We start from the raw sequence: 57,671 nt of genomic DNA on the forward strand, positions 1-57,671 counted from the left end.
AGATGGTGGGTCGTGCAGGATTCGAACCTGCGACCAATTGATTAAAAGTCAACTGCTCTACCGACTGAGCTAACGACCCATCTAAATCTGTTTTACAGTTATCCCTGCCAACGGCGGCATATATTACTGATTTCTCAGCATGGCGCAACGTTTATTTTAAAAAACTTGTTTAAGCGCTTATTAAGCAATCAATTATCCCCAAAAAGACCGATATCTGACCTTTCGGGGATAATTATTACATCCCAGAAAGTTTTTTCTCTGCCATTTTTGCCGCATTCGTACCAGGATATTGCTTAACCACCTGCTGATAAACCGCTTTTGCTTTACCCTTTTGCCCCTTTTCCTGCATGATTAAACCAACTTTATACAGGGAATCACTGCTTTTTTGTGACTTAGGATAATCTTTCACGACAGTAGCAAAATAATAAGCCGCATCGTCTTTCTTGCCTTTATTGTAATTTAACTGTCCTAACCAATAATTAGCATTCGGCAAGTACTTAGACTTAGGATAAGTTTTAGCAAAGTTTTGAAATGCGACTATCGCTTTATCATATTCTTTGGTGTTGATAGCCAAAGAAACGGCGGCATCGTAATCACCTTTCTCACTTCCGGTGCTCGCCGGCGCAGCGGATTGTTTATTTTCAGCTTGTGCCGAAGACGCTGCATTGCGATTTTCTGAGTCTGTCTTCTCCGCACTTGATGGATTGGTGATTTTATCCAATTGCAGATAAAGATCTTTCTGCCGCTCAATGATCTGGTTTAATTGATACTGATTCTCCTGAATTTGACCACGGAGTGTATCGATATCACGTTGGGAATCAGAAAGTTGTTGCTGAAGCTGGGTTAATAATTGACTGTGAGCGTCAGAAATACGCTCTAATTGGGAGAGGCGCTCATCGGTGGAGCCTGAGCCGACATTACTGATTGGCGCTCGGGCAGTAGCGGCCCAAGGAGCCGCTACGCCAACCAATAACGACAGACCCAATAGATAACGTCTGAAGTTACTGTTCATGTATTACTCTTAGTATACGACCACAGCGCGACGGTTTTTCGCGTATGCTGCTTCGTCATGGCCAAGTACAGCTGGTTTTTCTTTACCGTAAGAAACGATAGCAAGCTGATCAGCAGTCACGCCTTTGCCTTGCAGATACATTTTCACTGCGTTCGCACGGCGCTCACCCAGAGCAATGTTGTATTCAGGAGTACCGCGCTCATCTGCGTGACCTTCGATAGTCACTTTAACAGATGGGTTAGTACGCAGGAATGCAGCGTGTGCATCCAGCATCTGAGCGAATTCGCTGTTGATATCATATTTATCGAAACCGAAGTATACGATATTGTTGTTTTGCAGCTCTTGCATCTGCTGACGCGCTAATTCTTCCGCAGACAGCGCCGCTTTAGAAGAATTATCAACAGTGCCTACACCAGACTGATCGTTGTTGCCAGTTTTCTGAGAACTACACGCTGCTACGGCCATGATTGGTAAAGCTAACATCAGCCCTTTTAGCACTTTGTTCAGTTGCATCTCTTTGATCCTTTTATAGTTTGCCATACATATTATTATGCATCACAGATACGGCGACCAGGCAGGAGATTTTACCTGACCATCGGTAGCCGGAAGACGCGCTTTGAAACGCCCATCAGTCGAAACTAGCTGCAATACAGTTCCCCACCCTTGAGTGGAGCTATAAATCACCATAGTGCCATTCGGTGCGATACTCGGCGTTTCATCCAGAAACGTATCCGTCAAAATTTGGACAGATCCCGTTACCAGATCCTGTTTGGCGATATGCTGACTGCCACTTGCCGAGCTAACCATCACGAGAAAACTACCGTCAGGGCTAACATCTGCATCTTGGTTCTGTGATCCTTCCCAAGTTAGGCGTTGTGGAGCACCGCCATTAATATCGATTTTATACAATTGTGGACGCCCACCCTGATCTGAGGTATAGACCAGTGTCTGGCTATCTGGCATCCAACTTGGCTCAGTATTATTACTGCGGCCATCAGTGACTTGACGGATTTGACCAGAAGCTAAATCCATCACGTAAAGATTCAAACTACCCGTTTTAGATAATGCAAAGGCAAGTTTAGTCCCATCAGGAGAAAATGCGGGTGCTCCGTTATGGCGAGGAAACGAAGCCACCTGACGTACAGCACCGGTTGCCAGTGTTTGAATGATCAGTGCAGAACGACCACCTTCAAATGTCACATAGGCCAGTTTAGAAGCATCTGGCGACCATGCTGGTGACATCAGTGGTTCTGGTGAGCTATGTACCGTGAATTGATTATAACCATCATAATCAGAAACCCGCAGCTCATACGGAAATTTAACCGCACCATTATTTTTGACGACATAAGCTATACGGGTGGTAAATGCACCTTTAATACCTGTCAATTTTTCAAAAACCTGATTACTGACTGTGTGCGCCGCAAAACGCAACCATTTCTTTTCAATGGTGACTTGTTCTTGTGCCAAGACTGTTCCTGGTGCACCAGCAACATCAACAAGTTGATAAGAGACAAGAAATTTACCATCCGCACTGGGCTGAATGCGCCCAACAACAACTGAGTCGATCCCCAACGCAGACCATGCAGCAGGCGTTACCTCTGATGCAGTCGTCGGTTGTTGCGGCATACGAGTGGCATCAATCGGATTAAATTTTCCACTGTTTCTCAAATCCGCAGCAATAATTGAACCGATATTTTCAGGCGCATCGCCTGCCCCAGTCCATTTAAATGGGACAACCCCAATAGGACGAGCAGAATCAACACCTTGTGTAATTTCAATGCGAACTTCTGCCTGAGCAAGTGTTGCCCACAGCATCAGAAAGCCCAATATGACCTTAAACATCTGTTTAAAAGTTTGCTTCATCATCTCTCCCTTATCGCGATCTATTACCTGCCGCAATAATCCGCCGGATTCTAACAAACACCAACAAACAAAACTAGACACCTAAATAAAATCTAATAATTTTGTTTGTACATATAAATTATCCGAAAGTTTGTTTAGAGGATAATGATTATCCTCTAAACATTAACTTACTGCGGCTTAAATTCTAATGTGAAATTCTTAAAATACTCATAAACCTCTTTGTTGAGTGGAGGTGGCATTTTTTTCGCCAAATTAGCAGCCGTAATCGCTGCCCGGCATAATGCCGGATCACCGGCTCCTGCTTTAATATCAATGAGCAACCCATCTGGAGCCAGTTTTATATTTAACTCACAAGTACGGCCAATATACAAAGAGGGGTCACGAAAATGACTCTGAATCACGGACTGAATCTGTCCTTTGTAATTATTGATATCAGAATCGGAAGGGCCGCTTTTCTTACCACCACCTTTTCCAGCCGCGCTCGCCCCACCCTGCTTAGGTGCATTAGATGCTAATCCACCTAACAGATCATCAACTGCCTGAGCCTGTTTCGCGGCTTCTGCCTTAGCTTTGGCTTTTGCCTTGGCTTCTGCCTTGGCTTTAGCTTCCGCCTCAGCTTTTGCTTTAGCTGCTGCTGCTTCCACTTTCGCTTTCGCCTCAGCTGCTGCTTTGCGTTTTGCTGCCTCTTCCGCTTCTTTCTTCGCCTGAGCTTCCGCTTTCTGTTGGGCTTCAGCCTGCTCTTTTAGAATTCTTTCTTTTTCTGCCAGCGCCTTTGCAGCCGCTTCTTCTGCTTGTTTCTGCTCCTCACGTGCTTTAGCGGCAGCGGCATCAGCCTGCTCCTGTTCTTCACGCGCTTTAGCAGTAGCCGCTTCAGACTGTTTTTTCTGTGTTTCTGCTGCCTGTAATGCTTTAATTCGTTCTTCTTCAGCCGCTTCCAGGCGTTCCTGCTCTTCCGCCTGCTTTGCCCGCAATTCAGCCGCCTGTTGTTCGGCTTTTTTCTTCCGCTGTTGCTCGGCTAACCTGGCATTGGCTTGTTGCTGTTGTTGCTGGTTATATTGCTGAACAACCGCATTCGGATCGACCATAACAGCATCAATGACAGTCCCATTTTGTCCACCGCCCCCCATTTCTGTTTTCTGCACCAGAGAACCCCAAATCAGAAAACCGATCAGGATAGCGTGCAAGATTACCGAAATGATAATAGCGCGATTCAGCCTATTGTTTTGCTCGTTTGTCTTTCCCACGTTCGACATCCAGAAACTTTAAGTGATCGCCGCTGTCAAGAACCGATAGGCTGAGTCATTAAGCCCACCGATTTTACCCCTGCCTGGCGAAGCATATTCAACGCCTTGATAATTTCATCATAAGGAACTTCCTTAGAACCACCAATCAAGAAAATCGTTTTCGGATTGGCTTTCATCAAAGTTTGGGCTTCTGCAACGATTTGCTGTTCAGGTAACAATTCCAAACGTTCCTGGTTAACAACCATGTTGTATTGCCCTACCCCAGAAACTTCCACAATGACCGGAGGATTATCAGTACTAGAAACTGTTTTTGAATCCACCGAATCAGGTAAATCGACTTCTACGCTTTGCGTGATAATAGGTGCTGTTGCCATGAAAATAAGCAGCAATACCAGCAACACGTCCAGCAAGGGGACGATATTGATCTCGGATTTTAGCTCACGTCTGCGACTACGAGTGCGCGCCATTCGCTGATTTCCCCTTACGATTTATTACGACTTATTGGTATTGGAAGCAAAAGCCTGACGATGCAAAATAGCCAGGAATTCTTCCATAAAGTTATCGTAAATTTGTTCTAGTTTGTTAACACGCTGATTCAGACGGTTATAGGCCATCACCGCAGGAATTGCCGCAAACAAACCGATCGCGGTAGCAATCAGCGCTTCCGCAATACCGGGCGCAACCATTTGCAACGTCGCCTGTTTGACTGCCCCCAAAGCAATAAAGGCATGCATGATGCCCCAGACCGTACCAAATAAACCAATATAAGGGCTCACAGAACCTACCGTCCCCAGAAACGGAATGTGATTTTCCAGGACTTCCAATTCACGATTGAGTGAGATACGCATGGCACGAGTAGCCCCTGTGATAACCGCTTCTGGTGCATGGTTATTTGCCTGATGTAAACGAGCAAATTCTTTAAACCCAGAATGGAATATCTGCTCAACACCGTTTAGCGAATCACGACGTGACTGACTTTCTTTATAAAGGCGAGATAATTCAATGCCAGACCAAAATTTATCTTCAAATGCTTCAGCTTCACGGCTTGCTGCATTAAGGATCTTTGTCCGTTGAATAATGATTGCCCAAGAGACGATAGAAAAGCCAATCAAAATCAACATGATTAGCTGAACTAAGAAACCTGCCTTAAGAAATAAATCAAGGATGTTCATATCAGTCACTGCTTAAACTCCGCGACAATAGACTTTGGAAGCGCAATCGGCTTCATTCGAGATGAATTCACGTAGACAACCAGGCATTCTGCGCTGTTGATAACTACGCCATTGCAATCAACAATTCGTTGAATAAATGTCAGAGAAGCACCACGGATATTTGTCACTTCACTTTCAACCACCAGCTTATCATCTAGCTTTGCTGATTTTTGATAGTCAATCGTCATGCGACTCACAACAAAGCCAACTTGCTCATCTAACATAGGCTGTTGGTGGAAGCCTTTTTCACGCAACATCTCTGTACGAGCCCTTTCGTAAAAGAGCAAATATCGAGCGTGATAAACCACACCACTAGCATCTGTGTCTTCATAGTAAACACGGATAGGCCAACGGAATAACATATTACTCATATAATCCTAATTAGGCGAATTGACGCTGCCACTATACTTAAGACAATAGCGCTTTGGAATGGCCTGTTAATAAAAAAATTTTATAGACCGATATCCTATAAAATTACAATTAGTTTACTTAAAGAAATGATATAAGCCAAAAAGAAGAATGAAAAACGCAGGTAATGGGTGAAAAAACAAACGCCAGATAATACGTTTAGGATGGAAACCAACACCAAAAGTAACGCCAGAACAAACTGCCCAGACCAATAAAATGCTTTGCCATATCTGTAGTGAACTGGTATTAGCAGCAAAACGCGCAGGCTGCCAGAACACACATGCAGCAAGTATTAAGGCCATGATGAGGATAAGAGCCCTCAACAGGCTCTTATCCATAAGTTGGCCGCATTTATCTGCCAACATTATTTTTTGTCACTCTCAGAGGCTTTTTGTGATTCGCTATGCTCAAGTGCCAAAGCAGCAATGACAGCAAAACTACAAGCTAAGAGCGTTCCGAGAATCCAAGCAAAATACCACATGCCTATGCTCCTTAGTACAGTGAGTGTTTGTTGTTTTCAATGTAATTTTTATCCAAACGCCCGAAGGTTTTGTAATAACACCAAATGGTGTAAGACAGCACAATAGGAACGAAGATAACGGCAACAACGAACATAATTTGCAACGTCCATTGGCTGGATGTCGCATCCCACATCGTCAGACTGACATTCGGATCAAGGCTTGATGGCATCACAAACGGGAACATCGCAATACCTGAAGTCAGGATAATACAAGCAACTGTCAGTGATGAGAAGAAAAATGCCCAGGCACCTTTATCCATCCAAGTCGTCAGGATAGTCAGCAGAGGAAGAAGTACCCCCAACGCAGGTATTGCCCACAAAATCGGATAGTCATTGAAGTTGGCCAGCCATGCTCCGGCCTGCTGAACCACTTCTTTATGTAACGGATTAGATGCCGCATTAACATCCAGCCCTCCCGTTACAACATAACCGTCAATGCCATAAATCAGCCAAATCCCCGCTAACAGGAACGCAATTGCCGTTACCGCTGCACAAACGTGGGTCGCAGTACGAGAGCGCAGGTGCAATTCACCCGTTGTACGCATTTGCAGGTATGTTGCGCCTTGCGTCACAATCATCATCAGGCTGATCACACCGGCCAGCAATCCATAAGGATTCAGCAATCCAAAGAACGAACCTTCGTAAGAGACACGCAGGTAAGTATCCACTGCCAGCGGTACGCCTTGCAGTAAGTTACCAAACGCAACTCCGATAACCAGCGCAGGGACAAAGCTGCCAATAACCAGTCCCCAATCCCACATATTCCGCCACTTGCTGTTTTCCAGTTTTGAACGGTAATCAAAGCCAACCGGACGGAAGAATAATGCCGCCAAGACCAGAATCATTGCCACATAGAAACCAGAGAAAGCGGCGGCATAGACCATCGGCCATGCGGCAAACAGGGCGCCACCTGCGGTAATTAACCAAACTTGGTTACCATCCCAGTGTGGAGCAACTGAGTTAATCATGATGCGGCGTTCAGTATCATTTTTACCAATGATCCGCAACAAAATACCGACGCCCATGTCGAAACCATCAGTCACGGTGAAACCGATCAGTAACACACCAATCAGCAGCCACCATATAAATCGTAATACATCATAATCAAGCATAAGTGGACTCCTGCTTACTCAATATTATTCGCTGAAGAAGCTGTTTTTTGTTCAAAATGATAACGTCCGGTCTTGAGGCTACTTGGGCCAAGACGGGCAAATTTGAACATCAAAAACATTTCTGCAATCAAGAACAAAGTGTACAGACCACAAATCAGTACCATTGAGAAAATCAGATCGCCTACACTGCGTGTTGAAGACGCAACAGCCGTTGGCAACACTTCACCAATCGCCCATGGCTGACGGCCATACTCCGCGACAAACCAACCAGCCTCAACGGCAATCCACGGCAATGGAATGCTGAACAATGCAGCACGCAGTAGCCACTTATGTTGACCGATGCGGTTACGGATAACACTCAGGAATGACAGACCGATAACCAACAACATAATAAAGCCAGCGGCAACCATGATACGGAATGCGAAATAGAGCGGTGCAACACGTGGAATGGAGTCTTTCGCGGCGGCCTTGATTTGCTCCTCTGTCGCATCAGTGACGTTTTGGGTATAACGCTTCACGAGCATGCCATAGCCAAGATCTTTCTTACTTTCATTGAATGCGCTGCGAACACTCGGATCAACATTACCTGCACGCAGTTCTTCCAATAATTCATAGGCCTTAATGCCGTTACGGATACGCTGTTCATGCTGACTCATCAGATCACGCAGGCCAACGACTGGCGTATCTGTGGAGCGGGTAGCAATCAAACCTAAAACGTAAGGAATTTGGATGGAATATTTATTTTCCATTTTGTCTTGATCAGGAATACCAATCAGTGTGAATGAAGCTGGAGGCGTCTGGGTTTCCCACTCAGCTTCAATGGCTGCCAATTTGGTTTTCTGCACATCCCCCATTTCATATCCAGATTCATCACCCAGAACAATAACGGACAGCACCGCAGCCATACCAAAACTGGCCGCAATCGCAAAAGAACGTTTGGCAAACGCCAAATCGCGCCCTTTAAGCAGATAGTAAGAACTGATGCCCAATACAAAAATGGCGCCTGTCACATAACCGGCTGCAACAGTGTGAACAAATTTCACCTGGGCAACTGGGTTAAGTACCAGTTCGCTGAAGCTCACCATCTCCATTCGCATGGTTTCGAAGTTAAAGTCAGACGCAATCGGGTTTTGCATCCAACCATTCGCAATCAAGATCCACAATGCCGAGAAGTTAGAGCCTAATGCAACCAGCCAGGTCACTGCCAAGTGTTGTTTCTTACTCAGTCTATCCCAACCGAAGAAAAACAGACCAACAAATGTGGATTCGAGGAAGAATGCCATCAGACCTTCGATGGCCAAAGGCGCACCGAAAATATCACCAACATAATGTGAGAAATATGACCAGTTGGTTCCGAACTGGAACTCCATGGTCAAGCCCGTTGCGACACCCAGAGCAAAGTTAATACCAAATAACTTGCCCCAGAATTTTGTCATATCTTTATAGATTTGTTTGCCAGAAAGGACATATACCGTTTCCATGATCGCAAGCAAAAACGCCATACCGAGCGTTAAGGGTACGAACAGAAAATGGTACATGGCAGTTAAGGCAAACTGTAATCGTGACAGTTCGACAATATCAAACATCTTGACTCCTTGCTCCTAGCAGGAAGACACCGACTTGCGGCAACCCGACTTCGTAAAAACGAAAGCCTCGTAACTACCAGCAATAAATGCCTCAAACACAACAATGAATTATTACAAAATCAAAAACTCAATAGATACCACAATAATATTACGCCTATATTCACACACAATAAATAATTTTTACGTGACTCAGCTTGGAATTCTGAATATAGGTCAACAATACCATGCATTCTCAGGCTAATACCTATATATACTAGATCAATTTAATCAAGTTTAGCGAATACAATCCAGAGTAATAAATTGATTTTAGTCAATTTTTTCTATCTTTTGTTAAGCATTACAGTTATTATTTCATTATAGTTTACCGAGTGTTAATAAGTTGTTATTTCCGATGAAAAGTAATTTATTTTTTGCTGTAAAATACATTAGAAAATTAACTTTTCTTTTTCATTCTTTAAAAAAAATATTTTCTCGATATTTCTTATTTAATTAATCAAATAAATAGGTTTTCCTAAAATCCGGTTCTATTAAATTGAAAAAACATACTTATCAATGAACTAACCTACTGTTAATATTATAAATAAAAAACAAAAGGCCACCTTAAGGCAGCCTTTTTCGATAAAAATAGCTTTATTTTGTGTTTCTTATGCTAATAACGCTTTTACCGCATCGCCAATGTCAGCAAGACTGCGAACCGTCTTCACACCTGCGGCTTCCAGTGCAGCAAACTTCTCATCTGCTGTCCCTTTACCGCCAGCGATAATCGCGCCAGCATGACCCATACGCTTACCTTTAGGTGCAGTCACACCTGCAATATAAGCAACGACAGGCTTAGTCACATGTTGTTTGATATAAGCGGCGGCTTCTTCTTCTGCTGTACCACCGATTTCACCAATCATGACAATCGCTTCTGTTTGCGGATCTTCCTGGAACAGTTTCAGAATATCAATGAAGTTTGAACCGGGGATCGGGTCACCACCGATACCAACACAGGTAGATTGCCCCAATCCAGCATCTGTGGTTTGTTTAACGGCTTCGTAAGTCAATGTGCCTGATCGAGAGACAATACCCACTTTACCTGATTTGTGAATGTGACCAGGCATGATACCGATCTTACATTCATCAGGTGTAATGACTCCCGGACAGTTAGGGCCAATCATGCGTACACCCGCCTGATCCAGTTTTACCTTAACGGTCAGCATGTCGAGTGTTGGGATACCTTCTGTGATCGTGATGATCAATTTGATACCCGCATCAATCGCTTCCAGAATGGAATCTTTACAGAATGGCGCCGGAACGTAGATAACAGAAGCAGTTGCACCCGTTGCTTCAACAGCTTCACGCACGGTATTGAATACAGGTAGTCCCAAATGCTCAGTACCCCCTTTGCCCGGTGTGACACCACCAACCATTTGAGTACCGTAGGCTATCGCCTGTTCGGAGTGAAAAGTACCTTGGCTGCCAGTAAATCCCTGGCAAATCACTTTGGTGTTTTTATCGATTAAAATAGACATTATTTATTCCCCGCTGCGGCGACTGCCTGTTTAGCTGCGTCTGTCAAACTGGTCGCGGCAATGATATTCAAGCCACTGTCTGCCAGTTTCTTAGCGCCCAGTTCAGCATTATTTCCTTCCAGACGAACGACCACCGGCACATTGACGCCGACTTCTTCCACTGCACCAATAATGCCGTCAGCAATCAAGTCACAACGGACAATACCACCAAAGATATTTACCAAAACGGCTTTCACATTGTCATCTGACAAAATGATCTTGAATGCTTCGGTAACACGCTCTTTTGTTGCACCACCACCCACATCAAGGAAGTTTGCCGGTGCACCGCCATGCAGTTTGACAATGTCCATTGTTCCCATTGCCAGACCTGCACCATTCACCATACAACCAATGTTACCGTCCAGCGCAACATAGTTGAGTTCCCATTGTGCTGCCTGAGCTTCACGTGAATCTTCCTGTGAAGGATCGTGCATTTCACGCAGTTCAGCCTGACGGAACATCGCATTACCATCAGCGCTCAATTTTCCATCCAAACACACCAGATCATCTTGCGTTGTGATCACCAGAGGGTTGATTTCGACCAATGCCAAATCACGCTCCAAGAACAGGTTAGCCAATCCCAAGAAAATCTTGGTGAATTGACCAACTTGCTTACCCGTCAAACCGAGTTTAAATGCCAATTCACGGCCTTGGTACGGCATAGGGCCAGATAGTGGGTCGATAATGGCTTTGTGGATTAGCTCGGGCGTTTCTTCCGCCACTTTTTCTATTTCGACGCCACCTTCAGTAGAGGCCATGAACACTACACGACGCGTACCGCGATCAACAACAGCACCGAGATACAGCTCTTTGGCAATATCGGTTGCCCCTTCCACCAAGATCTGATGGACAGGTTGCCCCTGTGCATCAGTCTGGTAAGTGACCAGTCGTTTACCCAGCCATTGTTCAGCAAAAGCACGGATATCTTCTTTGCTGTTGACGACTTTCACGCCACCAGCCTTACCGCGTCCACCTGCATGAACCTGACATTTAACGACCCAAGGGCCTGAACCAATCTTGGATGCTGCTTCTTCTGCTTCGCGCGGAGTGGTACAAGCATAGCCCGCAGGCGCTGGTAAACCATACCGTGCAAAAAGTTGTTTTGCCTGATACTCGTGTAAATTCATGATGTTCTATCCATAATTTAATCTAAGAAAGGTAAATTACCTTCTATTTTGTTGCTCTGGATATGACCAGCCCCAAGAGGCTGGCCTGCATATACATTTTTACATCAACGTCGTACTACTTCAGACTTGGCGGAGTTAATACCCTCCGCCAATAGGGATGCCGATAGCGATGCTATACATCCAGCAACAAACGTGTTGGATCTTCCAGCATTTCTTTGATGGTCACCAGGAAGCCGACTGACTCACGACCATCAATCAGACGGTGGTCATAGGACAGTGCCAGATACATCATCGGAAGGATCTCAACCTGACCATTGACTGCCATTGGACGATCTTTAATGGCATGCATACCAAGGATCGCGCTTTGTGGTGGATTAATGATCGGGGTGGACATCAGGGAGCCGAAAACCCCGCCATTGGTAATAGTGAAATTACCGCCGGTGAGTTCTTCAACGGTCAGCTTACCGTCGCGGCCTTTGATAGCCAGCTCTTTGATGCTCTTCTCAAGGTCAGCCATGCTCAGTGCATCTGCATCACGTAAAACTGGTGTCACCAGACCACGTGGAGTAGATACTGCGATACTGATATCAAAATAGTTGTGGTAAACCACATCAGTGCCATCAATGGAAGCGTTCACTTCTGGGTAACGTCTTAATGCTTCAACAACGGCTTTCACATAGAAAGACATAAAACCCAGACGTACACCATGGCGTTTCTCAAACACATCGCCATACTGCTTGCGCAATTCCTGAATTGGCTTCATGTTGACTTCATTGAAAGTCGTCAACATTGCCGTGTTGTTTTTCGCTTCAAGCAGACGTTCTGCAACACGCTTGCGCAGACGCGTCATTGGCACACGTTTTTCACTACGGTGTGGCAATAAGGATGGCTGTTCAGCGGACGTAGCCGGTTTATCACTCTCTTTTTTATTCGCAGCGATATATTTTTCTATGTCTTCACGAACAATACGGCCACCAACACCACTGCCTTTAATTGCAGCAGGATCTAAATCATGTTCAGCAATCAGACGACGAACCGCAGGGCTTAGTGCATCGTTATTTTCTTCTTCCAAAGACGCAGTCTGACGTTGTGCTGGCGTTGCCTCTGTTTTGGTTTTTACTTCAGCAGGTATACCTGTGCTATCACCCAGACGGATACGACCTAACAGTTGCTTGGACAGTACAGTGGCGCCCTCTTCTTCCAAAATAGATTCCAAGACACCCGCTTCACTTGCTGGCACTTCCAGAACAACTTTATCCGTTTCAATTTCAACCAGCACTTCATCACGCGCTATGGTGTCACCTGGTTTTTTATGCCATGTCGCAACCGTGGCATCTGCAACAGATTCAGGAAGGTCTGGAACCAGAATTTCTACGCTACTCATTTTCTATCCTTATTTATTCAACGTTCAGGGCGTTATTAACCAGTGCTTGCTGTTGCTGCTGGTGAACAGACGGATATCCCACAGCCGGGGAAGCAGATGCCGGACGACCTGCATAACGTAAAGAAGCCCCAAATGGGATTGCTTCACGGAAATTATGTTGACTGCAATACCAAGCCCCTTGGTTCAGTGGCTCTTCCTGACACCAGACGAAGTCATGAACATGGGCATACTGCTCAAGTTGAGCTTGCAGATTTTGACGTGGGAATGGATACAATTGTTCAATACGCACAATAGCAACATCAGTCTGTTCATTCTTACGACGCTGTTCCAACAGATCGTAATAAACCTTACCGGAACACAGTACAACGCGCTTAACGCCTTTTGGATCCAACGCGTCGACTTCACCAATGACTGGCTCAAATTTGCCATTCGCCAATTCATCCAGACTGGACACAGCCAATGGATGACGCAGTAATGATTTCGGTGACATAACAATGAGTGGACGGCGCATACCACGCAGAGCCTGACGACGCAGCATGTGATAAACCTGGGCTGGGGTCGATGGTACGCAGACCTGCATATTTTGTTCAGCACAGAGTTGCAGATAACGTTCCAGACGTGCCGATGAGTGCTCTGGACCCTGTCCTTCATAGCCATGCGGTAACAGCATCACCAGACCACACATACGACCCCATTTCTGTTCACCAGAGCTGATGAATTGGTCAATCACAACCTGAGCCACGTTGGCAAAATCGCCAAATTGCGCTTCCCAAATTGTCAGGGCACGAGGTTCAGTGGTTGCATAACCGTATTCAAATGCCAGTACAGCTTCTTCCGACAGTACCGAATCCCATACGTTGAACACCCCTTGGCCATTGTGGATATTCGCCAGGGGCACATAAACAGAGGCATTGTTTTGATTATGAATAACAGCATGGCGGTGGAAGAAAGTACCACGTCCCGCATCCTCACCGGAGAGACGCACCGGAATACCTTCATCAACCAGCGTCGCGTAAGCCAGTGTTTCCGCGCCACCCCAGTCAAACAATTTATTGCCATTGGCCATTTCTGCACGGTCGCCATAGATTTTTGCAACACGTGAGTGCATTTCCACTTCGGCAGGAACAGTGCTGATACTTTTGCCAAGATCTTGCAGACGTTTCATATCCACTTTATGCGGATATTCTTCATCCCATTCGTGATTCAGGTAGGGTTCCCATGTGAATGAATGCAGCCCCATTGGACGCCATTCATCGACAACACATTCACCATGATCCAGTACATCACGATACAGGTTCACCATCTCAGTAACGTCATTGGCACTCAGCAAGCCTGCCGCTATTAGCTTATCTGCATAAATTTTACGTGCAGTTGGCATTTTTTTGATTTTCTGATACATCAGTGGCTGAGTTGCGCTTGGTTCGTCCGCTTCGTTATGACCGTGGCGACGGTAACAAACCAGATCGATCATCACGTCACGTTTGAAGGTATTACGGAAGTCGAGCGCCAGACGTGTGACGAATGCAACGGCTTCTGGATCATCCGCGTTAACGTGGAAAATCGGCGCCTGCACCATTTTCACAATATCAGTACAGTATTGTGTTGAACGGGCATCTTTCGGGTTAGATGTGGTGAATCCAATCTGGTTGTTAATCACGATACGAACCGTACCACCCACTTCATAACCACGAGCCTGCGACATGTTCAGTGTTTCCTGAACAATCCCCTGCCCGGTTACGGCAGCATCACCGTGGATGGTGACAGGCAGAACCATGTTGCTGCGACCTTCATCAAGACGATCACGACGGGCACGTACAGAACCGATAACAACAGGGCTGACAATCTCAAGGTGAGACGGGTTAAAGGCCAGTGCCAAATGCACCAGACCCCCTTCGGTCTCAAAATCAGAAGAAAAACCTTGATGGTATTTTACGTCGCCCGTCCCCAGATGCTCTTTGTGTTTACCCGCAAATTCGTCGAACAGATCAACCGGTTTTTTACCCAAGAGGTTGACCAGAACGTTGAGACGACCACGATGAGCCATTCCCAACACAACCTCACGGGTATCTTGTTTACCTGCGTGACGGATCAACTCTTTTAACATCGGGATAAGTGCATCGCCACCTTCCAGGGAGAAACGTTTCGCCCCCGGGAACTTAGCACCTAAATAGCGTTCCAGACCTTCCGCGGATGTTAATTCTTTCAGGAAACGACGCTTTTCCTCTGTATTAAACTGTGAACTTACTGTCACAGACTCCAGACGTTGCTGGATCCAACGTTTTTCTTCTGTATTGGTGATATGCATATATTCCGCACCAATTGAACCACAATAAATGCGTTTCAGCGCGTCATACAGATCAGCCAATTTCATGGTCTCTTTACCAATGGCAAAAGAGCCTACATTAAACGTTTCTTCAAAATCCGCTTTTGTTAAATTATGGAAAGCAGGATCAAGATCAGATACAGGTTCCTGTTTCCATAATCCCAATGGATCAAGATTTGCATGTTGGTGTCCGCGGAAGCGGAATGCATTGATGAGCTGCAAAACTTTGACTTGTTTTGCATCCATTGCTGGATCGCTGACTGAAGTGTGATAACGCGTGGCATCCTTTGCCAGACGACGGAAGTAATCGCGTGTCTGTGAGTGGAGTTGTTCCCCGCCAAGTCCTGCATCCGGTAATTGTTGGAAAATTTCTCTCCAACTTTCATCAACAGAATGAGGATCGGTTATATAGTCTTCATAGAGTTGCTCTATGTAAGACTGGTTTGCACCAGCCAGAAAGCTTGAGTCCAGCCAGTCCTTCATTGCGCCGTTCTGCATTGTGATCCCTTAAGCTTTAAAAGCTTTAGTTTTCGCCGTGGTTAACAAATTCCGCTTAATCAGCGGTGTTGATAAAAGGTTCATTTGGACGTGCTTAATGCATGTTCTTATTTGGGTTTTCCTACCCTTCAAGGAACCTTTAAAAACTAACTCTCAGTTTTTAAAGGTTCCTTTATTTGAAAACATATTTCGTCTTTAGCCGCAGGCAATTTATCATTTTTCATTCTTTAATGCCCTCCACTGATTTGATATTTATTTCAAAATTGTGGAGGGCGACATTATATGCATTATTTACACACTAATTATGTGTTATTTATGCACAAATTTTATTTTGCTATGCGCTATGTTTCAGCAACATAGATTTAATATGACCAATCGCTTTTGTCGGATTCAGTCCTTTAGGGCAGACATTGACGCAATTCATGATCCCATGGCAACGGAAAACACTGAATGCGTCATTCAAGTTATCCAATCGTGAAGTTGTTTCAGTATCACGGCTGTCAATCAGGAAACGGTAGGCTGCCAAAAGACCGGCAGGGCCGATAAATTTATCCGGATTCCACCAGAATGACGGGCAAGATGTTGAGCAACAGGCACATAAGATGCACTCATACAGGCCATCCAGTTTTTCACGCTGTTGCGGTGATTGCAGGTGCTCACGCGCAGGCGGGTTTTTACCGTCATTAACCAAGTAAGGGCGGATTTTCTCATATTGTGCGTAGAACTGCCCCATATCAACAACCAGATCACGAACCACTGGCAGACCAGGTAATGGACGAATGACAATTTTCTTATTACCACGACGCAATGCCGAAACAGGCGTAATACATGCCAAGCCGTTTTTACCATTCATATTCACGCCGTCAGAGCCACAAACTCCCTCACGACAAGAACGGCGGAATGCTAAAGTGGGATCTTGCTCTTTTAGCTGGATGAGCGCATCCAGCAACATCATGTCGCGTCCTTCTTCAGCTTCCAGTGTGTAGTCCTGCATACGAGGCACATCATCAATATCTGGATTATAACGATAAATTGAAAATTCAAGTTTCATAATCTATTTCTCCGCAACTGAAACATCAGCAACGCAATTAGTAAGAACGCACTTTCGGCGGGAAAGCTTCACGCAGCGTTGGCTGCATATTCACTTCACGACGCGTCATGCTCTCAGTTTGCGGTAAATACAGGCTATGGCACAGCCAGTTAGCATCATCACGCTCTGGATAGTCAAAACGGCTATGGGCACCACGACTTTCTGTACGGAAATTCGCAGCAACGGCAGTCGAATAAGCCGTTTCCATCAGGTTATCCAATTCCAAACATTCAATGCGCTGCGTATTGAATTCTGATGAAGTATCATCCAGGCGCGCATTTTTTAGACGTTCGCGGATCACTTTCAGCTCTTCCAACCCTTTTGCCATCGCCTCACCTTCGCGGAATACTGAGAAGTTATGCTGCATGCAAGATTGCAAGGCTTTGCGGATTTCAACCGGATCTTCACCTGAACGGGTATTATTCCAACGGTTCAGACGTTGCAATGCAACATCAACATCGGATTCGCTAGCATCACGGCTGGTTCCTTGCTCCATCAGGCACTCTTTCAAATGCAGGCCAGCGGAGCGACCGAATACCACCAGATCAAGCAGTGAGTTCCCACCGAGACGGTTTGCACCATGTACGGATACACAGGCAATTTCACCCACGGCAAACAAGCCCGGAATTACAACGTCTTCACCTTTTTCGTTGACTGTCAATGCCTGACCCGTGATCTTAGTTGGAATCCCCCCCATCATATAGTGACAGGTTGGAATAACCGGAATCGGATCTTTTACTGGATCGACATGAGCGAAGGTACGGGATAATTCGAGGATGCCCGGCAAACGAGATTCCAATACATCCTTGCCCAGATGATCCAGTTTCAATTTCGCGTGAGGTCCCCATGGCCCATCACAACCACGGCCTTCACGGATTTCAATCATGATAGAACGCGCTACTACGTCGCGGCCAGCAAGGTCTTTGGCATTGGGTGCATAACGCTCCATGAAGCGCTCGCCATCTTTATTCAGCAGGTACCCCCCTTCACCACGGCAACCTTCTGTGACCAGCACGCCCGCACCAGCAATACCCGTTGGGTGGAATTGCCACATTTCCATATCTTGGACAGGAACGCCAGCACGCAGCGCCATGCCCACACCATCACCGGTATTGATATGTGCATTGGTTGTGGATTGGTAAATACGACCAGCCCCACCAGTTGCCAAAATGGTTGCCTTGGCTTTGAAATAAACCACTTCACCGGTTTCAATACAGATAGCAGTACAACCAACAATCGCACCGTCCTGATTCTTAACCAGATCCAGCGAATACCATTCAGAGAAAATCGTCGTGTGATTCTTCAAATTCTGCTGATATAGCGTATGCAATAAGGCGTGACCGGTTCGGTCGGCCGCCGCCGCAGTACGAGCTGCCTGCTCGCCACCAAAATTCTTAGATTGCCCACCGAATGGACGTTGGTAAATACGGCCATCATCCAAACGGGAGAATGGCAGCCCCATGTGCTCCAGTTCCAAAATGGCTTCCGGGCCAGTCTTACACATATATTCGATAGCATTCTGGTCACCGATATAATCAGAACCTTTCACCGTATCGTACATGTGCCATTCCCAGTTATCATCATGGGTATTGCCCAAAGCAACCGTGATCCCACCCTGTGCGGATACAGTGTGGGAACGCGTTGGGAATACCTTGGAAATTAAGGCACAAGATAAACCCATTTGTGAAATTTGCAGTGCAGCACGCATACCTGCGCCACCGGCACCAATAACAACAGCGTCAAACTCTCTTACTGGCAGTTTCATTTATGCACCCCACACCACAATTGTTCCGTAAATCAAATAAGTTAACAGCGCGACAATAATCACCAGTTGCAGAACCAAACGCAGTGCGAGCGGCTTGACATAATCTGTCAGTACCTGCCACAAGCCAATCCATGCGTGAACCAGAATGGAAAGCAGCGCCAACACGGTGAATACTTTGGTGAGGGAGGAAGAGAAGAAACCGCGCCAGACTTCATAAGTCATATCCGACGTTGTTGCGACAAAACCGACAAGGTAAAGGACGTACAAAACAATAATAATTGCGGATGCACGTAGCAGCAGCCAATCCTGAATACCCGTACGACCCAATGCGGATGCGTTGCTTACCATAATAATACCCCAGCCAGAATAGACAGAATAACCGCGATGACTATTGCTACTTTGGCAGATGCACTACCGGTAGCGAGAGTTTCTTCCAAGAAACCAAAATCCATCAACACATGGCGAATACCCCCACAGATGTGGTAAGCCAGCGCCGTCAATATCCCCCACAGGATAAATTTGGCGAAGAAGCCAGTCATGATTTCAGATGCTTGTAGGAAGCCCTCCTGCGAAGACAGTGACATACCCAATAACCACAGTAGGATACCCACTGCGATAAAGGTGATGACGCCTGAGATACGGTGCAAGATCGATGCTATCGCGGAGACGGGTTGGTTAATCGTCCGCAAATCGAGGTTGACAGGTCTTTGTTTTTTCACAATTTTGCCCACAAAGCTTTTTTTTATTTTCCATCCTCCGGTCCTGGGCGGGAATCAGACAGCGCTTAGAGGATACAAAGACACAACGTAATTAACTCAACAATCCTTACTGTTCATCAAAAGTTGTGATTTGATTACGCTGGGTGCTCCTACAACAGGGTAATCCGGAGACCTTACCGAAGTATAAGTACTTCACATTGTTATTACAATTCCCACACAATATGATTATTAACATTTAGCTTGAACAGTGAGAAAGATCACGCTTCAAACACTTTTCGTAAAATACATGATCTTGTTTGACAAAGATTAAACATTTATCTTACATATATATCGTTATATATTATTTGCCGTCATTTTATGATGAAAAATTAATCTTAACGAAAAATAAAAGTTATGTGAAAGTACCGTATAAGCACAGAATGTTAACATTTAATGTGAATAATACTTTAAACATAACGTTCAAAAACTTTTTAACAACCTGAAAACCATTGTCATCCGTAATGAGATTTCAGCGTTAAATGTGATACCAGCCTGATTTTAAACTCTCTCCGGTAGCACAATGCCTTCGGCACAGTATAAATTGCGCCTATCTGGTTGTTAGGGGTTATAAAAAATAAGCGCTAAGGAGATGTAAATGGCTGATAAAAAGGCTACGTTGAACATAAATGGTTCAGCTGCTATCGAACTAGACGTACTAACGCCGACCCTAGGTACTGAAGTAATTGACGTTCGAACCCTCGGCTCAAAAGGCTTCTATACTTACGATCCGGGCTTTACTTCCACTGCCTCTTGTGAGTCGAAAATCACCTATATTGATGGCAATGAAGGCATTTTGCTGCACCGTGGTTTTCCCATCGATCAGCTTGCAACGGAATCGACCTATCTGGAAGTCTGTTACATTTTGCTATATGGCGAACCGCCTACTCCCGAAGAGTACGAAAAATTTAAAACGACAGTGACTCGCCATACGATGATCCACGAACAGATCACCCGTCTGTTCCACGGTTTCCGCCGTGATTCTCATCCAATGGCGGTTCTTTGTGGTGTTACGGGCGCACTGGCTGCTTTCTACCATGATGCGCTGGATGTCAATAATCCTCGCCACCGTGAAATTACCGCTTACCGTTTGCTGTCCAAAATGCCCACTGTCGCGGCAATGTGTTACAAATATTCCCTTGGGCAACCTTTTGTTTATCCACGTAATGATCTGTCTTATGCCGCTAACTTCCTGTACATGATGTTCTCAACACCGTGTGAGGAATATAAGGTTAATCCCGTATTAGAACGCGCTATGGATCGCATTTTCATCCTGCATGCCGATCATGAACAAAATGCCTCAACCTCAACGGTACGTACTGCGGGCTCTTCCGGCGCCAACCCATTTGCCTGTATCGCTGCGGGTATTGCATCCCTGTGGGGACCTGCACATGGTGGAGCAAACGAAGCCTGCTTGCGGATGCTGGAAGAGATCCAATCTGTCGAACACATTCCTGAATTCATTGCGCGCGCCAAAGATAAAAATGATTCTTTCCGCCTGATGGGCTTTGGTCACCGTGTTTACAAAAACTATGACCCGCGCGCAACCGTGATGCGTGAAACCTGCCATGAAGTGCTGAATGAACTTGGCCTGAATGACAGTCTGCTGGAAGTAGCAATGGAATTAGAACGTATTGCGCTGAACGACCCCTACTTCATTGAGAAAAAACTGTATCCCAATGTCGATTTCTACTCTGGCATTATCCTGAAAGCGATGGGGATTCCCTCCACCATGTTCACTGTGATTTTCGCCATTGCCCGTACTATTGGCTGGATTGCACATTGGAATGAAATGCACGATGAAGGTTTGAAAATCGCACGTCCACGTCAACTTTATACGGGTCATGCTGAACGCGATTTCAAGAGTCAGTTGAAAAAGTAATTTAATGACGCCAATAACACTATTCATATTCTGACACATTCTGAATAGTGTATTTCTGCACCTCTCACATCAGTTTTTACTGATATTAGGGGTGTAGTTTTTTATATATTCCCTTGGCGGTCTCCCCATGACTTTACGGAAAAATGTCACAAATGCACTATCATTGGCAAAACCCAGTTCCTGAGCAATATAAGATAAGGTTTTGTTCTGTGCCAATAGCTCTATCGCCTTTACTAACCGCCATTGCTGTCGCCACTGTTGATAATTCATGCCTGTTTCACGATGAAATATCCGCGTAATCGTCTTTTCACTGGCACCAATATCAATGGCTAATATGTGCAGTGGTGGCGGCAATTGTTCAAGTGATAGAGGTGTTAAACGCCGATCAGAAGGCAGAGGCAACAAAGTCGGTTCCCTACGCGCCTCACGAATTTCGTCAAAAAATACGGCCAGCAAATTTGCCCCTTTTCCCTGAGACCAATCAGAGTCAAAAGAAGATATCGCGATACGCTCCAAAAGCGCCTGTAATAGTGGCGTGGCTTCCAATACTTCACTTTGGTTAGAAAGTAACGCTGTTTCAGAAGCATTCAAATCAGTATCCAAATAGATAGAACGATAGCCTACAGAGCCGCGCATTTCTGCCCGATGCCGTGTTTTGGCGGGTATCCATGCCACTCTGGTTGGAGGCAGAATAGAGATCTGATTTGCCAATGTTATCTTGATACAGCCCCGCCGGGTAAACAGCAATTGCCCCATATTATGCCGATGAAAGCCAGAATCGTGTTGCCCCATCTCCGCTGCAATCCCTATCACAGGCATATTCAATCTATCAGGATCAAAATAATCATTTTGTTGCAACCACACCATATAAATACCTTTTGACTCAATGTCTGTTTAGATAAATAAATCGTCTTTATTATCATAAAAAGACAGAAACCGGAATGCTAACCTTTTGAGCCATGACTCACTTATCATCAGAAAAAATCATGCAAACTAAACCATCACTTTGGCTCGCTATCGCTTTGATGATGTTCCCGCAAATTGTAGAAACTATCTACAGCCCTGCATTAACCAATATCGCTAATGGGTTTTCCGTCAGCTCTGAACAAGCCGCTCAAACACTATCACTCTACTTCTTTGCTTTTGCTCTCGGTGTAGTTGTATGGGGACGCCTGTGTGATCTGATTGGCAGACGCCCGACTATCATTATTGGCTTATCGCTCTACAGTCTCGCTTCTCTGCTGGCATTACTGACACAACAATTTTGGTTATTGCTGGTTGCCAGAATGCTGTCTGCTTTCGGGGCAGCCGTTGGCTCTGTCGGTACACAGACCATTATGCGTGATACTTACCGTGGAGAAGAATTGGCGCGTATTTTTTCCATTATGGGCATTGCCTTGGCTGCCAGCCCTGCCATTGGCATGTTTAGCGGTTCACTATTGAACGCTTTTGCTGGCTATCAAGCCGTCTTTGCCGGACTCGCCATTCTGGCGGTTATTCTGACCGGTTGGTCGATTGTAAAATTGCCAGAAACCCGGCCAAATAATGTCACAAAAGTGGCTTTATTCAGCACAGCAATCATGATGCTTAAAGATATTGCAATTTGGCGAAATGCGTTTTTGATCGCATTTTTCAATATTTGTTTATTTAGCTACTATCAATTAGCGCCATTCCGTTTTGAACAATTTGGATTGTCGCCGGAATTATTTGGTTATACTGGTTTATTATTGACTTTCGGTGTTGGGTTAGGTTCGTTATTAAATAAATACCTATTAAAACAATCGTGGATATCTGCCAAATTAGTTACCCTTGCCTCATTGATAAGTCTGTTAAGTGGGATCGGTGTATACCTGCTTGAAAATAGCTGGTTCTTTATTTTTCCTATGTCTGGAATCGTTATCGCTTATGGTCTGGCTATTCCGAATATTCTGGCTTCTGCATTAACTCACTACTCAGACAGACTGGGCACTGCCGGCGCTTTATTCGGATTGTTTTACTATTTGCTGTTGGGACTTGGATTAGCGTTGGCAGGCTGGAGCCAAGCATTGGGCAATGTACTGGTCTGCTGTGGGAGCATCATGCTTGTTTTGTCCCTTTTGCCTATAAATTTCCCACAAAAAAGTAGAAGCCCCCAGATGCCAAAAGGGAAATAAAATCCAGGGGCTATCTAAAAATCAAGCCGGATTAGGAATATCGATAAAAGTCACATCCAATCCATAATGACTTGCCAACCACTCACCGAGCGCTTTGATGCCATAGCGCTCTGTCGCATGGTGCCCTGCCGCAAAAAAATGCAGCCCCATTTCACGGGCAACATGGATGGTCTTTTCTGAGACTTCGCCTGTCACAAAGGCATCAACACCAAACTCAGCCGCCTGTTCAATAAAACTCTGGCCGCCACCGGTACACCATGCCAGTGTACGGATCTCTTCGGGTGCATTATCGCCACAATGCAGTACCTTTCTCGCCAAACTTTTTTCAAGACGTTCAGCCAATTCTGCCGGTGTAACCGGTTGATCAAAAGTGCCATGAGGCAGAAGCGTATCAATCTCGCCGATGACCTTTACCCCCATCTGGCGCGCCAATTGAACATTGTTACCCAAAACAGGATGGGCATCTAACGGGAGATGATAACCATACAGGTTGATATCATTGCAAAGTAGTGTTTGCAGACGGCGTCGTTTCATGCCACGGATAACAGGAGATTCATTCTTCCAAAAGTATCCGTGATGAACGATAACAGCATCCGCCTCAAGGCGAACCGCTTCATCCAACAATGCCTGGCAGGCTGTCACACCCGTAATCACCCGCTGAACATGGGGACGGCCTTCTACCTGTAATCCATTGGGAGCATAATCTTGAAATTCACGGATATTCAATTCCGTATTGAGCACATGCTCCAGTTCAACATTGTTCATCACATTCCCCTTATCTCTTAGCATTTTCTTCACCATAAAATACCTAGCTGCCATGAATTAAGTCAATTCACTTGCCAAGTTGCCTCTGCCCGCCGCCTTCCAAGCCAGACTCGAAATAGAAATAGATTGGAGTCAATATCTTGAGTTACAAATGTACGTTTAAATGGCCTATAAAACAAAACACCTTGCCGGTGTAAATCGACAAGGTGTCAAAATGTTATATTCAAAATGCTCAGTTAGGCTCCGTCATTATGCCACTTTAACGATTTCGAATACCTGAAGCCATTTCTGAACATTCTAGCCATACTGGTTTATCACTGGTTTTTAGCCATACTTTATGCAGATAGCTATAAAAGCGGGCACGATCACGGCGAAACAGCATAACAGGCAGCGCAATAGTGCCCAGCGAGATAGCGCCAAAACGCCGTAAGAGAATCTGATGCCAAGAGTATTCACGATATAGAGACATTGATACCCCCTCATGGGCTTAACCTGTAAGATGAGTGAAATTTTACGCTACAAATTGAAAACTTACCACTCATCCGACCACTTTTTTAGCGGCATAAATCACCTTTTTTTCTCATTATGTAATTTAATTACAGAATTATACCTAAACAGAAACAAAACAAACAAATTGAAAACAAAAAATTAACCAGGCTTAGTTTGCTATACTCGTCGTACTGCAAAATGCATTTATTATCCCCCGCGTCGCGGGGAGATAAATAAGCAGCTTTCGTTTTGCGAGCTGCAACTTGAAGTTTATCGGGTATACACTTGCCATATGATACTTTGTCGATAAATTCCGCAGATCATTTATACTTTTTTACGCTTTCAGGAACGCTTTTAATAACTTCTTTGTATGGTCATTCCTATGCTGTAACTGACTATTTCTGCAAGAAATAAGCAAGGAGAGTACACCATGAATATCTTCCTCATCCTTGGCATTTTTCTGGTGACGCTATTACTGGGCTATCTCATTTATGCGTTATTGAATGCGGAGGATTTCTAAATGGCAGTATCCGCTTTTTTACTGATTACCAGTTTTCTGCTCATACTGTTTCTATTGAGCAAACCGCTTGGCAACCTGATCGCCAGACTTGTCGAAGGAGAATTGCCCCGCTGGCTGACAAAAACGGAAACCATCCTGTGGCGTTGTTGTGGCTTGCAAAAACCTGGCAGCAATATCAAAGAAATGAACTGGTGGCAGTATGCTCTCGCCATCTGCATATTCAATATCGCTGGGCTATTGCTCCTGTTTACGCTGCTGGTAAGCCAAGACCATTTGCCATTGAATCCACAACATTTTGCCGGCCTGAAATGGGATTTGGCACTTAATACTGCAATCAGTTTTGTCACCAATACCAATTGGCAAGCCTATAGTGGAGAAAATACCCTCAGTTACTTAAGCCAAATGGCTGGATTGACCGTACAGAATTTTCTGTCTGCGGCAACTGGAATTGCTGTGGCTTTCGCCTTAATGCGGGCGTTTTCACGCCAAGGCATGAAAACCGTGGGAAATGCGTGGATCGACATCACACGTATCACTTTATATCTCTTGCTCCCGCTTGCGATCATTATTGCCTTATTCTTTGTCAGTCAAGGCGTTATCCAAAACTTTTCTTCCTATGTCCTCATCCACTCTCTTGAGGGACAACAGCAATGGCTGCCTATGGGGCCGGTTGCTTCTCAAGAGGCCATAAAACTGTTGGGAACCAATGGCGGCGGATTTTTTGCGGCAAATTCAGCCCATCCGTTTGAGAACCCAACTTCACTCAGTAACTTTGTCCAAGTTCTGGCGATTTTCTTGATCCCCTGTGCCTTATGTTTCGCATTCGGTCTGGTTGTTGGAGACAATCGCCAGGGATATGCTCTGCTCTGGACGATAAGCATCGTTTTCATTATTGCCACCAGCGTGGTGATGTATGCCGAAACCGCCGGTAATGCCCATCTCATAAATGCCAATATTAGTGAGCACTTCAATATGGAAGGCAAAGAATCCCGCTTTGGTATCCTTGCCTCTTCTCTCTATGGGGTGGTGACAACAGCCGCTTCCTGTGGTGCCGTCAATGCCATGCACGATTCCTTTACCGCGCTGGGTGGCATGATACTGCTCTGGTTGATGCAGATTGGTGAAGTCATCTTCGGTGGGGTAGGTTCTGGTCTTTATGGCCTGTTACTGTTCGTTCTGCTTGCTGTATTTATCGCAGGCTTGATGATTGGTCGCGCCCCCGAATACTTAGGCAAAAAAATTGATGTTTATGATATGAAAATGGTCGCATTAGCGATCTTAGCCACGCCTTCGCTGGTTTTATTAGGCACCGCTCTGGCGATTTCAACCGACATCGGTCGCAGCGCTATTGCCAATCCCGGCGCTCACGGCTTCACTGAAGTCCTTTATGCTTTTTCATCCGCTGCCAATAACAACGGAAGCGCCTTTGCCGGACTCAATGCCAACAATGTCTTTTACAACCTCGTGTTAGGGATCATCATGTTTCTTGGGCGCTTTGGCGTCATTCTGCCTGTTCTGGCCATCGCGGGTTCCATGGTTAACAAAAAACGCCAGCCTATCAGCAGTGGCACCTTACCGACTCACGGTTCCCTCTTCATTGGACTACTAATTCTGGTCATTTTACTGATTGGGGCTCTCACGTTTATTCCTGCACTGGCGCTTGGCCCTATTGCAGAACACTTACAATTTTGACTGTGAGAATTGGCCGTGAGAATGTCAGGTTGAGAGAGTGAGGTAACGCATGAAAAACAGACAACAAGTATTATTTGAGCCGACTTTAATTCGCCATGCACTTATCGATTCGTTAAAAAAATGTCATCCGGCCCGCCAATGGCGTAATCCCGTTATGTTTGTGGTTTATGTGGGAAGTTGCCTGACCACCGCATTATGGATTGCTATCTTAGTGGGACAATTAACGGGCAACGCGCTATTTACCGGTAACGCCCTATTTACCGGGGCTATTACTCTCTGGTTATGGTTTACTGTCCTGTTTGCCAACTTTGCAGAAGCCTTGGCTGAAGGACGTAGCAAAGCCCAGGCATCCAGCTTGAAAGGTGTCAAAAAAACCAGTTGGGCGACCAAACTGGCATCACCCGACCGCGAATCGGCAAAAGAAAAAATCACGTCAGACACGTTGCGCAAAGGCGATATTGTGCTGGTGGAGGCGGGAGAAATTATTCCTTGCGATGGTGAAGTCCTTGAAGGCGGGGCGTCCGTTGATGAAAGCGCGATTACCGGAGAATCTGCGCCTGTTATCCGTGAATCCGGCGGCGATTTCTCCTCTGTTACGGGTGGTACGCGCGTTTTATCGGATTGGTTAATCGTCGAATGCACCGTCAATCCGGGAGAAACCTTTTTAGACAGAATGATTTCAATGGTTGAAGGGGCTAAACGACGTAAGACCCCTAATGAAATCGCCCTTACCATTTTGCTCACGGCGCTGACCATTATTTTCCTGCTGGTCTGTGTCAGCCTGCTGCCTTTCTCCTTGTTCAGTGTCCAAGCCAATCAATCCGGCGCCCCGATTACCCTGACAGTATTGATTGCCTTACTGGTTTGCCTGATCCCCACCACGATTGGCGGTTTACTGTCAGCTATCGGTGTTGCGGGTATGAGCCGTATGTTGGGAGCTAATGTTATTGCCACCAGCGGACGAGCTATTGAAGCCGCCGGAGATGTGGATGTCTTGTTACTTGATAAAACAGGGACTATCACGCTCGGAAATCGTCAGGCATCCCAATTTTTACCCGCACCAAGCGTAACAGAACGACAGTTAGCTGATGCGGCGCAACTCTCTTCCCTTGCCGATGAAACACCGGAAGGGCGCAGCATCGTGATCCTGGCAAAAAAACGTTTCAATATGCGTGAACGTGATCTGCGGGAATTAAAAGCGACATTTGTTCCCTTCTCTGCCATGACCCGCATGAGCGGGGTCAATATTGGTCATCGCATGATCCGCAAAGGCGCTGTCGATGCTATTCGCCGTCATATTGAAGCTAATCACAGTCAATTCCCGGAAATGATTGACCAATTGGTACAAAAAGTGGCGCACAAAGGGGAAACACCGTTGGTTGTTGCTGAGAACCAGCAGGTCTTGGGCGTCGTCGCCTTGAAAGATATTGTGAAAGGTGGGATTAAAGAACGCTTCAGTGAAATGCGTAAAATGGGGATCAAAACCGTCATGATCACGGGGGACAATCATCTCACTGCCGCCGCCATTGCAGCCGAAGCCGGCGTTGATGATTTTTTGGCAGAAGCCACTCCCGAAGCGAAACTTGCCCTGATCCGCCAATATCAGTCCGAAGGGCGTCTGGTTGCCATGACGGGAGATGGTACCAACGATGCACCCGCGCTGGCACAAGCCGATGTTGCCGTTGCCATGAATTCAGGCACACAAGCCGCAAAAGAGGCCGGTAATATGGTCGATTTGGATTCCAACCCCACCAAATTGATCGAAGTTGTCCATATCGGTAAGCAAATGTTAATGACCCGCGGTGCTTTGACTACTTTTAGCATTGCCAATGATATTGCTAAATATTTTGCCATCATTCCCGCTGCTTTTTCGGTCACATACCCACAACTTAATGCGTTGAACATCATGCGCCTTCATTCGCCAGAATCTGCGGTACTGTCTGCGGTTATCTTCAACGCGATAATCATAATTTTCTTACTACCCTTAGCCTTAAAAGGCGTCAGTTACCGTCCCATGAACGCACTGTCACTCTTGCGCCGAAATCTATGGCTATATGGCCTTGGTGGCCTGCTGGTGCCATTTGTCGGCATCAAACTTATTGACATCTTGCTCACGGTCTTCATGTTTAACTGACAATCTTTAAATAATCAGGGCATACAAATAAAGGTGATGAAAAATGATTTGGTTACGTTCTTCCATTGTTTTGCTGGTATTTCTTAGCCTAATCACGGGGATTGCCTATCCATTACTAGTGACGGGAGTCGCAGGATTGTTATTTCCCCACCAAGCAGGGGGATCGCTAATCAAGCAAGATGGCAAATGGGTTGGCTCTGAATTAATAGGGCAAAATTTTACCAACCCCGTCTATTTTCATGGACGGCCTTCCATGACGGCCGAAAAACCCTATAACGCGTTGTCATCGGGAGGCAGTAATCTCGCTGTGACCAACCCGGCACTGGACAGCAAAATACAGCAAAACATAATCCAAGTGCGTTCATTTAATCATTCCGGCAATGTTCCGATCCCCGTTGATTTAATCATGGCATCGGGTAGCGGGCTTGATCCTCATATATCCCCGGAAGCGGCTGAATTTCAGGCACAACGTGTGGCGATAGCCCGTTACTTGCCACTTGACGTGGTTGATAAACTGATTCAGCAACACATTCAGTATCCCCTGCTGAAATATATGGGGAAACCGATAGTTAACGTACTGGAACTGAATCTGGCGTTGGATAACCTGGACCCAAAAGGCAAACCAAAAGGCAGAATAAGATATGGCACAGAATGAACCCCAGCGCCCTGATCCTGATGACTTACTGACACTGGCAAACAAAAAGCCACGTGGCAAACTAAAAATATTTTTCGGCGCTTGTGCCGGTGTCGGTAAAACTTATGCCATGCTGCAAGAAGCTCAACGGTTACTGGCACAAGGGTTAGACGTCATTGTCGGCGTTGTCGAGACCCATGAACGGCAAGAAACGGCAGCTCTACTGCAAGGCTTGCCTCAATTACCCCCCAAATATTTCCACTATCATGAACGCAGGATAGCAGCTTTTGACATTGATGCTGCCCTTGCCCGCCATCCGGCCATTATTCTAATGGACGAGCTGGCATTCAGTAATCCCAAAGGCTGCCGCCACCCAAAACGTTGGCAGGATGTCGAAGAACTACTGGAAGCTGGCATTGATGTGCTGACTACCATCAATGTGCAGCATTTGGAAAGCCTGAATGATGTTGTCGGCGGTATTACCGGCATTCGCGTTCGGGAAACGATTCCCGATCATATCTTCGATCAGGCTGATGATGTTGTTCTGGTCGATCTTCCGCCTGATGATCTGCGTCAGCGACTCAATGATGGCAAGGTTTACATTTCAGGTCAGGCCGAACGTGCCATTGAACATTTTTTCCGCAAAGGGAATCTGATTGCCCTGCGTGAATTGGCATTGCGCCGCACGGCCGATCGTGTAGATGATCAAATGCGCGCCTTTCGTGATACTCAGGGAAGAGAACCCGTATGGCATACGCGAGAAAATCTACTATTGTGTATTGGCTACAATGCAGGCAATGAAAAGCTGATTAGGAAAGCCGCTCGTCTGGCAGCAAAACTCGATTGTGTCTGGCACGCCGTTTACGTTGAAACCCCCAAACTACACCGATTACCAAAAAACAAACGTCGCACCATCTTACAAGCCTTGAAGCTGGCGCAAGATCTCGGTGCAGAAACTGCAACCCTCTCCGATTCTCATGAAGAAAAAGCCATCCTGCGCTACGCCAGAGAGCATAATCTGGGGAAAATCCTGATTGGCCGCTATTACAACTCACATACCAATTTCTTTGGCTTCAAATGGCATCGTGATTTTTCAGAACGACTGGGGAAACTCGGTCCTGATTTGGATTTGATTATTGTTGCGTTGGAAGATAAAAAACGTGGGGACAAAGAACCAAAAGATAACCGAACATTCAATGATAAATGGCGGATCTCGATTCAGGGCTTTTTGATGGCCATTGTGCTCTGTGCCCTGATTACCCTCTTTTCCCGAACATTCTTACTGACCCTTGATCAAGCCAATTTGGTGGCAATTTACCTGCTCGGCGTGGTCATTATCGCGCTGTTTTATGGTCGTTGGCCATCTGTCTTTGCTGCTTTCGTCAATGTTATCAGTTTTGACATTTTTTTCGTCCAACCACACTGGTCGTTGGAAGTCAAAAACATGCAGTATCTGCTCACACTGACCGTTATGCTGATTGTCGGGGCCGTTGTCGGAAACCTCACCGCTGGTATACGCTATCAAGCCAGAGTAGCCCGTTATCGCGAACAACGGACACGACACCTGTACGAAATCACCCGTGAACTCAGTAAGGCCCTAAATGAAGAAGATGTAGCCCGTATTAGCTATCACTTTCTGTCCAATAGTTTTCAGGCAAAAACGGGGTTGTTACTACCAGATAGCAACCACCATTTACACCAAGTGCGATCCCATAACGGTGGTCAGATGCAAATTGATAATGCGATAGCTAAGTGGTGTTTTGAGAAAAAACAACCTGCCGGAGCGGGTACTGATACATTACCAGGCGTCCCTTATCAGTTATTACCTATCGCTAACCCCTCACAGGTTTTTGCCGTTCTTGCCATTGAATCCCCTAATCAGCATCAATTACTGGTGCCGGAACAACAACGGTTATTACAAATCTTCACGGGACTGATCGCCAACGCACTGGAACGCTTATACCTTGCCCGCTCCGCAGAATCCGCCAAACTGGAAATTGAGCGGGAGCAACTGCGTAACTCATTGCTGGCAGCACTATCTCACGACTTACTGACCCCGTTAACCGTACTATTCGGACAAACTGAAATGCTGATGTTAGATTTATCCGCAGAAAATTCACCTCATACTCAACAAGTTAACCAAATTCGCCAGCAGATCCTCAGTACTTCGCAACAGGTCAATAACCTGCTTGATATGGTTCCCAAGGAGATTCCAAAACAGTAAGCCCCACGGCAATCAGGCAAGGTGCCTGATTGCGTTATTTCCTGCGCACCGGCAAACCTGTCCCACGTATCCCGTGTTGTGGCAGAACCAGTACGGCTGCCGACCATGCAGGCATGATTACCTCTCCATTTTCTGTTATGCGTATTCCCGCCGCCAAAGACGCCTCGCCTAATTCACGTTGAATATCATTTAATTGCAAACCCTTGGCATTAATATCTTTGACAGTCACAGACCAAGGCGCGGCATTAATCACAACCACCAAGCCATCAAACCGCCAATCACGATCACGCGAAGTCAGATTGCCGTCATCAATCGTCATGACCAGTAAGCCCATTTGCTGATGAGGGCCAACATTCACAAAATCGACACGTTGCCTGACAGCCGCACCATCGCCAAGCGTCATCAAGGGTGAAAATTGACGTAACCGCAATAGCTCCTGATAAAATGCCACCATCTGTAATAATTCATTTTGACCTGGTTTTTTTACCCGATTTTTCACCCGATCAATCAAGGGATAATTCTTGCCATCGTTCTCACGTTCGGGTAATCCCACATCATAATTATTGTCTTTGTAATCATAACTAACCCGATTAAACCAATCGCCGGCATCATAAGAATCACGGGTAAATGATTTTGAGCGCAATAACTCTGAACCCTGTTGATCAAAAGCCAATCCTTGCCCCAGAAATACCGTAGAAAGCGAGATCGCCTGCATACGCACTCTTGTCATCAGGGAGGCTTCATGGGCAGCTTTATAACTAATAATGTCCCACAATGTTTGATTATCATGCTTAGAGACATAATTCAGTGCTTCAATAGGATCTAACGCATAACCCGCAGCAACCCCCTTATAATCAATTTCTCTGCCGGTTTTCACTGCGCCATCTTTATCAATCATGACAAAATCAGCCAGATTACCCGCCATGCCAAGGCGCACCAGATCCCATAAATGACGAACGTAATCTGCATCTAATTTGGCGATCTCATTAGGTAATATTTCAGCCCCATTACCTATCCCCTGCTGACTGCGAATACGGTCAGCAACGTCAAATGGACCACCGCCACGTACTGCATCCCGCAGCCTGTCAGAGAAAGTCCCAATGCCTGTTCCCTTAAGATTGATTTGCGACGCGGTTTCGAATCGATCATCCTGCCCGGAATTCCAGCCCTCGCCAAAAAAGTAGACTGATGGGTTAATGGCGCGCACTTTTTCGAGTGCCGATATCATTTGCGCTTTGGGGTGATATCCCATTAAATCAAACCGAAAGGCATCAATCTTATAATCTTTAACCCAAGTCACCAGTGAGTCTTCAATCAGTTTGGCAAACATACGACGTTCAGGCGCCGTATCAGCACAACAGGTATTATTTTCAATACTGCCTGTTATTTCATCCAAACGGTGGTAATACCAAGGTACAATTTTATCCAACACCGATGTCCGAGATGTAGGACCTGCCGCGTCGGTATGGTTGTAGACAACATCCATGATCACATTCATGCCTAATTGCTGTTTGATAGCCTGTATCATGGCGCGAAACTCTTTTATGCGACTGGCACCTTCTGGATCAGTGGCATAAGATCCTTCCGGTACGGAGTAATGAAACGGATCGTAACCCCAATTATAAGAATCCGTTTTTGCCACCAATGTATTTAATTCTTGTACTTGCGGATTATTGATATTGTCATCACGCAGCAATTGCTGCAAAACCTCCCGCACAGTCAATGTGCTACGGCAATAATCGGCAAAACGGCTATTTTTCACCTCTGGATTGATTTGACACAGGCGACTGAAAGGGTGTTCAAGATCAGCCACCTGATGGCTAAATTCATTCACGGAAGTGATATCAAACACCGGTAATAACTCCATATGGGTCATTCCCGCCCGACTCAAGGCCTTAAGATGCCTGAACATATCACTGTTATTGTCAGTCAGTGCCAGATACTTACCACGCCAGACTTCCGGTATTGTGCTGTCTGCAACGGAAAGATCACGGATATGCGCTTCATAAATGGTCATGCGGGCAATATCCGTTGGTGTATTTTGTGGGTGCGGCGTCAGCAGGTTATCCCAATTTTGCGGTTTCAGTGAGGTATCATCCAAATTGACGACCTGACTATATTCTGAATTCGTCGACAGGCTATAAGAATAAGGATCGGTAACCTCGTAGCGTTCCACATTGCGGGAATAGGGATGGTAAACCTTTAAGGCGTAGCGATAATAAGCGCCAATCAACGCTTTGCCACCTTGCCATGACCAGGAACCACTTGCTGCATCACGCTGCATGGTATGGCTGGTCATCATCTGCTTATCTTGATTATAAATAACCAGACCAACCTCTTGGGCAGTCGGTGCCCATAAACGGAAAACCACGCCTTTGTCATTTATCCGTGCTCCATAGTCCAACTTACCAGCAGCCTCAGCGAAACGATCATCCAACACACCCGCGGTTTGTACTTGGGTTGCCGAGAGTAATACACCGTGTTCATTCGCCGCCAAAGCGACCAAATCCCCCATCAACAACGGATCAATATCCACATTATCAGGCAGACGGAATGCGGCCCATTTTGCAAAATGAGGGAATTTTTTTGCTGTTTCTTGGTTTAAAGTTGTCGGTCTGAGTGTCAGGTAATGATCCGTAAAATAACCGCGATCATTTAACTTTATCTTTTTGTTTTTTTTATAATATAAACGAACAATCGGTTTACCTGTGCCACCTGACCACAATAACGTTTGTTTATCAACCCAGTGCGCGGAAGCCTGAGAAATTTCTGGCTCAGAATTAGCATTTCCAATACGACAACAATAGATTTGTTCACTGTCTGATATTGGTTTCAAATCATGCTTCAAGCTATGCTTCAAACCATGTACCATTGGTTTCTCCTGAGTTTGCGACAAGTCACTTTTATTTTGAACACAATTATTTGGAACGCACTGTGTGAGCAATAAAATAAATAGACTGCTTATTAAAATAAGATAAATCTTCCTCCAAAAGTCAGATTTCATCGCCAAACCTTGTTAATAGAAAGATTACATTAAATAACGTTCCCAAAGGGAAGATTTGCCTGTATCACTATTATGAAAATCTATTTAAACACGCTATTAAGCCACCCACCTCATCCTTTATTTATAAATATAGGGAGTAAGATAAAGGATGAGTGATTTTATCTGCACCTTGGGCAATCTTTTATTTATTGGGTTTTCACATATCAACAAAATTAGCCTATGATTCACTCCTCTGAGACAACACGGTAATATCAAGCATAGGATGAATTGAATATGAGTACATGGCTGATTTATGCCTTACTCTCCGCGCTAACCGCGGCACTGGCGGCTATTTTTGGCAAAATTGGCTTGCAAAATTTAGATGCCAATACGGCAACGGCCATTCGGGCGGTCATTATGGCGCTGTTTTTGGTCGGCGTGGTCATTGTGCAGGGAAAATTGAATCTTATCAGTGAGATTATGGCCAATCGCAAGGCGCTGCTGTTTATCCTGTTAAGCGGAATAGCCGGCGCGCTTTCTTGGTTATTCTATTTTCTGGCGATCAAACATGGCAAAGTTTCCCAAGTGGCGCCTATCGATAAACTCAGCGTGGTATTTGCGGTCATTCTGGCGGTGATCCTGTTTGGGGAGAAAATTTCGCTGATAGCTGCCGCAGGCGTCGCACTCATTACCATCGGGGCGTTGATGGTCGCTTTGGGGTAAAGCAAAAAGCCGCAGCAATTGCTACGGCTCTTGTTTTTTCACCGCCTAATCAACCCGCAGCAAATACCTGATTAACGATTTCCTGCGCTTCTTGCTCAATTTTTTCACGATGCTCGGCACCGAGGAAACTTTCACAATAAATTTTATAGGCTTCTTCTGTACCAGAAGGACGGGCAGCAAACCAACCGTTGTCACTCATGACTTTCAAGCCACCAATGGAAGCCCCATTGCCCGATGCGGTTGTCAGACGAGCGGTAATCGGATCACCGGCCAGGATATCAGCCTTAACCATTTCCGGGGACAGTTTAGACAGCAAGGCTTTTTGCTGATGCGTCGCCGGAGCCTGAATGCGGCTATAGCTTGGCGTACCGAATCGGGCGGCCAATTTATCATAACGTTGCTGCGGATTCTCACCCGTCACTGCGGTCATTTCCGCCGCCAACAGGCAAAGAATCATGCCGTCTTTATCCGTTGACCACGGCGTGCCGTCAAAACGCAGGAAAGAAGCCCCCGCACTCTCTTCTCCGCCAAAGCCCAGACTGCCTTGATGCAATCCATCCACAAACCATTTAAAACCGACGGGAACTTCCACTAATTCACGCCCCAGATCGGCGACCACACGATCAATCATGGCGCTGGAAACCAGTGTCTTGCCCACGGCAATATTTTTCTGCCATTGTGGACGGTGGCGGAACAGGTAATCAACCGCCGTTGCCAAATAATGGTTAGGGTTCATCAAACCCGCCGGCGTAATAATGCCATGACGGTCATAATCAGGATCATTGGCAAAGGCCAAATCAAATTTACCCCGCAATTCCAGCAGCCCCGCCATAGCCCAACGGGATGAGCAATCCATGCGGATCACGCCGTCATGATCCAGCGTCATAAAACGGAATGTTTGATCGACTTTATCATTAACCAGTGTCAGATCGAGATGGTAATATTCGCCAATCCGCTGCCAGTAGGCAATCCCTGAACCGCCTAATGGATCAATACCAATCTTTAAGCCTGCTTGCTGGATCGCGGCCATGTCGACAACGTCACCCAGCGCAGTGACATAAGGATCAATCAAATCCTGAGGATGCAAATATTCACTCTTTAATGCCTGTTCATAAGGCAAGCGCTTGATGCCATTGAGACCAACCGCCAGTAATTCATTGGCACGCTGTTCAATGATTGCCGTCAGATCGGTATCGGCTGGCCCGCCATTAGGCGGATTATATTTAATGCCACCGTCTTCCGGCGGATTATGGGATGGCGTGATCACGATACCATCGGCCAGACTTTTTCCCTGACGGTTGTGACATAAGATGGCATAAGAAATGGCAGGCGTTGGCGTAAACCCATTATTTTCCTGCACAACCACATCCACACCATTCGCCGTTAACACTTCCAATACGGAGATAAAGGCCGCTTCTGAAAGCGCATGGGTATCTTTACCCACATAACATGGCCCGGTGATCCCCTGTTGCGAACGCACTTCCACAATGGCCTGAGCAATGGCCAAAATATGGGCTTCATTAAAACTGTTGCGCCCAGCGCTGCCACGATGGCCGGAAGTCCCGAACTTGACCTTATGCGCTGGGTTTTCAGAATGGGGTTGTAAGGTGTAATACTGTGAAGTGAGCTGGGCAACATTGATTAAGTCATGCTGCTGGGCGAGCCGCCCGGCTCTTGGATGAATGGCCACTTTATTATTTCTCCTGGGAGAGCGCACCGGCTTATTGCCAGTGCAGTGCTAATAAATTAAGCGATTGGATGATAGGGCAACTAACTAAAATTAAATAGTGCCACACACTCTCTCAATCAAATTTGCCGGAAACTTCATATCCTGCATGATATGTTCAATCATGCTGCGTTTACGGTCAGTATTGGTATTGGTGATCACCCAAAAAGGAGTGCCGGGAATATGACGTGGCTTGGTTTGCTTGCCGCTGGCTAATAAAGTGTGCTCATCACCGGCGAAATAGGTACGAGTACGGCCGTGCATCGATTCCGTTGCTTTGGTGAAACTCTCGCTGTTCAGGCTATACAGTGTAGACAGGGTCAGCATAAAACGCTCAACCGATTTTTTCTTTTCAGCGTACTCATCAGAAAGCAATAATTCACGAATAACGCGGACAGCATCACGGGAACGGGCAGCCGGGGTCTTAACAACAGGTGCAGGGTCGTTGGCAGGCTCTGTGATTTGTACTGGCTGCCCGGCGTCCAACTTCAATATGCGCCGTAAAATATCAGATGCACTTTCACCGATATGCAGAGTTTGGCTTGCAATAAAGCGGTAAAGGTCTTCATCAACTTCTATCGTTTTCATTTCTATCCAGTACTGTTCTTAATGAAAAAATTATCTTGCGATTATAAGATATAATGCCACAAAACAAAACAATTAAACTTTCAATAACTTAAAGTGATTCCTTTTAAAATTGAGAATCCGCAAAAAAGTGACTTTCCTTTAAAATAAATCAAACAGTTACAACTATTTCATTCCGCTGGGTTTGTCACTGCTCACGTATCATGATATTAAGCATCTCAATATTAAACAGGGTATAAACGCTATTAAACTCAGGCAAATTATGAAGTCAAATCGTCAATTAAATTATCATTTCCACACACCGGAAAATCCGCAATCATCAACGCCCATTGTCCTGATTCATGGGCTTTTTGGGGATTTAAACAATCTGGGGATCTTGGGGCGCGATTTACAGCAATATTATCCGGTGATCCAAATCGATGTGCGTAACCACGGTATTTCCCCACGGATGGAAAACATGGATTACCGCGATATGGCACAGGATGTCCTGCAACTCCTTGATGAGCTGAATGTATCCAAGGCGGTGATTATCGGGCATTCCATGGGGGGGAAAATCGCCATGACTATGACGGCAATGGCACTAGAACGGATTGAAAAAATCGTCGTGATTGATATGGCTCCCGTCGCTTATCCCGTTCGCCGCCATGACCGCATTTTTGCCGCACTGAACAACGTCACGGCATCTGGAGTACAAACCCGGCAAGCCGCGACAGAAATTATGCGTCAGGATATTCGGGAAGACGGCGTGATTCAATTTCTGCTGAAATCGTTCCGTCAAGGGGAATGGAAATTTAACCTGCCGGTTTTGCAAAAAGAGTACGAAAAGATTATCGGTTGGGAAACGATTCCCGCATGGCATGAACCCGCCCTGTTTATTCGCGGCGGAAATTCAGATTATATTACTGAAGTTTATCGTGAAAATATTATCAGCCAATTCCCACAAGCGACTGCATGGGTTGTCGCCGGTTGTGGGCATTGGGTTCATGCAGAAAAACCTGAAGCGGTACTCAGGGCAATTCATCGCTTTTTAGGCACAAAATAATGACATTATCAACCCATTGAATGTGGGTTGATAAAAGTTCAATCAAAGGCGTAATTACAACGCTTTTATCTGTATCAATAGCCTCAAAAATCAGGGAAATAATACGACAAAATAATTATCCAAGAAGATCCCGCATATAACGGTTAGATAAATTCAATCGTTCTTGATTATTTTTTCATGCCTGCAAATGAAAATTAAATAACACTAATTAATTTAGACTACGATTATTGACTCACCTATATTTGAATACTACGCAGATTCATATAATGAGCACAATATTTATAATATTTAAGCAAACAAAGTCGTATTTTCCTGAAACACCCCAAAATAATATTTTCTCGTGAAAATAACCTATCTTATTAATTTCACCTTAATAACAATGTCCATAACAATATATTTGCACATAAGATTTTTTGTTGTTGTCAGAACTACTCTTTTTCGGTTAAGAATATTCTTAAAATAACAATAAATTTTTCTATTTTTTAACTAACAACAAATGGGCATTGATATGAACACACTCAATTATAACGACACAGCAATTATTTCCAACGATACATCATCCGCTTTACACCTACTTCATCAAACAATGGGTTACACCTATCAAGCTGCACTTCGTGCGGCTACCGTTCTTGGTGTCGCCGACCATTTAATTGATGGATCAAAAACCGTGTATGAGCTGGCCCAAGCCGTCGGGGCTCAAGAACAACAGCTACACCGGGTACTGCGGTTACTTGCCACGCGGAACATCTTTCACGAGATTGAAGAAAAACGGTTTGCACTCACACCGGCAGCCGAATTCTTACGCACAGACGTCAACAATTCCCTGCGAGCCGCAGTCTTGATGCTGACTGACAAGACATTTTGGCAACCGCTCGGTGAAGTTGTAGAAAGCGTTCGCGGCAATCCAGCTTTCAAGCACATCTACGGCCTTCCTTTCTTTGATTATTGGGCGCAAACAGGTATGCCTGCTGATGACTTTCACGTCGGTATGTCCTCAATGTCAAAGGTGGAAAATCTGTTTCTGGTGCACAGTTATGACTTCCCGAAAAATGCAACCGTGGTCGACGTGGCCGGCGGATTTGGCGGCCTGTTACTGAGGGTGCTACAGGATAATACCACGCTGCGCGGTATCCTTTTCGACAGACAACACGTACTGGACAGGCATGAACTTGGGGCACTGGGTGATGATACGCGGTGGGAGCTTGCATCCGGCGACTTTTTCGAATCATGTCCTCAGGGTGATATCTACCTGCTCAAATACATTATGCACGACTGGCCTGACGAACAATGTATCAGCATTCTGCGTAACTGCCGGAAAGCTATGGCACCTAATGGGCGGGTGCTGGTGATGGACCCGGTGATCCCTGATGGCAACATTTCGCACGCAGGTAAGGAAATGGATCTCCTCTGTATGGGGATCTACGAAGGAGGACGCGAGCGAACAAGGGGTGAGCTACAACAATTGTTGACTCGTGCAGGCTTGAAACTCAATCGTGTCATTGATACAGGTTGCTATGTATCGATTGTCGAAGCCATTGCCGAATAAATTCCTTCTACTTTAAGGCAGATAGATAAAACTTCCTTATTAACATATAGGGGAAATAATGATGTCTTTTCAAAAAAGAAGTCTTGCAATTGTAGGAGGTGGTGCGGCGGGAGTGACGACATTCATCTCGGCAGTACAACACCGTGCGGCACAAGTCATTTATATCGTTGATCCTGGACCTATTGGTCCAGGCATGGCATTTTTCAATTTGGATGGCGATATACTCTGCAACACCTCCGTCGATACGATGTCAGTCGTATCAGATAACCCTTTGGATTTTCTAGATTACCTGCATGAACATGGTCATGCCGTTACACCGGAATCTTTCGTGCCACGGCAATGGGTAGGAAACTATCTGAATGAAAGATTTTCAGAATTCAGCACTATTGCTCGTAAATCCGGTATTGATGTTTTTCATGTGCCTCATTTATTTAGGCAATTGAAGGTAAACTCACATCGTCGTTATACGCTTTGGTACGGTGATGTCCTGGCACCTAAACCGCTGGAGGTGACTGACGTTATTTTCTGCACAGGTTTTGGCGCTTCTCGCATTCCTGACGCTTTGAAACCACACTTGGCTCATCCAACTTTTATTCACTGTCCCTATCCAGAGACAGGTATGTTAACCAAAATACCCACGAAATCACGGGTATTGGTTATCGGAAGTAAACTTTCAGCAATCGATGCGGCTATTCTGCTTTGCCGTGAAGGCCATCATGTCACCATGACATCGCCGTCAGGAGATATTCCCGCTGTTCGTTCGCGATTTATGCGCAGCTCTGGCGCCTTCTTTGAGCATAAAAGCATGACATCAATAATGACCCATAAAGGAAATCAATCGACAAACTTTTTTCCTGATTCATTGAAGCATGCGTATCTAAAATATTTTCGCCGTACCTTGAATAAGTACACAAAAATACCCTGGCGAGAACAGTTTTCTAATGCCAATAGTTATCGAGAGCGTCTTCGTGAAGAAATATCGATTGCAGAGCAAGGAAAAAGCCAATGGCAAGATATCACAGTCAATTTTATGGATGTCATTAACGAAATACACCTAACAGATAAAACGTATTTTGATGGTACGTTTCATCCCAACGTTGAAAAAATGCTTCATCGATATATTACCGCCATTGCTTTGCCCAATGCACGAAAGCTCCTGCACTATATGGATAGTGATGTTCTTACCATTCAGCAAGGCGCCATTCTAAATGTCGTCGTAGAGGAGGGAAAAAAAGGGGCTTGGTTAGTCAATTTAGGGCAGGATTATCAACGGTTTGATGCAGTTGTTACTGCGGTTGGTTATCACCGCCCTTATTTCGTCATTGACGAGAACGGGCAACTTGAGATTGACGCTTACGGACATCGTTCAGAATGCGCAGTATCAATCTCGCCAGAAATGGCGGCCAGCCATCCCTACTTTAAGGAAAAGGAAAGTATTTGGTTTGTCGGAACACCTGCACACAGGCGGTTATGGGTACCCAATGCCCTGGTCGTGGTTGCAAATATAGCAACTCGGGTAATTAACAATATGAGGAGAATCGATATTCCGGTCGCATCAACCGTCGGCAACCATGAAAAAGATCTGGTCATCAGCAAATAATTGTAACCGCTCCACCCAACATGGATTTTCCTCAGGGTTTCCCACTAAAGAGGAAGATCCATGTTAAACAGATTATGGTGTTTACACAAAGTACAACACAGAATTTAATATATAACCAAATAGATGATCTAATGATAAAAATAATTATATCGGATATGTGACTGATATTTTATTGTACGACAGCAAGATAACAAATGAAAAAATAAACAGACTGTGAGTGCTATCCTAATACTTAATAAGGGAACCATGATTATGCAAGAAGAGATACATTATGATTCTATTGGGGAAGGTTATGAACACTTCTACAATTCTGTCCCCCAACGCAAAGTCGAAGTGCGCACTTTATTTGATATGGTCGGTGATGTCCAAGGAAAGTCGGTTCTGGATTTAGCCTGTGGCTATGGTTATTTTGGTCGGGAATTATATCACCGTGGTGCATCAAAAGTCGTTGGGGTCGATATCTCTGAAAAAATGATCGCACTGGCCAAGAAAAAATCAACGGAATACGGCGATAACATTGAATTTCATGTCGCAAATGTGTCTGATATGCAATTAAATGAAAAATTCGATATTATCACCGCGACTTTCTTATTTCATTATGCCAAATCCATTGAAGAACTGGAAAGTATGTTTCGTTCTGTCGCTAATCACCTTAAACCTTCGGGTAAATTAGTCGCTTATATGGCTGCACCAGATTATCAATTAGAAAAAGGCAATTGCCATAATTATGGTTTGAATATTCTCAGCGAAGAACCCCTGCAAGGTGGTTTCATTCACCAAGTGGAATTTATTACCACTCCCCCTATTCTATTAACTTTCTATCGCTGGGATCGTGAAACTTATAAAAATGCGATTCACAAAGCAGGTTTCGGTCATTTTGAATGGAGAAAACCGATGGTGTTAGAAAGTGATATTGAACGTTACCCAGCGGGTTTCTGGGATGCTTATCAGCAAAATTGTATGCATACGGGACTGACCTGTTGGATGCCATAGCATTTGCTATAAATAGTGTATTTTAATACCAACTCTAGATAAAATATGCCCCCAACGATTTGGGGGATATATTTTAGCTATGTCTCGACGGATTGGTTTATGTTTCCCTATTCAGGGACTTGAAATCTATTTTTCAGGGTTTTACCTTAAGAGCCATTATCTTATTTAACCACTGATTGAAATGTGGGCATTATGAGCAAATTACATCCAAACCAATATCACCCGCGATAAGTGGACCATGCAATGTCTTATGGTAATTGGGAATTATTGCCAAAATACGCTTGGATGGCGCAGTTTGTGGGCTGTTATTGATATTTTCAGGGTTAACGAATTGAGCTTTTATGGCTTGTAATGCGGCAATAGGCGCATTGTCATCAAGCCATTCTGAAAGAGTTTCATTATTCAGGCGGTTAAAGGTGGATGTTCCTTGTTGTTTATCGACAACAATCAAATCGTCAGCATCAAATTGATTAACCAGCTCAACTGATTGGGTAGAAATAATCAGTTGGTGTTTATTGCTGGCATTTTTAATTAGACCAGCCAGTACGTTGATGGCATAAGGGTGAAGTCCGAGCTCTGGTTCATCAATAATAATTGAGCCAGGCATATAGTTTTCGGGTTGCAGCAACACCGTCGTCAATAGCATAAAGCGCAAAGTACCATCGGATAACTCACTGGCTTTAAAGGGAATATCCTGTTCTTTTTCTGTCCATTCAAGTTGAATATAATCGACATTATCCGGCGTGGGGCGTAAATAAAAATCACCAAAAAAGGGAGCGACCATTTGAATGGTTTTAATAATCCGTTTGTAATGCAGGTGATGATGTTTTTGCAAACGATATAAAAATGCGGCTAAATTAGCGCCATCATCCCGTAAATAGTCATTATCATTAATACGATGGGTTTGTTTAACTTTGGCACTATCGCTTGTATCATGAAAATGATATACCCGCCAACGGAGCATGGTAGGTAAAGTATAACCCCCAACGTTGGCCTGATGCTTATCAACATGAGATTCAAAGTGCCCGGCACCAATATCGTAATCGCCCTTGATGTCACAAAAGAGTGATTCATGTTGAAACATCATACGATTATCATTGGTGGGCTCTAGTCCAAATTTATAGCCATTGTGACCAAAATAAAGTTCAGCATTCATGGACTCCGTTTTTTTACGTCCAAAATGCAACAAGGTATCGGGTCCCCCCCTTTTTGCCAACGAGAGATTGTAAACGATGATCAAGCATGACGGCGATCAAGTGGAAAAAGCTGATAAAATTGGATTTTCCGGCACCATTGGCTCCGATGAGGACATTCAGGCACCCCATTTGTAAATCACATTTTTCGATAGATTTGTAGCCTATTATCTTAACTCTGCTTAAGTGATCATGATTAGTTATTGGTTTCATCATCTTGCCCTTTTCAGCATCATGTGATTTAGATATGTCCTATTTTAGGGTAAGTAACCTGAGTATGGCATCTGATCATTGATCATCTGGGAGAAATTGTGGCTGTCAAACGATGATCATCTTAAAAAAATAAGCCGTCACTGAATATTACCTGCTTAGAGATGAATATCCTGATGACGGCTTAAGATTAATTAAACCAATTTAGGTCAATTAAACCAACTTCGCTTTCCCGTTTGTCGTATCCGACCAAGCGGTCACAATGGTTGATTTTGTTTTATTGTCAAGCGAGTCAATAAACCCACTGTCACCCATCTTAGGCGCAAATCCACTCATAGCCTGCACCAAAGAATCCACGGCATTGGCAGAGAATGCCGTATATTCACGCTCGCCTTGTGCGTCTTTATCCCCCATTTGGGTGATGATATCCGCACGGTTGCCATCGAAGTAATTGTTGAAGGTCACAGAACCCAAGGCTTCAAACTGCCCCTGTGCGGAGGTATCTTTGATATGACGCTGGGTCAACACAACCAAGTCGTAACCGCTGCGCTGGAACCACAGGTTTTGCCAATTGATATCGTTGAAGATAATCTTGTCACCTTGCTTAATATCCTCAACCACGTTATCAATCACATCACCGCTAACCACAAAGCTATTCACGCCTGTACCGCCTTTGAAGTGGTTCTGATAGCCGCCCAATATCAGCAGATCATCACCATCACCACCATTAAGCTGGCTAAACTTGGAGACGACATCGGCAATCAAATGATCGTTCCCTGTCCCCCCATTGATGACCGAGTGATACCCCATCAGTTTGATGGAATTGTTGCCCGTGCTGCCATCGATCTGGTTATGGTTGCCGAATACCGCCGCAAAGTCGTTACCCTCTCCCAGATTAACCTGATTATTGTTGCCGATGGTGACAACGTAATCCTGATCTTCGCCAGCATGAATGCGATTAAAGTTGCCGGAAGCCACGATATAATCGCGTCCCTTACCGCCACTGATCACACCGCCTTCACCAAAGACAAAGGCTTGGTCATCACCCTCACCCAGATAAGCGTAGTTAATGCGTCCGGCCAATACCGCAACATCGTTGCCCGTACCGCCAAACATCATGTTTTCACGCCCCATCAGAACGCCCGTATCATGACCTTCACCGCCTGCGAAGATATTCGAGGTGCCGACGGAATAGAAGGTGTCATCACCACGGCCGCCCCAGAAGTTGTTGTTATCTCCCAGATAAGCACCGAGATCCTTACCGTCACCGCCCCAGTTAAAGTTGTAGTTACCGAGGGAGACGTTGATATCACCATCACCTTGCAGGTGGCCACTGTTATGCAGGAAATCAAATGTTTTCTCCTGTATGTTCAGTAAGTCGGCGGTCAGGTTCTCTTTCAGGTTGGTGACCTGTGATCCCACCTTGGCTTGCTTATCCTTATCGAACAAGGTGGCAAACAGGTTCGGCATATCCAGTGAAGGCAACCCAAATGGGCGATCAGTTTGCGGGGCTGATTGCTCCCCTTTACCAATGGAAACCTGCCCTTCCTGACTTTCATCAGGCGCTTTTGCTTTCAGGCCGTGGCTTTCAGCAAAAGATTTCACCCCATCAGCCCCGATATTCAGCCCGGCTTCCAGACTGTTGAGCAATTTTTCCGGATCGGTGAAGGCTTGCAGTTGGTCGCCACTGAATTCACCGATGATTTCCAGCATTTCACGCAGAATGGCAACGCCGTCCACCGGCTGGCCTGAGCGGGAGACAATGCCGCCTTGCGGGGTATAATCCACGCCAAAGATATCCGCCAGTGTGGTGTCCGCACCGACACTTGCCAGATTCCCCAGCAACTTGTTTTTGATCTGACGTGGCAAATCCGTTGGCGTAAAGGTAAACGGATTTTTCGCCAACCCCGTCGAGGTGTAATCCTGGGTCATCAGGCCAAACAGTGAACCCAGATTGGTATCCAATATCGATTGAATATTGTCACCGAACATAAAGTTCCAGTTACCGGTTGTGACCTGAATATCGGCGCCCTGCCCACCCACTGCAAAGTTGAAGGCCAGCTTTTCATTCGCCTGACGGAACTTGTCCGCCCGACTCATTTTACCCATTTCCGGCGTGTTGCCTTTACCGCTCAACCATTGGTTGTATTTCTTGTTCAGGGTGTTTTCGAGATCACTTTTCAGGCCACGGCTGCTGCGTTCATTTTGCGAATCCAGATCGGTCAGGGTGTGATAATCAACACTGCTGGTCAAATCAAGACCGGACAGATCGCGGACATATTTCTTCGCTCCTTCCAGGGTCCATTGTTGATCTTGTTTCGCCAGCCAATCGGGTGAATTAAACGATCCGGCAATCTCTTGCAGTACGCCAGAAATACGGACAGCTCCCTCAAACGGGTTAACCAACGGAGGAGTTGGGATGGATTTCTCCAGCATTACGATCAGATCGTTACTGCGCCCCAAGTTAAAGCTGACGTTCCGGTTGCCCATGAACAGTTGCGCGCCTTCCAATGCCCGATAACCAGCGATATCAACACTGTGCTTACTATCGCCATCACCAATGTGAACCATCACGTTATTATCGCCAAAGGCCAGAGATTTAAAGCCGCCTGTGCCGACCTTGATACCGACATTGCTGGTTCCCCAGTTCATAACCGTAAATTCGCCATCACCCGCCTGTACCTGAATATTGCCGGAATAACTCAGTTGGTTATTGGATGATGTTGCTGCGGAATGATTATCCACGGCATCGTGTTGTTTTGGTGCATGGAATGTTTGGCTATTTTCCGCAATGGCACCTTGTGCTTTGGCATCGGTTTGCCCCACGCGGGACAGGATGATATCACTTTCAGAGATACCGCGGCGCACTCGTTCAGCGTGGCTTTCCACCGCACCTGCGTCATTCCAACCCAACACGATCTTGTTATCCATGAGCTTGTGAACCCACTGTTCCCGCGCATCTTTCGTGTACTTACGGCCAATACTGTCTACCGCCACTTCGCTGCTGCGCGCCGATACTGTGGTACGAATGCCCTGCTCATCCAGTGCCGAAATAAAACCGCGGGCAAAACCCTCTCGTTTGTCGTCACTGATCAACGAGCAACCAACGAGGCTGATATGGTCTGGTGTGCCAATATGCTTATCAGTACTGAACTGTTTCAGTCTCAAGGCCAGTTCATCTGCACTGTAACCACTTATGCGTGTGTGGTAACGCATATCGTTTTGTGCTGATTCTTCGCGTCCATGCCCAACAACCTGCCAGCGTAATTTGCCGGACTGTAATTGACCGGACAAGGCAGCAAGATCGCCATATACCACGCGATATTGACCATCGGCATCAAGCTGAACAATCACGCTGGAATTCGGATGTTTACCTGCCAGGCTCGCGGCCGCTTTAGCCGCAACCGGATCATTTTCCATCTGGATGATGATCTGACCATTAAAGCGGCTATCATTTCCGTCACCTTCTGGCTGCGGGTTGACCACGGCACGTTCCCACGATCCGACATCATGGTTATTGACGCCCCGGTTAACCCCTTCCGGTACATTATCCCTGGAGACATCGCCCTTAAGCGGTGCTTTCACCTCATCGGTGATATTGATATCCCCCGATGCCTTAAGCGTTAATTGGCTGGCGGCTGGGTTAGCAAAGACCTTATCCATATTCGACTGCACAAGGTTAGCCGCCTGTTTGAAATTGTGACTTTCAACGTCAACCAAAACTTTCCCAACTTTCTTCGCGGTCACTTCTAGCGTCACGACATCATCACGGTAATCAACCACACGTCCCGTGATATTTGAACCGAGTCTGAAGGTTTGACCCTGTTCTTTCAGCGCCCGCAATACGTACGATGGTTCACCTTCGCGTGCCTGTTTCCAGAGGCCGTCATACTGGGTAATGGTGCCATCTTCAAACGTATTGTAGTTAACGTAGAAACTTTGACCTTTCTCTTGGCTGGCTTCGTATTCATAACCAAATTTGGATTTATAGCCGGTTATTATTCCCTTATGGAAGGCATCCATAAAACCTTTAAAATCTTGATAGTTATCAAATGACTTGATACCAAAATTAGGATCATAGAATGACCAAACGGTTTGGTTTTCTCCTTTATGTACCGTCACTGCCATTGCATGGTCTTCAGACATAAAGGACATATACGTCGTTTTATCTACCTGACGTAGCTGTTCCATCACAGACTCATAACCAGCGACATCATTACTCAACGAACGGTCGATTCTGCTGCCCGTCAGTCCATTGGCTTTTAGTTTGCCACCATAGGCTTGATTGGCTTTCTCACGATCAACCAAATTGGACATATTTTGCGTTTGGCTATACTGCATTGAGAGCAGATCTTGAATAGCCGGGCCGATATGTTGACGGCGATACTGATTCAGCAAAGCGGTTTCAACCGAGTTGATGTCACTCTTTTTATTCACCGTATTGTCATTGTAGGCTTTGACCGCATCCGTCAGCCACGACAAATACGCCTTACCGCCTCCCACGCCATGTATCCGTTCTTCCATCAGGTAACGGCCAGACAAGGCGAAACAGATGCCTTCCAGAAATTCTTTTGACTCAACGTGATTGCCCTTCGTCAGGAGTACGTTGCCAATTTCCGGCACCAGTTTTTCAAGATTATTGAGCAGGGATTCTCCCTGCGTGAAGTGGAAGGAATACTGATCCAGCTCTTTCCCACCTGACTTCGCATCAAAGAGCGTATAAAGGGCTTTTTCCACCAACCCTGTTTTTACGCGGCCATTTTCAGGCTGAGGATCAGAAACAGGGTCAGAAACAGAAAGTGTTGAGACAATCTTATCCGCATATTGGCTCATCAAACGGCTGCTGTCTTCATGACCATAGAAGGTCTGTTCACCCGCGACCTGATAACCTGCTTCGGCAAGCTTGGCACGCAGTTTTTCCCCTGCTTCGCCCAATCCTTCATTGTCGGTTAACAACATGATTGGCGTCTGCTTCGAGATACCTTGCAGGTTTTTCTCCACAGAGAAACGACCATTGACCGATTTCGCCAACGCGCCGGTCAGCCCTGCCGGATTCGGCACTTCATGGGCAGTAATGGCTTTGGTCATGCTTGGCATTGGCCGGTCGAGCAACAAACCGGAAACCGCCCGTCCGTTGTGTTCGGCATAACGAGCCAGATCTGCTGCAATTGGCCCACCCATGGAATAACCATGAATGATGATATTTTCCGGCTTGATACCACGATCATTCACCAGGTAATGGAACATCGTGCGGGCATCCTGATACAGCCCTTTCTCGCTTGGATGGCCGTCGCTGGCACCATAGCCGCGCAGGTTCACCGCCAGCATATCAATACCTTGCTTTTGGTAGTGGCTTTGGATAAAACTCGCTTGCTCTTCCGCAGAGGAACCGGAACCGTGAATGAAAAGCACCACCTTTTTCGCCGGGTTATCTTTACCCTGATGCAGTTCACCTTGATCTTTCTGATCGCCGTGATGGTAATAACCGGTCAGACGTCCCGCGTCACCCTGTAGTGTGATCTTGTTCGCTGTCCCTTTGGTGACTGCCTCATCCAGGATTATCTGAGTACCATACCCGACGTTACGGCGATCTTCTCTGGCACCATAAAGCTCACCGTTAAGGAAGCGGGCGATAGGATTGAGTGGCTCTTTGTCACGCGGTGGTGTGCCGTCGTTGTCAATCGCCACTTTTTCCAGCGCCTTGTCTTTTTTATCCGACTGACCCAGTGCTTCCAGCGCTTCATCGGCAACCTGATTCGGCTTATGCAGGTAAGTTTCAATCTGCGCTTCCTGCAACGTCTGCGCATAATTAAATAGTTCGGTGGGTGTCCAGAAACCCCATTTTGGCCGCCATGTATGGCCGATGATTTTATCAGCGCCACCTGCCTTAAGGACTCTGGCAACAATACTTGAGCAGTTATCTGTCAGCAGTTGATAGCGGGCATCAGGGGATTGGATGATTTTATGCCATTCCGCCTGCATTGCTGCCGCATCCAATCCCGCCAGATTGATACGGAAGACCCGTCCCTGATCGGCTTCACTGGATTTGAAATCCTGAGTGTCACTCAGTTCACGTTCTGCGAACTGGCGAATAACATGAGTAATGCGTTTTTCTATCACGTCAGGAGAGTATTGTTGTTTAGCCGCGGTACTCAGTGTTTCAGCAAGCTCTTTGCCCAGTTCAAATACGTCAACACCGCCGTCTGCCATCCGTTGCACAAACGGTCGGGAAATGTGATCCGGTATACCCGCAGATTGCAGAAACTTAGGATTCTCAAGCATTGTTATGGCAAGGTTTTCACTGAAATCCGCAAATTTTGCATCAACCCCTTTAGCAATTTGAAGTTTTTCAATAAATTTCGCCAGCTTGTAGTCGCCATACTGCATGCCAAATTTATCATTTTCCTCAGAAGCTACATCCAACTTCAGTGAGGTATTTTGGCTGGCAGGCTGACTGAGATCGCGCCAGCGTATCTTTAAATCGGGATATTGCTCAGAAGAGACATTGAAAATGTGGCTAATATCGGACGATTTGCTCCCTGCCGGCCACCAACTGACGTAGTTTTTCTTGTTGAATTTACCCGCATCTTCCGCATTAATCTGGGTACGGCCTTGCCCAATTTGCAGGGCAGCATGTCCCAGGCGGCTATGATCACTTGGTTTCCAGACAAACAGCGTGGCGCTGACCGGAGACAATTGTTGTTCAATGGCCTGATGTACCTTTCTCAAGCCAGAGACATCAATACCTTTGCCATCTTTTGCCAGTTCATGGGCTTGCACGTTGGCAAAAACGGCATCGGCAATTGGCTGACCATATTCTCTGCTCACCGTCGCTTTGATCTGCTCAACCGCGTTTTGTGCACTTTGCGCTTTCATGGCAATCTGAATATTGGATTTGCCACGGGTCACAAAGTCCCCCTGCTCATCAAGATAAAGATGTTTGGAATCTTTGAGATTAGCATTGCCCAGTTTGTTGTAGAGATCGCTGAAACTGCCTTTGCCTGTACTTTCCAGCGTGGGTTCTGCCAGAATCAGCGATTCTTCCATGCGCACATTAAGCTGCGACAGCAAGTTGTTCAGTGCCGGTGTACGCGCTGAATCTGGATGTCCCAACAGATAGCCTCCAACCTGCTCACGCAAGTAGGTCAGTTTTTCCACGGCCTCCAGCTCATAATCCTGGTAGTTTTGCAGGGTATTTTCATAGTCTTTGAATGCATCCAGTACATTCTGATAACTGTCACCCAGAATTTTGCCCTTCACATAAGCCGCTTCCTGCAACTCATTCGCAGACATCAGGTCAATTTTCGGTAGATAGTTCCAACGACCCTCCACTTTCTCGGCAAGAATGCGGGTACGTCCCTGCTCGTGGGAAATCATGCGACCTTCCGCCAGATATAATTCGTCAGGCAGTTGATCATAATGGTTATAATTAGCCAGAATAAAACGTTCAACCGCTTTGATCTGAGTTGGATCTTCCGGATCTTCTACCATGATGGTCTTGAATTCATCACGCTGATCACCCGGCCACGGATGGACTTCAAACCCGTCATCGTCGTCAGATTCACGCACCAGCAAATTGCGTTCTGTACGCAATCCATAGAATGGCAGTGCTTGATTCAACAGGTTATCGATAGCACTCGTTTTGATATCCAGATCAACCAGGGTATCTGAGGAATTCACCCTTCCCTGTCTGACGTCATCCGGAATGTCTGCATCCACGTGCTCAAATCCCTGCACAGGCATATATTTTTCGGTCGCCAGATCGTTGTCACTATTCAGCCAACGGTAAGCATCCGCCACCTTCTGCGTTCTGATTGCGGCAGTGAATTCGCTTTCCAGACGCTTCACTGCGTCTTGCTGAATATGTTCTTCGCCCAGTGCTTGCAGTCCACTGAGATCGAGTCCTGAGATTTCCGGCGTGTTTCTGACCCATTCCGTCACGATATCCGCAGACGGATTAGCCGGTTGCGTCACCGACATTTCGCTATGCCCAGATGTCAGTGTGGATTTTTTACCCCGTATTCCCGCATTGATCTGCAAACGATTTAAGGCGCCTTTGGCATTGCCAAGTTCGTTCAGATCATCAACCAAATATTGTAATTCTTCGCTGAACCCGCCATCAGCCTGAACGGTCGATTCAGGATTGATGCTACTCCTGGAATGTTCTGCTTTTTCAATGTCTTCAGAGTAGTGGGATTGATAAGCGTCACCGGACAGACCGCTGCCCGTTGCGCCTGTGCGCTGCGGCTTATCGCTGCCATCAAGTCTGGCACCCTTGGCGTCATGTTGTACTTGCGCGGTTTTGCTGTCTGCCGCTGAGATTTCATGCCGGCCACGCTGTTCTGCCTTCTGCGCGGCGGATTCGCCATCACGTCCCGCCTGATTAGCCCGTTGTTCATCGCTGAGGGCTTCTTTTCTCCGGTTTTCGGCCTGAAGACGCGCATCGTCAATATCCTGCTCGGCATGTTGACGGTTTTGTTCAGCGGTGAGTGTGCCGGCTTCTGATTTGGCAACCGCATCTTTGATATCACCCAAACGTCCTGCGGCCGCTTTTTGTGCGTTATCTAACTGGTTCCGTGCGGTTTCGTTTGCTTTGTCCAATCCGGTCTGAATACTTCCTGACAATTCACGGGCAAACTGATCACGCCACTGTTGACCGGACTTCCCATGATAGGTGGCATGGCTGTCCAGTGCTTTCAGGCTGTTGGCTTTTGCCAGCAGTTCATCGGTCACTGCCTGAGCTTCACCTTGGATAGCATCGCGCTGGCTCTGTCCATTCGCGTTCAACGCCGCCAGATCGGTGGATTCCAGTTGTGCCTGAGTGCCCGAAATGGCATCCAGTTGTTTATCACGTTCCTGTGCCAGGCGTTGGCGATCGGCTTCTGCCTGCGCTTTATCCTGCAAGGCGTTCTGCGCGGCTTGATCTTGCTGCACATGTTCAACAATGCCACTGTTCGCTAACTCAGATTTTGCAACCACGTTATCCAGAATATAACCAAGGCCGTCACTCTTACCTGTGCCTTTAAATTCCAGCCGGTTGCTGCCCGCCTGTGCCGTCAGCGTCAATGTCTGGTTTTTCCATTCGGCTTTACCCGCAGAAACTGAGAACACGACCTGATTGTTCCACAACACTTCCATACCATTATCAGCGGAGCTATTGGGACGTCTGGCAAAGTCAAAGCTAAGATTGATGGATTCGCCCGCAGTGAGATCACGGATCTCCTGATAAATACGGGTATTGCCCTGAACATCAAGTTCACTGACATACTTACCGTGACCGCTATCACTAAGGCCATAAGCCTGAGCAGAGAACTCGGCTTCAATACCGTTTGTAGACTGCCATCCCTGGCTTCCCTGTTCAAAATCACCATTGATGACCAGATTACGCGCCTGATTAGGGTTTAACCGCTCCTCATCGCCAAGTTTATTTTGGATACTGTCAATATCTGGCGCATCAACGCCCGTCACAGCACCTTTCAGGCTGCTTTGCAAATCAGAGGTCACTTCACCGATTTCGGTCAGTTTAAAGCCATTGAGGGAAGAGACTTCCGGCAAGTCGATGGCACCGCGTCCCTTATGGGTTCCTGATGTATTGGCTTCATCGCCATTCACCAGATAATTGATCCCCTGACTGCCAGCCACGCCCAGCAAGGTTTGCTTGATATTGCTGAACAACGTCCCCAGCTTATCGCTCTGAGTATTGCTTTTTGCCACGGCAAGGCTATAGAAATCACCGTTCCCGACCTGAATGGCCACGTTGTTGCGGGCATAAGAGGCGTGGATGTTTAAACCATCACCCACATGGATATTGGCGTTGCCTTCACCTTTCATGACAGAAACATTCAGGCCGTCACCGACTTTGGTATTGACGTTGAATTTACCCCAAGCCACATTGACCGAAACGCCATCGCCCACTTTGGTGTTGATATTCAGGTCGCCATGCGCCGCTGTCACGCTCAGGCCGTCGCCGACGGTTGTCGTGATGTTGCCCTTGCCTTTGGCGGCGGTGACTTGTATGCCGTCACCCACTTTGGTGACCACATTGCCCTGACTCCACAGCGCATTAAAGCTGTCACCATCGCCGATTTGGGTCACGATATTGGCATCACCCTTGGCAAGCACGACATTACGGCCATCGCCCACTTTGGTCATGACGTTAGCCTTGCCCCAGGCACCGGTGTAGTCATCGCCATCGCCCACATGCGTCACGATGTTGGCTTGCCCCTGAATGACCGTCACTTCCTGACCATCACCCACTTTGGTCATGATATTCACATCACCTTTGGCAAAGTTATAACGATCACCATTACCTACATGCGTCATGATGTTAGCCTTGCCCCAGGCGGCATTAATGCCTGATCCATCACCGACTTTGGTAATGATGTTCGCCTCACCTTTAGCAAACCCGACCGTCGTACCGTCACCCACATGGGTCATGAGATTGCCGATGTTGGAGATCAATAGGCCGACAGCGGTTCCATCACCCACTTTGGTCAGAATATTACCCCGGCCGGCTAACAAGGCAGCCGTTGTGCCATCACCGACATGGGTGACAACGTTGGCCTCGGAAGCCGCCACGACGCCCATCAAATCATCACCGACTTTCGTCACAATATTAGCTTTGCCTAATGCCAGTACACCGGTCAAACCGTTACCGACATGTGTCATGACATTGGCTTTGCCAAACATGGCAGCCAGTGTTGTGCCATTCCCCACTTTGGTCATGATATTGGCCGTACCCGCAAACAGGCCGATGCTGGTACTGGCTTTATTGTCACGGATAACGTGAGTATAAATATTGGCTTTACCCACCATCAGTGCCGCTGTCAAACCGGTGCCCACTTTGGTCAGGACGTTCGCCCCACCAATCATGGCAGCAAAGGCGGAGCCATGACCAATTTGGGTAAAGATATTGCCTTTACCAATCATGGCGGAAAGTGCATCACCGTCACCCACTTTAGTGGCAATATTGCCTTTGGCGATCATCAGGGCAACACTCATGCCGTCGCCAACCTGCGTGAACACGTTACCAAACGCCAACATCAGCGCCAGCGCATCACCGTCACCGACTTTGGTGAAGATATTGCCTGCGCCTCCCATCAACGCCCAGTCATTGCCATTACCCACATGAGTGAAAATATTGCCTGCGCCGATCATGGCCGCAATCGCTGTGCCATCCTTCACTTTGGTAAAGATGTTCCCAGCGCCCGCCATGACACCCAGCGTTTGGCCGTTACCGACATGGGTCAGAATATTTCCCAGGCCAAACAGGATGCCTGTGGTATCACCGTCACCGACTTTGGTCAGGATATTGGCGCCTCCCAGCATAATGCCGGTGGTTTTGCCATCACCATCATGCGTCAGAACATTCGCGCCCCCAGCCATGACAGACAGCACATCACCCTTGCCTTTTTTCGTCAGCACATTGGCACCGCCCAGTGCAATGGCTTTCGTATCGGAAGTCGCATGATCATTGCTGATATGGGTAATCACATTGGCGCCGCCCAACATCGCGGATTCGAGATCGCCTTCACCCATTTTGGTCAGGACGTTTGTGCCACCCACAAGCATTGAGGAAACGTTGCCATTCCCCTTTTGGGTCAGAATATTAGCCCCACCAACACCAAACCAGAAGGCGTCACCATCACCAATTTGGGTATGGGTATTGAAACCACCGCCCATTGCGATACGACTGTTGCCATTGCCTTTGTGGATGGAGATATTGCCCACCGCCAGCAGATGAGCAAGGTAGCGGCCATCGCCCACGCGCACCAGTACGTTGGCTGCACCACCTGCGTTGACGTTCATATCACCTTGCTGCGCCTGATGAAGAATGACGTTGGCAATACCCGCGCCATTAAAGTAGACATTACCGCGTGTGACGTTGGATTTAATGACATTGGCGCCACCTGCGCCGGTGTAATGAATATCTCCCGAACTTTCACCGCTGTCAGTGGCCGATTTGAATAGCTCAAGATCGCTGTATTCATGCATATCCGCCACACGGGCGGAAATTGTGCGTTCGGTATTCACACGGTAATGCAGGTCACTCAACGAATAGCTGCCGGTTCCCATCGGGTTATAACCGTTGTCAGCAGAGAAAATTTCGTTGGCGAAATCCAGCGGTGTCTCACTGAACTTGTAGCAAGGACGTGCGAAATATTGCAACACGCCAGTTTTGGGATCGTTTTTCAGTTCAACCACCACCACCTTCTTGTATCTGCCAAATGCCTTGGCATAAACATAGGTGTTTGGCATGCGGTTGGATTTCACCGCTGTCACATCGATCTTCGTTCCATCTCCGTCAATGGCATAACCGCCCATCCTGGCATCAGACAGCGTGATATCGGCGGCATTAATCAGGACACCACCGCCATAGTTCACCCACTGGTTTTCCGTCAGTTTTTGCTCAACGGCATCAATGGATACGGCTTTCCGTTGTTCAACTGTCAGGTTTGACAACGTATAGGCGCCATCCGTGTCAACAGACTGAAAGCCCCCCTCAGAAGAGATATCCTGTTTATCCAGCCCCTTGAGATGCTTCCCTTCTTTAAACCAAGCCGTCGAGAAGTATCTTAACTTGCCGGTTTCAGGATCATTGGAGAGTTTAACTTTGTTGATTTTCGTATAAGTTCCATCCTCAAAGGCAAACAGGTAAGTATTCGGCTCCCGCGCCGATTTAAATCCCGTTACCTGATGAGAGGCACCAATCCATTCACCACTCATGGTGGCATTGGTCAGCACCACCTCTTCAGCTTTGGCATATTCTAGCCCTTCACTGCCAAAATCATTGCCTGCGCCCTTGCGGGTTATCTCGTTGTAACCGCCTGCCCCCGAGAAATAGAGATTACCGTGTGCGACATCGGAATAGAGGCTATTGTATCCGCCAACACCATCAAACCGGATATCCCCTTTGGTTTCGGAGTAGCTGTCATCTGCCTGACGGGTACGTTCAACACGGTTATAAGCCCCCGCGCCCCCGAGGGTAATGTCTCCAGCCTTACCCTTACGAACAATATGGTTATAGGCGCCAGCGCCGGTAAAATGAATATTTCCCGTCTCGACTCTGGAACTGATGACGTTTGCTGCACCAACTCCGTCAAAGGTCACATCTCCCTGAGAGCCC

Annotated in this window: 38 protein-coding genes, 1 tRNA gene and 3 pseudogenes (1 of these 42 running past the window's edge); 12 read left to right on the forward strand and 30 right to left on the reverse strand. The window is 46.3% G+C overall.

What is annotated here, in order from left to right:
- Window positions 1–3 precede the first annotated feature (3 nt).
- The 20 genes from PSI15_RS00680 to sdhC all read right to left on the reverse strand — a co-directional run bounded on the left by PSI15_RS00680 (window position 4) and on the right by sdhC (window position 19,427).
- Window positions 4–79 (reverse strand) — tRNA-Lys (locus PSI15_RS00680).
- 156 nt (window positions 80–235) lie between these two features.
- Entirely contained in the window at window positions 236–1,012 is a 777-nt protein-coding gene (gene cpoB / locus PSI15_RS00685; protein WP_273581872.1) for a cell division protein CpoB, read from the reverse strand.
- Window positions 1,013–1,021: 9 nt separating this feature from the next.
- Window positions 1,022–1,525, reverse strand: a complete 504-nt coding sequence (pal, locus tag PSI15_RS00690; RefSeq protein ID WP_045969669.1) for a peptidoglycan-associated lipoprotein Pal — start codon at window positions 1,523–1,525, stop codon at window positions 1,022–1,024.
- 42 nt (window positions 1,526–1,567) lie between these two features.
- A complete protein-coding gene (gene tolB, locus PSI15_RS00695; RefSeq protein WP_443256054.1) occupies window positions 1,568–2,854 on the reverse strand; it encodes a Tol-Pal system beta propeller repeat protein TolB in 1,287 nt (428 codons plus the stop codon).
- Between the two features lie 188 nt (window positions 2,855–3,042).
- Window positions 3,043–4,119, reverse strand: a complete 1,077-nt coding sequence (tolA, locus tag PSI15_RS00700; protein WP_273581873.1) for a cell envelope integrity protein TolA — start codon at window positions 4,117–4,119, stop codon at window positions 3,043–3,045.
- Window positions 4,120–4,154: 35 nt separating this feature from the next.
- A complete protein-coding gene (gene tolR, locus PSI15_RS00705) occupies window positions 4,155–4,586 on the reverse strand; it encodes a colicin uptake protein TolR (RefSeq protein ID WP_273551865.1) in 432 nt (143 codons plus the stop codon).
- A gap of 24 nt (window positions 4,587–4,610) precedes the next feature.
- A complete protein-coding gene (tolQ, locus tag PSI15_RS00710; protein ID WP_273581874.1) occupies window positions 4,611–5,300 on the reverse strand; it encodes a Tol-Pal system protein TolQ in 690 nt (229 codons plus the stop codon).
- A complete protein-coding gene (gene ybgC / locus PSI15_RS00715; protein ID WP_273581875.1) occupies window positions 5,297–5,701 on the reverse strand; it encodes a tol-pal system-associated acyl-CoA thioesterase in 405 nt (134 codons plus the stop codon). Before ybgC ends, tolQ begins: the two co-directional genes overlap by 4 nt.
- A 114-nt stretch (window positions 5,702–5,815) precedes the next feature.
- Entirely contained in the window at window positions 5,816–6,103 is a 288-nt protein-coding gene (gene ybgE / locus PSI15_RS00720) for a cyd operon protein YbgE (protein ID WP_273581876.1), read from the reverse strand.
- The gene (cydX, locus tag PSI15_RS00725; RefSeq protein WP_099140739.1) at window positions 6,103–6,219 is read right to left on the reverse strand and encodes a cytochrome bd-I oxidase subunit CydX; all 117 of its coding nucleotides are present in this window, start codon (window positions 6,217–6,219) and stop codon (window positions 6,103–6,105) included. The genes ybgE and cydX overlap by 1 nt, the downstream gene beginning before the upstream one ends.
- Before the next feature lie 11 nt (window positions 6,220–6,230).
- Window positions 6,231–7,370 carry a cytochrome d ubiquinol oxidase subunit II gene (gene cydB / locus PSI15_RS00730; protein ID WP_273581877.1) on the reverse strand — a complete coding sequence of 380 codons (1,140 nt, stop codon included), beginning with the start codon at window positions 7,368–7,370 and terminating at the stop codon, window positions 6,231–6,233.
- A gap of 14 nt (window positions 7,371–7,384) precedes the next feature.
- A complete protein-coding gene (cydA, locus tag PSI15_RS00735; protein WP_273581878.1) occupies window positions 7,385–8,956 on the reverse strand; it encodes a cytochrome ubiquinol oxidase subunit I in 1,572 nt (523 codons plus the stop codon).
- Between the two features lie 644 nt (window positions 8,957–9,600).
- Complete coding sequence (gene sucD / locus PSI15_RS00740) at window positions 9,601–10,470, reverse strand: succinate--CoA ligase subunit alpha (RefSeq protein ID WP_273581879.1); 870 nt, start codon at window positions 10,468–10,470, stop codon at window positions 9,601–9,603.
- A complete protein-coding gene (sucC, locus tag PSI15_RS00745; RefSeq protein WP_273581880.1) occupies window positions 10,470–11,636 on the reverse strand; it encodes an ADP-forming succinate--CoA ligase subunit beta in 1,167 nt (388 codons plus the stop codon). The genes sucD and sucC overlap by 1 nt, the downstream gene beginning before the upstream one ends.
- A 172-nt stretch (window positions 11,637–11,808) precedes the next feature.
- On the reverse strand, window positions 11,809–13,020 hold the full coding sequence (odhB, locus tag PSI15_RS00750; RefSeq protein ID WP_273581881.1) for a 2-oxoglutarate dehydrogenase complex dihydrolipoyllysine-residue succinyltransferase: 1,212 nt from the start codon (window positions 13,018–13,020) through the stop codon (window positions 11,809–11,811).
- 13 nt (window positions 13,021–13,033) lie between these two features.
- Window positions 13,034–15,841: a 2-oxoglutarate dehydrogenase E1 component gene (gene sucA / locus PSI15_RS00755; protein WP_273581882.1), complete on the reverse strand. Its 2,808-nt coding sequence runs from the start codon at window positions 15,839–15,841 to the stop codon at window positions 13,034–13,036.
- 334 nt (window positions 15,842–16,175) lie between these two features.
- Window positions 16,176–16,892 carry a succinate dehydrogenase iron-sulfur subunit gene (locus PSI15_RS00760; protein WP_273581883.1) on the reverse strand — a complete coding sequence of 239 codons (717 nt, stop codon included), beginning with the start codon at window positions 16,890–16,892 and terminating at the stop codon, window positions 16,176–16,178.
- 37 nt (window positions 16,893–16,929) lie between these two features.
- The gene (sdhA, locus tag PSI15_RS00765; protein WP_273581884.1) at window positions 16,930–18,696 is read right to left on the reverse strand and encodes a succinate dehydrogenase flavoprotein subunit; all 1,767 of its coding nucleotides are present in this window, start codon (window positions 18,694–18,696) and stop codon (window positions 16,930–16,932) included.
- Window positions 18,697–19,044, reverse strand: coding sequence for a succinate dehydrogenase membrane anchor subunit (sdhD, locus tag PSI15_RS00770; protein WP_045969641.1), 348 nt, complete (start codon window positions 19,042–19,044; stop codon window positions 18,697–18,699).
- Window positions 19,038–19,427: a succinate dehydrogenase cytochrome b556 subunit gene (gene sdhC / locus PSI15_RS00775; protein WP_273581885.1), complete on the reverse strand. Its 390-nt coding sequence runs from the start codon at window positions 19,425–19,427 to the stop codon at window positions 19,038–19,040. Before sdhC ends, sdhD begins: the two co-directional genes overlap by 7 nt.
- 622 nt (window positions 19,428–20,049) lie before the next feature.
- On the opposite strand from sdhC, the gene PSI15_RS00780 reads away from it, so the two are divergent.
- On the forward strand, window positions 20,050–21,333 hold the full coding sequence (locus PSI15_RS00780; protein ID WP_045969637.1) for a citrate synthase: 1,284 nt from the start codon (window positions 20,050–20,052) through the stop codon (window positions 21,331–21,333).
- Window positions 21,334–21,402: 69 nt separating this feature from the next.
- Here PSI15_RS00780 and PSI15_RS00785 read toward each other — a convergent pair whose 3' ends face one another.
- Window positions 21,403–22,200: an AraC family transcriptional regulator gene (locus PSI15_RS00785; protein WP_273581886.1), complete on the reverse strand. Its 798-nt coding sequence runs from the start codon at window positions 22,198–22,200 to the stop codon at window positions 21,403–21,405.
- Between the two features lie 119 nt (window positions 22,201–22,319).
- On the opposite strand from PSI15_RS00785, the gene PSI15_RS00790 reads away from it, so the two are divergent.
- Window positions 22,320–23,486, forward strand: a complete 1,167-nt coding sequence (locus PSI15_RS00790) for an MFS transporter (RefSeq protein WP_273581887.1) — start codon at window positions 22,320–22,322, stop codon at window positions 23,484–23,486.
- Between the two features lie 21 nt (window positions 23,487–23,507).
- On the opposite strand, the gene PSI15_RS00795 is transcribed toward PSI15_RS00790, so the two are convergent.
- Both PSI15_RS00795 and PSI15_RS00800 read right to left on the reverse strand, forming a co-directional pair.
- Window positions 23,508–24,251: a type 2 GTP cyclohydrolase I gene (locus PSI15_RS00795; protein ID WP_273581951.1), complete on the reverse strand. Its 744-nt coding sequence runs from the start codon at window positions 24,249–24,251 to the stop codon at window positions 23,508–23,510.
- 259 nt (window positions 24,252–24,510) lie between these two features.
- Window positions 24,511–24,720 (reverse strand): YbfA family protein, encoded by a 210-nt coding sequence (locus PSI15_RS00800; RefSeq protein WP_273581888.1) that lies wholly within the window; start codon window positions 24,718–24,720, stop codon window positions 24,511–24,513.
- A 450-nt stretch (window positions 24,721–25,170) separates the two neighbouring features.
- On the opposite strand from PSI15_RS00800, the gene kdpF reads away from it, so the two are divergent.
- The 5 genes and pseudogenes from kdpF to kdpD all read left to right on the forward strand — a co-directional run.
- On the forward strand, window positions 25,171–25,260 hold the full coding sequence (gene kdpF / locus PSI15_RS00805; RefSeq protein WP_065814091.1) for a K(+)-transporting ATPase subunit F: 90 nt from the start codon (window positions 25,171–25,173) through the stop codon (window positions 25,258–25,260).
- Window positions 25,261–26,952: a potassium-transporting ATPase subunit KdpA gene (gene kdpA / locus PSI15_RS00810; protein WP_273581889.1), complete on the forward strand. Its 1,692-nt coding sequence runs from the start codon at window positions 25,261–25,263 to the stop codon at window positions 26,950–26,952.
- A gap of 49 nt (window positions 26,953–27,001) precedes the next feature.
- Window positions 27,002–29,086 carry a potassium-transporting ATPase subunit KdpB gene (gene kdpB / locus PSI15_RS00815; RefSeq protein ID WP_273581890.1) on the forward strand — a complete coding sequence of 695 codons (2,085 nt, stop codon included), beginning with the start codon at window positions 27,002–27,004 and terminating at the stop codon, window positions 29,084–29,086.
- A gap of 43 nt (window positions 29,087–29,129) precedes the next feature.
- A complete protein-coding gene (gene kdpC, locus PSI15_RS00820; protein WP_273581891.1) occupies window positions 29,130–29,741 on the forward strand; it encodes a potassium-transporting ATPase subunit KdpC in 612 nt (203 codons plus the stop codon).
- A pseudogene (gene kdpD, locus PSI15_RS00825) lies at window positions 29,728–31,917 on the forward strand (two-component system sensor histidine kinase KdpD); the annotation flags it as partial. The gene kdpC and the pseudogene kdpD, both read left to right, overlap by 14 nt.
- A gap of 61 nt (window positions 31,918–31,978) precedes the next feature.
- Here kdpD and pulA read toward each other — a convergent pair.
- Window positions 31,979–34,816, reverse strand: coding sequence for a pullulanase-type alpha-1,6-glucosidase (gene pulA, locus PSI15_RS00830; protein ID WP_273581892.1), 2,838 nt, complete (start codon window positions 34,814–34,816; stop codon window positions 31,979–31,981).
- A 405-nt stretch (window positions 34,817–35,221) separates the two neighbouring features.
- Here pulA and PSI15_RS00835 point away from each other — a divergent pair, with 405 nt between their 5' ends.
- On the forward strand, window positions 35,222–35,650 hold the full coding sequence (locus PSI15_RS00835; protein WP_273581893.1) for an EamA family transporter: 429 nt from the start codon (window positions 35,222–35,224) through the stop codon (window positions 35,648–35,650).
- Between the two features lie 49 nt (window positions 35,651–35,699).
- Here the strand turns inward: PSI15_RS00835 and pgm are convergent, their stop codons facing one another.
- Complete coding sequence (pgm, locus tag PSI15_RS00840; protein WP_273581894.1) at window positions 35,700–37,340, reverse strand: phosphoglucomutase (alpha-D-glucose-1,6-bisphosphate-dependent); 1,641 nt, start codon at window positions 37,338–37,340, stop codon at window positions 35,700–35,702.
- Between the two features lie 90 nt (window positions 37,341–37,430).
- Complete coding sequence (seqA, locus tag PSI15_RS00845; RefSeq protein ID WP_045969617.1) at window positions 37,431–37,964, reverse strand: replication initiation negative regulator SeqA; 534 nt, start codon at window positions 37,962–37,964, stop codon at window positions 37,431–37,433.
- Between the two features lie 259 nt (window positions 37,965–38,223).
- On the opposite strand from seqA, the gene ybfF reads away from it, so the two are divergent.
- The 4 genes from ybfF (at window position 38,224) to PSI15_RS00865 (ending at window position 43,142) form a co-directional block, all read left to right on the forward strand.
- A complete protein-coding gene (gene ybfF / locus PSI15_RS00850; RefSeq protein WP_273581895.1) occupies window positions 38,224–39,003 on the forward strand; it encodes an esterase in 780 nt (259 codons plus the stop codon).
- 508 nt (window positions 39,004–39,511) lie between these two features.
- On the forward strand, window positions 39,512–40,549 hold the full coding sequence (locus PSI15_RS00855) for a methyltransferase (RefSeq protein ID WP_045969612.1): 1,038 nt from the start codon (window positions 39,512–39,514) through the stop codon (window positions 40,547–40,549).
- Window positions 40,550–40,610: 61 nt separating this feature from the next.
- A complete protein-coding gene (locus PSI15_RS00860; protein WP_273581952.1) occupies window positions 40,611–42,149 on the forward strand; it encodes an FAD/NAD(P)-binding protein in 1,539 nt (512 codons plus the stop codon).
- A 252-nt stretch (window positions 42,150–42,401) separates the two neighbouring features.
- Entirely contained in the window at window positions 42,402–43,142 is a 741-nt protein-coding gene (locus tag PSI15_RS00865; protein WP_273581896.1) for a class I SAM-dependent methyltransferase, read from the forward strand.
- A 190-nt stretch (window positions 43,143–43,332) separates the two neighbouring features.
- Here PSI15_RS00865 and PSI15_RS18515 read toward each other — a convergent pair.
- From PSI15_RS18515 to rtxA, 4 genes and pseudogenes are all read right to left on the reverse strand, one after another.
- Window positions 43,333–43,539, reverse strand: a pseudogene (locus PSI15_RS18515) (DUF4276 family protein); the annotation flags it as partial.
- Window positions 43,540–43,671: 132 nt separating this feature from the next.
- Window positions 43,672–44,298: pseudogene (locus tag PSI15_RS18520) on the reverse strand (AAA family ATPase); the annotation flags it as partial.
- A gap of 13 nt (window positions 44,299–44,311) precedes the next feature.
- The gene (locus PSI15_RS18525) at window positions 44,312–44,413 is read right to left on the reverse strand and encodes a hypothetical protein (RefSeq protein WP_443256055.1); all 102 of its coding nucleotides are present in this window, start codon (window positions 44,411–44,413) and stop codon (window positions 44,312–44,314) included.
- 345 nt (window positions 44,414–44,758) lie between these two features.
- Window positions 44,759–57,671, reverse strand: the 3' portion of a protein-coding gene (gene rtxA, locus PSI15_RS00875; RefSeq protein ID WP_273581898.1) for an MARTX multifunctional-autoprocessing repeats-in-toxin holotoxin RtxA. The gene runs 530 nt beyond the window's last position; only the last 12,913 of its 13,443 coding nucleotides appear in the window; its start codon lies beyond the right edge, outside the window — the gene reads right to left on this strand; the stop codon is at window positions 44,759–44,761.

Origin of the sequence: Xenorhabdus sp. PR6a, assembly GCF_028599065.1 — a bacterium.
Classification (GTDB): domain Bacteria; phylum Pseudomonadota; class Gammaproteobacteria; order Enterobacterales; family Enterobacteriaceae; genus Xenorhabdus; species Xenorhabdus doucetiae.

What these genes read in the sequence shown, in the direction of transcription:
- PSI15_RS00835 (WP_273581893.1), top strand. Translation starts at nt 35,222, where the DNA reads ATGAGTACATGGCTGATTTATGCCTTACTCTCCGCGCTAACCGCGGCA.
- cydB (WP_273581877.1), bottom strand. Translation starts at nt 7,370, where the DNA reads ATGCTTGATTATGATGTATTACGATTTATATGGTGGCTGCTGATTGGT.
- odhB (WP_273581881.1), bottom strand. Translation starts at nt 13,020, where the DNA reads ATGAGTAGCGTAGAAATTCTGGTTCCAGACCTTCCTGAATCTGTTGCA.
- PSI15_RS00785 (WP_273581886.1), bottom strand. Translation starts at nt 22,200, where the DNA reads ATGGTGTGGTTGCAACAAAATGATTATTTTGATCCTGATAGATTGAAT.
- kdpC (WP_273581891.1), top strand. Translation starts at nt 29,130, where the DNA reads ATGATTTGGTTACGTTCTTCCATTGTTTTGCTGGTATTTCTTAGCCTA.
- sdhA (WP_273581884.1), bottom strand. Translation starts at nt 18,696, where the DNA reads ATGAAACTGCCAGTAAGAGAGTTTGACGCTGTTGTTATTGGTGCCGGT.
- PSI15_RS00860 (WP_273581952.1), top strand. Translation starts at nt 40,611, where the DNA reads ATGTCTTTTCAAAAAAGAAGTCTTGCAATTGTAGGAGGTGGTGCGGCG.
- kdpA (WP_273581889.1), top strand. Translation starts at nt 25,261, where the DNA reads ATGGCAGTATCCGCTTTTTTACTGATTACCAGTTTTCTGCTCATACTG.
- sucD (WP_273581879.1), bottom strand. Translation starts at nt 10,470, where the DNA reads ATGTCTATTTTAATCGATAAAAACACCAAAGTGATTTGCCAGGGATTT.
- kdpF (WP_065814091.1), top strand. Translation starts at nt 25,171, where the DNA reads ATGAATATCTTCCTCATCCTTGGCATTTTTCTGGTGACGCTATTACTG.
- cpoB (WP_273581872.1), bottom strand. Translation starts at nt 1,012, where the DNA reads ATGAACAGTAACTTCAGACGTTATCTATTGGGTCTGTCGTTATTGGTT.
- PSI15_RS00790 (WP_273581887.1), top strand. Translation starts at nt 22,320, where the DNA reads ATGCAAACTAAACCATCACTTTGGCTCGCTATCGCTTTGATGATGTTC.
- cydA (WP_273581878.1), bottom strand. Translation starts at nt 8,956, where the DNA reads ATGTTTGATATTGTCGAACTGTCACGATTACAGTTTGCCTTAACTGCC.
- PSI15_RS00780 (WP_045969637.1), top strand. Translation starts at nt 20,050, where the DNA reads ATGGCTGATAAAAAGGCTACGTTGAACATAAATGGTTCAGCTGCTATC.
- tolR (WP_273551865.1), bottom strand. Translation starts at nt 4,586, where the DNA reads ATGGCGCGCACTCGTAGTCGCAGACGTGAGCTAAAATCCGAGATCAAT.
- pal (WP_045969669.1), bottom strand. Translation starts at nt 1,525, where the DNA reads ATGCAACTGAACAAAGTGCTAAAAGGGCTGATGTTAGCTTTACCAATC.
- PSI15_RS00795 (WP_273581951.1), bottom strand. Translation starts at nt 24,251, where the DNA reads ATGAACAATGTTGAACTGGAGCATGTGCTCAATACGGAATTGAATATC.
- tolB (WP_443256054.1), bottom strand. Translation starts at nt 2,854, where the DNA reads ATGTTTAAGGTCATATTGGGCTTTCTGATGCTGTGGGCAACACTTGCT.
- sdhD (WP_045969641.1), bottom strand. Translation starts at nt 19,044, where the DNA reads ATGGTAAGCAACGCATCCGCATTGGGTCGTACGGGTATTCAGGATTGG.
- sucC (WP_273581880.1), bottom strand. Translation starts at nt 11,636, where the DNA reads ATGAATTTACACGAGTATCAGGCAAAACAACTTTTTGCACGGTATGGT.
- ybfF (WP_273581895.1), top strand. Translation starts at nt 38,224, where the DNA reads ATGAAGTCAAATCGTCAATTAAATTATCATTTCCACACACCGGAAAAT.
- PSI15_RS00760 (WP_273581883.1), bottom strand. Translation starts at nt 16,892, where the DNA reads ATGAAACTTGAATTTTCAATTTATCGTTATAATCCAGATATTGATGAT.
- PSI15_RS00855 (WP_045969612.1), top strand. Translation starts at nt 39,512, where the DNA reads ATGAACACACTCAATTATAACGACACAGCAATTATTTCCAACGATACA.
- cydX (WP_099140739.1), bottom strand. Translation starts at nt 6,219, where the DNA reads ATGTGGTATTTTGCTTGGATTCTCGGAACGCTCTTAGCTTGTAGTTTT.
- PSI15_RS00865 (WP_273581896.1), top strand. Translation starts at nt 42,402, where the DNA reads ATGCAAGAAGAGATACATTATGATTCTATTGGGGAAGGTTATGAACAC.
- pulA (WP_273581892.1), bottom strand. Translation starts at nt 34,816, where the DNA reads ATGGTACATGGTTTGAAGCATAGCTTGAAGCATGATTTGAAACCAATA.
- ybgE (WP_273581876.1), bottom strand. Translation starts at nt 6,103, where the DNA reads ATGTTGGCAGATAAATGCGGCCAACTTATGGATAAGAGCCTGTTGAGG.
- kdpB (WP_273581890.1), top strand. Translation starts at nt 27,002, where the DNA reads ATGAAAAACAGACAACAAGTATTATTTGAGCCGACTTTAATTCGCCAT.
- seqA (WP_045969617.1), bottom strand. Translation starts at nt 37,964, where the DNA reads ATGAAAACGATAGAAGTTGATGAAGACCTTTACCGCTTTATTGCAAGC.
- PSI15_RS00800 (WP_273581888.1), bottom strand. Translation starts at nt 24,720, where the DNA reads ATGTCTCTATATCGTGAATACTCTTGGCATCAGATTCTCTTACGGCGT.
- sucA (WP_273581882.1), bottom strand. Translation starts at nt 15,841, where the DNA reads ATGCAGAACGGCGCAATGAAGGACTGGCTGGACTCAAGCTTTCTGGCT.
- ybgC (WP_273581875.1), bottom strand. Translation starts at nt 5,701, where the DNA reads ATGAGTAATATGTTATTCCGTTGGCCTATCCGTGTTTACTATGAAGAC.